Here is a 57671-nt window from a genome sequence, read left to right as displayed (position 1 = left end):
TTCTGTGGATATTTTTACAGTAAATGACGAAATGGTAAGTGAATTCAAACATAAGCAGTATCTTTATGTACAGCGGAGCCATGGACACCTTTCAAAGAGCAGGAGCATATGGAAAAGAGCAGATTCAGGTTGTACCGCTGCCTCAGTTTACAAGGCAGGCCACGAATATTGCTGCCTGGCAGTATGTTCTGAACCGTTCTTCAAAAAGACAGGACAATGCGGTAAAATTTTTGCAGTATGCAGCCAGCCGTGAAGGTAGTATTGCATACTCAGAATGTATGAGCAGACTGCCCGCCAGAATAGATATTATTTGCGAAGAAGAATTAGATGTTCCTGGATTTGAGGGGCTGAGAGACTATGTGGAAAACGTAGAATTAAAGGAAAGACCTTTGTCAGCCAATACGATGGAGGATATTACAGCTATGGGAAATCTTTTTCAAAAGTATATTACGGATGAAATATCTCAGGAAGATTTTTGCAAAAAGGCCCAGCAAATTACCGATGGCTTTTTCTAAAGCCGCCCGCCTTTTACTCGGCACGCCCGTTTTTACAAGGGCAATTCTATTAACATCTTCTTTGAGGTTCGTTACACTTGTGAGTATAATGAATAAAGGGAGGTCTTGTATGTCAAAGTACGCAGGAACAAAAACAGAAAAGAATCTTATGGAAGCTTTTGCAGGTGAGTCACAGGCACGCAATAAATATACATATTATGCCTCAGCTGCCAGAAAAGCAGGATTTGTGCAGATGGCAAATCTCTTTGAAGAGACTGCAAACCAGGAAAAAGAACATGCAAAAATGTGGTTTAAGGAATTTCACGGAATTCATAATCCGGAAGAGAATCTGAAAGATGCTGCCGAAGGTGAACATGAAGAATGGACAAGCATGTACAAACGTATGGCAGAAGAAGCCAGAGAAGAAGGCTTCGCTGAACTTGCGGAAAAATTTGAATTAGTTGCTGAAATCGAAGCTGCCCACGAGAAACGGTATCTCAAGTTGTTGGATTCTCTGAAAAAGGGAGAAACATTTAAGGGAGAAGCGCCGTTGGGATGGAAATGCAATAACTGCGGATATATTCACATGGGAGATGAAGCACCGGAAGTATGTCCTGCATGTGTACACCCGCAGGCATATTTTGAGAGAAAGACAGAAAATTATTAAAAATGAAATGAAAAAAGCGCTGCAGCATGAAACGTGTACCAGGATATTATATATACTGCCTTTATGAAAGATGCGATGCTCTCTTTTAGGTGAAAAGTACCGATAAAGGAAAACAACGATGGTTCTTGCTTTTTTTTCAAATTTGTGGTAAATTCAAACCCTGTAGCAAGAGGGCGGGGCTGGGAGAGAAACAGTCCCTTTGAGATAAAAGGAGCAAGCATGTCAATCATTATCGACGTTTGTCTGGACGCAGTTCTGGATACAGTAAAACTCATTCCCTTCCTGTTTCTTACGTATTTTATTATGGAATACATGGAACACAGGACAAAAGCAGCAACGCAGCAGATGGTGCAGAAAGCCGGCAGATTCGGACCGCTTATCGGAGGTGTGCTGGGCGCATTTCCACAGTGTGGTTTTTCGGCGGCAGCTTCCGGTTTCTACGCAGGAGGGGTCATCTCTGTAGGAACGCTTCTGGCCATTTTTCTTTCAACTTCAGATGAAATGCTGCCTATTTTCATTTCGGAATCCGTGGCAGCGGGGACAATTTTTAAGATTCTGGGGCTAAAAGTGGTTATTGGAGCCGTTTCCGGTTTTGCCATTGATTTTCTCTGGAGAGTTGGCAGCAGAAAACGGGCCGAATACAGAGAACATCACCGTAAACATCACGAACATCACGAAAAAGGCATTCATGAACTGTGTGAACATGAGCATTGCCATTGTGAAGAAGGAAGTATTTTAAAATCTGCATTGATACACACGTTGCAGATAACCGTTTTTATTTTCCTGGTGTCTGCGGCCATTGGTTTTTTGGTAGAAGCGGTAGGACAGGAGCGAATCGGCAGTTTCATTGTCAATCAGCCGGTGCTGGGTGTTTTTCTGGCTGCACTGATTGGTATGATTCCAAACTGTGCGGCGTCTGTCATTATTACGCAGATGTATCTGAGTGGTATTCTGGGAGCAGGACAGATGATGGCAGGACTTCTGGCAGGAGCGGGAGTCGGTATTCTGGTACTCTGCAGGACCAATAAAGGCGCCAAAGAGAATCTGGGTATTATAGGGATTTTATATGGTGTCAGCGTGTTGTGGGGAATCTTATTTGAATTTGCAGGTATTGTATTATAAAAGGAAACAAAAAGGTGGAAAGAGCCGTTTTGCAGAAAACTGTTGAAAGTTTTTTTGACAGGGATTTGCAAAGCGGCTTTTCCTGTTTTGGACTGAGGAGAAAAAATAAATTGCCAGGTGGTTGACAATTGTAAAAATGGATGTTATATTACAGATAGAACAAAAATCCCATAAGAATGACTTTCAAAGGACGTAAGGTCCTCAGGGCATGTCTTATGTTTCAATAGATTGTAAAGGCAACAAGCAGGGGAAAAGTTAGAAGGTGGTAAAATTGAAGACAAAGAGAGATTGTTATGAGATTCTTGGATTGAGCAAAAACGCTACGGCAAATGAAATAAAAAAAGCATACAGAAAGCTGGCAAAAAAATATCATCCCGATACCAATGCAGGAAATGCACAGGCGGAAGAGCGGTTTAAAGAAGTGACAGAAGCCTACGGAATTTTAAGTGACGAAGAGAAGAAGAGGCTGTATGACCAGTTCGGCTATGCAGCCTTTGACGGCAGCAATCCGGGAGCAGAGGGACAAAATACCCGGCAGGGCGGTTATCGGGAATACCATTTTACAGGAGAGGATATGGGGGATATTTTCCAGGATATTTTCGGAAACGAGTTCCATGGAGACGCATCTTTTGGCGGACCGTTTACGGACGGATTTGGACGAGGTGGATTTAGCCGCCGGGGCGCTGATTTGCATGCAGATGTGACGATTACTTTTGATGAGGCGGCATTTGGCTGTAAAAAGATATTCCGTCTGCAGGACGAACATTCAGGACAGCCTCAGAATCTGCAGGTGCGGATACCGGCAGGCATTGCATCAGGCAAATACGTTCGTCTGAAAGGAAAAGGCTATCCGGGTACCCGAGGCGGGCAGCCGGGAGATTTGCTTTTGAAGGTTCAGGTACAGGATAAGCCGGGGTTTGAACGGAAGGGTATGGATGTGTACACGACTGTAAAAGTGCCTTTTACCACTGCTGTTCTGGGCGGTGAAGTTCCGGTCAGTACCATTTATGGAAATGTGCTTTGCAAAATCCGGGAGGGCACACAGTCAGGAACAAAAATCCGTCTGCGGGGGAAAGGAATCGTATCTATGAAGGATTCATCCGTCCATGGTGATCAGTATACCACTGTGGAAATCCAGGTGCCCAGAAATATCAGCCGGGAAGCAAGGCAAAAACTGAAAGAATTTGAACAGGCATGTAAAGGAAAAGGAAGCGGTTCCGGCAGCGCCGCATGAGTTTCGCACTCGTTGTACCAGACACTGCAGAAGAAAGAATAGGCTGTCGCGTGCGACAGCCTATTCGTCATCTGTGATTAATTTCTGAAATCAAATAAGTCTTTTACCGGAACATCTAAGGCATCTGCAATGTCAAATAAACTTTCCAGAGAAATAGAAGTTTTCACCTGAGGCGCTTCGATGTTGCTGATATGCGTTCTGCTCAGCCCTACATTCTGGGCAAGGTCAGCCTGAGTCAGCCCTTTTAATTTTCGATAATAAGAAATAGTCAGTCCGAGTTCCCGGAACTGCCGGATTCTCTTTTCGTTCATATTTGTGTTCTCCTTGTCTTCTGTAAAGTATAGCATTGACAGGGATACACAAAAACAAACTAAAAATATGCAAATAATAATTATAATATTGCAAAAATGAAATCCAATTTGAAATATGCACTGTTAAATTGTGGAAGAGAGATACTCATCGGCCATACGGCACATTTTTTCCAGACTGAATACATGCACATGGTTTCCGGATATGGTTTCAAATCCACTGACAAAGTCGGATTTGGAGAACAGATAATACCACTGTTCTTCATCAGGGAAAAGACTGGCATGCTTCTGCAAGTCATAAAGCGCGTCAACGTCCAGCCAGTCTTCTGTCCAGAAGCAGGCGCCCAGCATAATGTTGTCTCTGGAATAGGCGGCAATGGAAATGTATTCTGTTCTCTTCTTGGTGGGATGCTGTCCCCACCAGCGGCCAATGCGCTGCATAGGAAATGGTGTGCGTCCGGCCTTTTCTTCCAGTTCCAGAAAATCACGGCAGATATCCGGAAACACCCGGATAGTGTAATCTTCCAAAAGAGGAACGATTTGCTTTTCAAATACCTGTGCGCCTTCGCCCACTTCGATTTCGGAAAGATACGGCAGTACACAGGTATACCAGAAGCGGAAAATGCCGTCGCTAATCAGATAGAGGGCCCGGCGGCTGCCTTGATTTTCTGTGACCGGAACAATGCGGCTGACCAGATTGCGGGAAGCCAGAGAGGAAAGCAGACTTCCGGCTGCACTGGGGGTCAGATTCGTATAGTCACAGATTTCCTGCAGCTTTTTGGTTTCCGTGCCTATAGCTGAAAGGATGGCGCGCATAACAGAGGAGGCGGAATAATATTCTCTGGTGCGGGCTTCCACAAGCCGGTAAAAAATCCCGTCTGCAGTGAAAAACAATTCCCGGAGTTTTTCCCGCACACAGCAGTCAGCAGGAAAATACTGCAGATAAGCCGGAACGCCGCCTGTAATGCTGTAAAGCAGAATCTGTTCTTCAAACTTCATCTGAGGATATTGTCTGCGCATTTCAAAGAATGAAAAAGGCTCAAGGAGGAAAGAGGCAGCTTCTCTGGGGCTTTCTTTTTCATATAAGGAGGCCGGCTTGCACAAAAGTACAAAAAGCCGGGATTTTGGGTCCGCCCGTTGTATCAGCGAACTCAGCATAGTGGGAAAACGCCGGTTTGCGGCAGTCCAGTTGACGAAGTCATCCAGAATCAGAACCACAGGTTCACGGACAGAGTCTTTGGAAAGCAGTTTGAAAATATCTGCAAATTTTTTTGTGTTTTCATAAGAAGTACCCAGTCTGCGGATGCAAAGCTGTTGGAAAAGAGAAAAAATCTCCTCAAAAGGAAGGGCAGGGGCTTTAAAGTACAGTACGGTTCTCTCCTGTGAAAACTCCTGCAGCAGCCGGCTTTTGCCCATTCCGGGATGGGAATAGAGGGAAACCGCCTGGGTAATCTGGGTATCATATAATTGTGTTAAACTGGAAAGCAGTTGGCCTTTATCTATAAACATGATTTCTCCTTCGTTTGTATTACCATTTTTTTATTATTTTAGAGTGAGTTTTGCAGAAAGTCAAAAGATTTTGACAGGTTTTTTATAGAAAGTTTAGATTTGATTCTATATTATTTAGAGGAAAAGAGAAAAAACTATGCTATAATATACATAAGTAAGATTTAGAATAACTTTGGCGGAGAGGCAATAGTCATGAAATTAAAAACAAGAATCATCATTTCTTTCTTTATCATTGTGCTGGAACCCCTTCTTTTTACGGGGCTGGCCTTCTGGGCATTTTCTCAGTATCAGTTTAAAGTAATTGAAAAACAGTATGGCATTGAAAATCCCACTTACCAGAGTTTATCGAATACAGCAGAGCTTGTAAATAATCTGACAAATGAACAGGCACAGGTAATTCAGAAGGTGGCGGATACAGAACCGGAAAAATTTGAAAATATTCAATATCTGACTGAACTGAACAAAGAGCTGCAGAGTATGTATTCGTATCTTCTGGTATGCGAGGATGACAGAATTATTTATTATGGGTGCGAGGATTACCCTTCAGAGCTTGTAAAGAAGCTGGCAAAGGTACAGGAATTTACCACCAGTGCCAGCGACGGTATGTATCTGGGCGGTAAGGTACAGGCCCTTGTAAAAAGAGTGGATTTTCATACAGAAGAGGTACAGGAAGGAAATGTATTTATTGTTTCCAACATTTTAGAGACGCTTCCGCAGACAGAAGAATTATTTCGCAATATGCTGGTAACGGTGATTATTATTCTGGCAGTTACAGCGCTGGGACTGACCTGGTGGATTTACCGCGGTGTGATTTCGCCTTTGGACAAACTCCGCACTGCCACCAGAAAGATTAAGGAGGGAAATCTGGATTTTTCCGTATCTACAGAAGGTGTAAGTGAAATCGCAGAATTGTGCCAGGATTTCGAAGATATGCGCCAGCGGCTCAAGGAAAATGCCGAGGAAAAAATAGAGTTTGACCGGGAGAGTAAAGAGCTTATCAGCAATATTTCCCATGATTTAAAAACGCCTATCACAGCGGTCAAGGGCTATGTAGAGGGAATTATGGACGGCGTGGCCAACACCCCGGAGAAAATGGAGCGTTATATTAAAACGGTTTACAACAAAGCCAATGAGATGGACAGGCTGATTAATGAACTGACCTTTTATTCCAAAATGGATACCAATAAAATTCCGTATACCTTTAATAAAATTTCGGTTACAGACTTTTTTGATGACTGCGCAGAAGATTTGAAAATGGAACTGAGTTCCAAGAATGTGGAATTTTCTTATTCCAACTATGTGGAGCCGGAAGTGCTGGTCATTGCAGATGCAGAGCAGATTAAACGGGTTGTCAATAACATTGTGAGCAATTCTCTGAAATATACAGATGCAGGCAGGCAGAGGCGGATTAACCTGCGGGTAAAGGACGTGGGAGATTTCATTCAGGTGGAAATCGAGGATAACGGAAAGGGCATTGCGGCCAAAGATTTGCCTAATATTTTTGACCGTTTTTACCGTACAGATTCTTCACGAAATTCTTCCAAGGGCGGAAGCGGAATCGGGCTTTCCATTGTAAAGAAGATTATGGAGGACCATGGCGGAAAGGTCTGGGCGACAAGCAAGGAAAATATCGGAACAGTGATGTATTTTGTTCTTAGAAAATATCAGGAGGTACCAGTCAATGAGTAAGATTTTGATTATTGAAGATGAAGAGGCGATTGCAGATTTAGAGAAGGATTATCTGGAACTGAGCGGATTTGAGGTGGAAATTGAAAACCGGGGAGACGTAGGACTGAAAAGAGCTCTGGAAGAGGACTATGATTTGTTTATTCTGGATTTGATGCTGCCGCAGGTAGACGGCTTTGAAATCTGCCGGGAAATCCGAAATCAGAAAAATACGCCGGTTATCATGGTGTCTGCAAAGAAGGATGACATTGATAAAATCCGGGGTCTGGGTCTTGGAGCGGACGACTACATGACAAAACCTTTCAGCCCCAGCGAACTGGTAGCAAGGGTAAAGGCTCATCTGGCCAGATACGAAAGATTGATTGGCACCGGGGTGCAGGAAAATGATATTATTGAAATCCGTGGATTGAAGATTGACAAGACTGCCAGAAGAGTGTGGATAAACGGGGAGGAAAAAAATTTTACGACCAAAGAGTTTGATTTGCTGGCGTTTTTGGCCCAGAATCCAAACAGGGTATTTACCAAAGATGAGCTGTTTAAGGAAATCTGGGATATGGAATCTATCGGAGATATCGCAACGGTGACGGTGCATATTAAGAAGATTCGCGAGAAGATTGAATTTAATACGGCGAAACCACAGTATATCGAGACCATCTGGGGGGTGGGGTATCGGTTTAAGGTGTGAGATAAGGACTGCTGCTTTGTAAGAGTGAAGGCTTATGAAGCGGCAGTTTTACATTTTTCTGTAACGAAAAACCGGTTGTTCTTTCCTGCCATAACAGATATAATGAAGAAAGAGCAATACAGATAGAAAGAAATCCGATTTCCGGCAACGAAAGGAGGCAGGTACGATGTTAAGAAGGGTATCCATAGGATATCAGGAATTTGAAGATATTATCAGTAATAATCTGTTCTTAAAAGCGTATGGACTTTCTGATAAATTCCGTGAGGTAAAACGCTGGTACGATGGTTTTACATTTGGAAATAAGACAGATATTTATAATCCGTGGTCTGTGATTCATTATCTGGACAAACAAAAGGTGGGACCCTACTGGGCGAATACAAGCAGCAATAGCCTGATAGGAAAAGTGATTCGTGAAGGTTCCTGCCAGATAAAAGAATCCTTTGAATGCCTGTTGGCCGGAGAAAGTATTACAACGCAGATGGATGAACAAATTGTGTATCATCAGCTTGATTTAGACAAAAAATGCAATCTGGAGCCTTTTTCTGGCTAGCGGTTATCTCAAAATTGCAGGCAGTAAGGAGCAGGAAATGCCATATGGGGACTGGAAAATATGGTTTTGCTTTTCACGGAAAGAAGGTTTTAATAGGAAGTTGAATAAGATGTTGCGAAGTAAGAAACACGGAGTAGGAACATGAAACGAAAATACATCTATATATTTGGAGGTATCTTCTTCACCTCTGCTCTCTTTTTGCTCCCTGCCTGCCAAAAGCAGCAGACGGAGGAGAAAAAGGAAAAAGTCCGTCTGGAATTTTACAACCGGAAGCGGGAGGTTTATGAGGTTTTAGAGGAAATTATTGAAAAATTCAATACATCTCAAGATGAGATAGAAGTCTATCAGAATATGAATACCAATGCAGACACGGCTCTGCGGATTTCTGCTGTGGAAGGAGATTTTCCGGATATTGTAGAACTGGGCGGGCTGCAGAGTGTGGAAACTTTTGAATATGTTATGGGAAATTGTCTTCGGCCTCTGGATGACATGAACTGTGCAGAGCGGATTAAGGAGGAATATCTGCCGTATCTTCGTTACGATTCCCATATTTACCAGATGCCGTTGGCTATGAGCTTTGAGGGGGTTTATGTCAATAAAGACTTGTTTCAGGCAGAAGGGCTTGCAATTCCAAAAACTTATGAAGAATTGTGTCAGGTGTCCCGGGAAATACAGAAGCGGGGCAAGGTTCCTTTTCTCTTTGCAGACAAGGAAAGCTGGACCGTGCACCAGAACTGGGAAAGTATAGAAGGCGCGTCCAGAGGGAATTTTGAAAATTTCTGGACCGAAGTGGCCACAGGTCAGACTTCCTTTACAGAGGATCCGGTCAGCCGGGGGTCCCTGGAAAAACTCATAGAACTGCATGCGTATACGACAGAGGAATGCAGCAATCTGAATTACGATGAAGCCATGACAAAGTTTGCAGCGGGAGAAGGCTTTATGTTTATGCAGGGAAGCTGGGCCTATGAGAGCATTATGGAGAGAAATCCACAAATGGACCTGGAACTTATCCCTTTTCCTGTGGATAAAGGCAGTGAGCAGCTTGTGACGATGTGGATAGACAGCAGCGTGGGAATTTCCAAAGACTGTAAGTATCCGGAGGAAGCAGAGCAGTTTGTGGAATTTTTAATGCAACCGGAGAATCTGCAGACTTATCTGGATGCAGAATGTTCTCTTGGCAGTATGGAAGGAAGCAGAGACCGGGCGGAGTATGCTCCCAGAGTACATGAGCTTTTGCGGGAGGGCAAAGCGGTTATGGACGCGTCCTGGCTGCCTTTGCAGACCAGCGTTATCCGGGATAAGGATATTCTGGAACTAATGCCGGACGCAGGTGAAGAAGAGATAGATGCATATTTGGATGAATATACGAAAAGTCTGCAAAAGTATAAGGATGTGTATCTGGAAGCAAAGGAGAGAAGAAAATGAGGGGAAGAGGGGGAAAGAAGTCTTTTCAACAGAAAATGATGTATGGATTCGGAGCGTTGTTTGCGGTTTCTCTTCTGGCTTTTCTGGTATTCTTTATCCGAAGCTACCGGAGAGAAATGCAGACGGAAATTGAGCACATGGAGGAATACAATCAGCAGCTTGCTATGAACCTGGACAGTGTTCTGGACAATACAGATTCTTTTCTGTACCTGCATTTTTCAGATGATAAAATCCGCAATCTTCTGTGCAGTGATGACAGTGATATTGACCCGGAAAGTCAGAAAGCTGCAGAAGAAAATCTGGAAGAGTATCTGAAGCTGCTGGTGGATATGGGGCATGATGTGCTGCGTGCTGTGATTGTGACAGAAGACGGCAGACTTTATAAGAGCGTAGAGGAAATAGAAGACGATTATATTGAGAGAATGGACAGGTTGACCAAAGATGTACACTGGGAAAAAGGTATGCCGGGCTATTTCAGTCCGGTGCACAAGGAAACCATTAGTCTGGTAGAGCATAAAGTAGTGTCTGTTATCCGCCCTGTGTGGAATATTGTACAGGAGGAACCCATAGCTACTATATATTTGGACTTGGATTTTGATAAGCTGTCCAATCAGTGGTATCGCTCTGCGAAAATGAATCAAAGCTTTGAATTTCTGATTCTGGGAGAGGGACAGGTTTTGTTTGACTCGCAAAAGGGAGACGCTTCTGAGACAGAGACCATAGAAGAACTGATACAAAAATGCAAAACTTTGGTGCAGACGGAGAAAAAACAGGGGCTTTTGAAGCTGCATGGGCAGGAGTCTGTGATTTCTGTGACAAAGCATGAAGATACGGGGTGGTATCTGGTACAGTATCTTCCGGTGTGGGGACTGGCGCTGCAGATTCTGGGCAATATGTCCGTACTGCTGGTAGTACTGGCTGCGGTGATACTGATTACTGCGGCAGGCAGCTATGCCCTGGCCAAATGGGTCAGCCGCCCGGTAAAGGAATTGTCTGAGTTCATGGGAAGTGTGGCGGGTGTTTCTTTAGAGGGACAGGAGATTTCCCTGTTTCCTCAGAAAAAATCAGAGGGCACTGAGGAAATTCAGCAGATGATACAGAGTTACAATGCCATGGCGAAGCGAATTAACGATAATATTATTAAAGAGTATATTTATAGACTGAATCAGAAGCAGGCAGAGTTGAAAATGCTGCAGTTTCAGATAAATCCCCATTTTCTGTACAATGCGTTAAATACCATCAGTTCCATAGCCCAACTGCAGGATGTGGACTATATACCGGAGATTGCCTCCGGATTGTCCGATATGTTCCGGTACAATATTGACGGAAGGGAAATTGTTTCTATACGGGAAGAACTCACCCAGACAGAGAATTATATGTGTATTCAGAAAATCCTTTTTCCGGAGCGGTTTTCTGTGGAAATCTCTGTGGCGGAGGAATTGCTTGACTGTAAGATATTGAAGTTCATTTTGCAGCCCATTGTGGAAAATTCTTATAAATACGGATTTACCGGGAAAAAGAAGCAGGACATTCTGCGTATCCAAGGATGCAGGGAGGCAGACAAAACCATTGTCCTTATGGTGGAGGATAACGGCGTGGGCATGGAAGAAGAGAAGGTGCAGGCCATGAATGAAGCCCTTGCAGGGGAAGTGGGATTTGAGGCGGCAGCCGGTATTGGACTTCGCAATGTAAACGCCAGAATTAAAAATTATTATGGGGATTCCTGCGGTATCTGGCTGGAAAGCTGTCCGGGGAAATATACCCGGGTATATCTGCGGGTGAAGGAAATCGAAGTTTCACAGGAAAAGAGAGGGGAAAGAGATGCGGGTAATTGTTGCAGATGATGAATTTTTTGCCAGAAAGGCATTGGTGAAAAGGATTGGGGAACTGACCCGGGAGATAGAATTCTGTAAGGAAGCGGAAAACGGCAGGGAGGTACTGGAACTTCTGGGGGAAGAGGGGGCTGACCTGGTGGTGACAGATATTCGGATGCCGGATATGGACGGACTGGAAGTGGCCAGACAGGTGCGGGAAAAATTCCCGGAAACCAGCGTGATTATCCAAAGTGGATATGCAGATTTTGATTATGCAGCTACGGCCCTCCGCTATGGAGTGAAGGATTATCTGACAAAACCGGTGAAAAAAGAAGAACTGGAAAAAGCAGTGCAGAGAGTGGAAGAAGAGCAGAAGAAGCTGCGGCAGAAAATAGAGAAACAACTGGCGGTTCGCAGGGGAGAGTTCATGGACTTTTCTCATATATTGGAAAACGAGGCAGCGGCAAAAGAGATTCTGGGGGACTTATTTCAGAAAATGGAGGAGGATGCCTGGTATCTTGCAGCGGTTCAGAGCAGAAATCAGCAGTTGTCCAAAGAGCAGATTCAAAGCATTTTGGGAATTTTCCGGCAAGAGGAAAGCAGTGCAGCCTATTTTTATCCCAAACAGGAATTTATTCTGATATTGAAAGCTGACGACAGAAAGGAATTGCCAGAGGCGCTTCTTAGAAAGAAACTGGTCTCCTGTTGGAATAAAACAGGGGCAGAATTGCAGCTGGGCGTCAGCCAGTGCCATGAAAGAACGGAAACCAGTGCAAAAGAGGGTGCAGGCGCATACCGGGAGGCAGTATATGCCATAAACCAGCGGCTTTTGCAGCCGGAGCAGCAGATATACCGCTACGAAGCGGAAGTGAACGTGGTACAGTTGTTTGCCCAGGCAGAGGAGATGGAATTGGAGAGGTGTCTGACAGAAAACCGGACAGAGGACGCAGTAAACATGGCGCGAAAGCTGTTCCGGCAGTGTGAAAACAGAGAGGAAATCAGTATTTATTCCCTTTTCACTTCGTTGATTCAGATTATGAATGTGATTAATAAGGTGTATACTACTCAAAGAGGTCAGGACAGTGGAGAGACGGATAAGAGTTCCTATCTGCTGTTTAATTTTAAGACGGATTTGTACGCCTTTCATTCTATGGAGGAACTGCAGCGCTATATTTTTGACCTGCTTTCTGATGTGTCGGAGGGGGAAGGACAGAAATCTTCCATTATAGAAGACTTGCTGAAATATCTGGAGTGGAATTATCAGCACGACATTACGGTCAACGAACTGGCGGCTCACAAGTATTTTGTCAATCCCAGTTATTTAAGCCGCCTCTTTAAGGCGGAGACGGGGAAGACCTTTTCCAAATATCTGATAGAACTGCGGATGCAGAAAGCTGCAGAACTTTTAAACGAAAGCGGACTGAAAATCAGTGACGTGGCGCTTTGCGTGGGATATAATGATGTGTCCTACTTTATACAGACCTTTAAAAAGCATTATCTTATGACACCGGAGCAATATAGAAACCAGTAAGAAATTTTTTATTCGTCATATCAGATAATTTATACCGAAAAAAAGCCATTCTCCTTATAATAAATTTCAGATAGAGGGCAAGAGACCCCAAAGGAATATTATAAGGAGGATTTTTTTATGAAAGGGAAAAAATTAACAGCACTTGGACTTGCTGCAGTGATGGGTATGAGTCTGCTGGCTGGCTGCAGCGGCGGAAGTGCAGAAACGGGAAAAGAAACAAAGAAGACTTCAGACGGAAAGACAGAACTGGAACTTTTCGGTACAAAGACAGAAAATAAAGAAACTTTACAGAAATTAGTAGATGCGTACAATGAATCTCAGGATAAAGTAACTGTAAAATTAACACAGCCGGCAGACGCAGGTACGGTTTTGAAAACCCGCATGACAAAGAACGACCTTCCCGATATGGTGGCTATGGGCGGTGACTTCAACTACGCGGAGCTGCAGTCTGCAGGAGTTCTGACAGACTTATCCGGGGAAGCATTTTTGGACAATATTAACGAATCTTACATCAATATGCTGTATGCTTTGAACAAAGACCAGGAAGAAAAATCTTACGGTGTTCCTTATGCAACAAACTCTTCCGGAATTATTTACAACAAAGATATTTTTGCAGAAAACAGTGTTGAAATTCCAACTACATTTTCTGAATTAATGGAAGCCTGTGAAAAATTAGAGGCAGCAGGAGTAACACCTTTTGAACTGACCTTTAAAGACGCATGGACCATTCTTCCGGCATGGAACTCGATGGCGCCGGTTATGCAGCCGGAAAACTTCTACAATGATAAGAGAGAAGGAAAAGCAACTTTTGAAGGTACTCATGAAGCAGTTCTGGAAAATTATCTGAAGCTGGTAGAACACGCCCAGAAAGACTATATGGGAACTTCTTATGATGACGGAAACAAGAAATTTGCAGCAGGTGAAGCTGCCATGATGATGAACGGAAGCTGGGCGATTACAGAAATCAAAAAAGCAAATCCAGATGTCAACATTGACCAGTTTAAATTTCCGGCTACAGATGATGTAGAGAAAAACAAAGTAACCTCCGGCGTGGATGTGCTTCTGGGTATTACAACAAATTGCGGTGATACAGACAGTGCAAAAGACTTCATCAGCTTTATGGTACAGGAAGAAAACGCACAGCTTTATGCAGATGAACAGTTTGCTTTCTCCGCAGTAAAAGGTGTAGAGCAGAATGATCCAAGCGTTGCAGGTGTAAAGGCAGACATTGAAGCCGGTAATGTAGTAGACTTCCCAGACCATTACTATCCAAGCGGTTTTGATTTAAGTGCAGCACTGTCCAATTTCTTCCTGGAAAAAGAAAACGGCAAAGACGATTCTGCAAATATTGCAGCTACTTTAAAGAAGCTGGATACAGATTATGACACATTGAACGTGAACTAAGAGGTAGAAGAATGAAGAAAAAACACGGAAAGAAATCCACTGTCAACAAAGCGTTTTATTTTATGGTGGTTCCGTTTATGATTCTGTTCTTTATTTTCCATACCATACCGTTTCTGCAGGGTATTTTCTACAGCTTTACCGACTGGAAAGGGTATGGTATCTGGAATACCGTAGGATTTCGGAACTACATTCAGTTTTTCAAAGACCCGGCCATGGGACAGACCTATGCCTTTACCATTAAATTTGCGCTGTGCGCCACAATTCTGGTAAACGTTCTGAGTCTTGCCCTTGCCTGTGGTCTGAATGCAAAAATCAAATTCAAAAACACGATTAAGGCAATTTATTTCCTGCCTTATATGCTGGGAACCCTCATTATCGGCTTTGTATTTAACTTTATTTTCGGCAATGTCATTCCTCTTTGGGGACAGAAACTGGGAATTGAAGCGCTGAGCACCAACATTCTGGGAACCAATCACGCATGGCTGGGAATTTTGTTCGTAACTGTATGGCAGGCTATGGCGTTTAATACGCTGATTTACCTGTCCGGCCTGCAGACTGTGGACCGTGACGTATATGAAGCAGCAGACCTGGACGGAGCAACAGGATTTAAGAGATTTACCAAGATTACCTTCCCGTTAATTGCCCCGTTCTTTACCATTAATATGGTTTTGAGCGTGAAGAACTTCCTTATGGCATTCGACCAGATTATGGCAATGACAGGCGGCGGTCCCGGTACATCCACAACCAGTATCTCTGTGTTGATTTACAAACGAGGCTTTGACGGCGGACAGTTCGCATACCAGTCAGCCAATGCGGTGATTCTGTTTCTGATTATTGCGGGAATTTCTATATTCCAGCTGAAAGTACTTGAGAAGAGGGAGGCGAAGATGAACTGATGGGAAAAAGTAAATGTCATGTAAAAGAAAAATACAACTGGCCCATGACCATACTGCTGATTTTGCTGGCAGTGGTGTTTATCCTCGGACCTTTATACATAGCAGTGCTGATTGCGGTGAAAGACCCGTCAGAAATGGCGAATGTGCTGTCTTTCCCGAAAAAACTCCGCCTGCAGAACTTCGCAGACGCCTGGGTGATGACGGATTATCCGAGAAAGTTTATGAACACTCTGTTTATCACGGTTATCAATCTGGTATTTACCATTCTCACAAACTCTATGGTAGCTTATGCTATTACAAGGAATAAAGATAAGAGTAAACTTTTCAACCTGGCTTATTATTACTTTGTCAGCGCCATGTTTATTCCTTTCAATGTTATTATGCTGCCATTGGTAAAACAGGCTTCTGCTTTCCACATGGACAATATTTTCGGAATTACTTTCCTGTATATTATTTTTGGCCTTCCGATGAATATTTTCCTGTATACGGGATTTGTAAAGTCCATACCTCCGGCGTTGGACGAAGCAGCGTACATTGACGGTGCAACTCCGTTTCAGACCTTTTATAAAATTATTTTTCCTCTGATGAAACCTATGAGCGCTACCGTGGCTATTCTGTCCTTTATGTGGACCTGGAATGACTTTTCCATGCCTTTGGTGCTTCTAAGCGAAGAGAAATATCAGACCTTACAGCTTGCACAGTATGTGTTCAAGGGACAATTTAATACAGAGTACAATCTGGCCTTTGCGTCTTATCTGCTGGTATTGATTCCGATTCTTCTGGTGTATATTTTCTGCCAGAAATGGATTATCGCGGGCGTGACTAACGGGGCAGTAAAAGCGTAAAGAAGAAAGAATGATGAACTGAGGATTCATCATAAGGCGCCGGTTGGGACACCCTTCGTAAGGAAGGTGCCCCAACCGGCTTTTTAGACAATTATCTATTAATTGCATATCTCAATTTCACTTTCATAATATTGTTCCTGAAAATGAACTGCTTCTGAAATTTTATTTTGATTGAAATTTAATCCTTCAGGTTCGGCAACCAGCTTATCTTCCACATCGTTATGGCGATGAACGATTCCGATAATACGGGCCGTGTATTCTTCGACAGGAACATCTATACCAAGCAAATATACATCGAGTTCTTCACCATCACCACCGAATACATTTGGTATATATCCGTAATTAATGGGATAGGCAAGGCCTGGGTGTTTAGGGTGTATGCTTCCAATAGGTCGGTCTATTTTTATATTTACTGTCTTTCCGAGATAGGATTTTACAAGTGCTTTTCTCAGAGTATAGACGATAAAATCGTGTTTTCCTTTGAGATACTTTTCTCTGCCGTTATCAATGGGAGCTTGCAGGGCAAGCGATATCTTTAGGGCTTCATACGCTTTTGCAACCGAAGGTGTGTTGTTAAGATAATCTCTAAAATTTATGTAATTTATCCAATCCATACTATTTGTACGGACGACATGGATGAAATGAGTTTGCACATCTCCCGTACCTTCATAAAAATTACCACAAGCAAACAACAACTGACCTCTGACAGATGCTTGGGCATTGGGGCGATAGTAAAAGCCATTGTCTTTTAATTCTTTTTCAAAACGGAGCATATTATCAAAATCATCAACTGCGACTGCAATATCAATTATGGGTTTTGCCTTTATGGAACGTATAGAGGTGCTCCCCACATGCTGAATATCTTTTATGACATTACCCAGGATTTGCTTCAAACGAGAAATTGTATTCTGAGCTTCAGTTTCCCATTCTTTTTCGTGTTCACACAGTTTTATCGTTCCTCGTTTTAATCCAATCATTATTTAACCTCCAAACGGTAACTTCTAAGGGTGTTCCATCATCTTCGACACCTCTGGCCAATGAATGAACTATTATAGTAATTTTATCACATGAAAAAATTTTATTCTACTATTTCGAATCCATGGTAATCCCCCCATATGCTTAATTTTACTTACAATTCCAGGCATTCTGCCTGATTTTGTCAGGGTTTTTCTGTTACTCTTGCCATGTGCGAAAAAATTTACTACACTGGAGGTAAGACTTATTTGGATAATAATAAAGGGGTGTACCAAACAGTAAAATTTTAAAAGGAGAAAAAATGATGTTAAAAACATTTCAGTATGATGAAGTTCCGGTATTGGAAACAACCTCTGGAAAATTAAAAGGATATTTTTATGATGGCAGTTATGTATTTAAAGGGATTCCCTATGCCTATGCAGAGCGGTTTCAGATGCCGGTTCCTTCCCATTGGGACGGAGTCCGGGACGCCTGCTCTTATGGATTTGTGTGTCCGCTGATGACACAGGAAACGCCGACAGCAGAGCTTATGGTTCCACACCGTTACTGGCCGATGGACGAGCACTGCCAGAACCTGAATATCTGGACTAAAGTGCTGGATAAAAATGCGAAAAAACCGGTTCTTGTATGGCTTCACGGAGGTGGATATTTTGCCGGTTCTTCCATTGAGCAGGTGGCTTATGACGGACATAATATGTGTATGGAAGGGGATGTGGTAGTCGTTTCTATTAACCACAGACTGAATATTCTGGGTTATCTGGACTTATCTCCTTTTGGTGAGAAGTATTATAATTCCGGAAATGCCGGACATGCAGACATGGTGGCTGCCCTGCAGTGGGTGCATGACAACATTGCTGTTTTCGGCGGAGACCCGGACAACGTCGCCATCTTCGGACAGTCCGGCGGCGGTATGAAGGTAGCGGATTTGATGCAGATTCCGGCAGCAGACGGATTATTCCACAAGAGCCTAATTATGAGTGGTGTTGCAGATGAAAACTTACTTCCGTCCAGCAGAGGCAACGGGGAAGCCATCGTTACCGCCATGCTGAACGAACTTGGCTGGACAAAAGAGGAGGTAGAGAAACTGGAGACCATTCCTTATGCACAGCTTGTTCAGGTATATACCAAGGTGATGCCACAGGTGGCTGCTACAGGCGCTTATGTGGGAAACGGACCGCAGGCCAATGACTGGTTTCAGGGGAATCCGCTGCAGTTTGGCATGAGAGAGCATGCTTATGAAATTCCTGTGATGATAGGTTCTGTTTATGGAGAATTTGCTTTTGCGCCGCAGATGTTTGATAAGAAAGCGCTCACAGATGAGGAACGCCGCGCGATGGTAAGCAAGGTATACGGAGAACACACCGGGGAAATGGAAACACTTTTCAAAGCAACTTATCCGGGTAAAGACTTTACCGACCTTTTGAATATTGACCGTGTTATGCGCCGGCCTTCTAAAAAACTGGCGGCCATGCATGCCAAAGGAGAAAAGGCAGGCACCTATCTGTACCAGTTTAACGTGGAATTTCCTATGATGGGAAAAATTGCATGGCACTGTTCGGATATTCCATTTTTCTTCCATAACACCGAACTGGTGGAAGTGTGTTCTATTCCGGGCGTTACTGAGAAACTGGAAGAGCAGATGTTTGGGGCCTTTATGAATTTTGCTAAGAACGGGGTGCCGACACAGGAAAACCTGCCTGCATGGCCGTCTGTGGAAAAAGAGCAGGAGCCAACTATGATTTTTGATGAAACATGCGAAGTGCGGAATCATTTTGACGATGCTCTGCTGGAAAAAATTGACAGCATTCTGCCGCCATTTAACCTTATGGCGATGATGGCAGATACCGATGTGCAGCATTAGTGGATAAGGTTTAGAAAGTCAGATGATGTTCATAGTAGGTGTAAAAGCTGAAGGATTGAAACGATTTATAGTACAAATCGTTATATTTATAATAATACATGAGCCAAAAATCGGATGGACAGGAAAAGCAGGAACGCAACCAAGGAATACGAATAGCCCTTGACAGAATGATTCGACAGGCAATTGCACGGACAATATCTGACATTTACAAAGAAGTTTTTGGTGACAACAGCTATGGATTCAGACCCGGCAGAAGCTGCCATAATGCAATCAGACAGGCACTTGTAACTAATAGAATACCTGAAAAGAAGGCTATCGCAAGAACATTAACAGTTACAAGCAAGCGGGTTAATGAGAGAGTGAGAGGATGGATTAATTGTTTCAGAATCGGGATGATGAAACAGTATATGCAGGAAATGGATGAGACATAAAAATCAGAGTTATAGTCCTGGAACAATGGGAAAGACGGAAAACAATCTGTTGAAACCTAAGCTGTCTGTACTGGAAACATAGGAAGGAATTCACAGACTGATATCCGTAGAGAGAAATATCTGTAATCCTAATAGCCTTTTAAATGTGATTGATGAAAATACGCTGCTTCGATTGGATACAGAGCCGATAACGAAGACTGGGTATGTGAAGTAGTGACATCATCCCCAATACAATAAACAGGCTGTTTGCAACGGACACCCCTTGTTTGCGAGAGTATGTTGTTTGCTGGTACTTCGATTATACATCATTCATTAGAGGGTATCTTTATTTTGTGCAATATTTTGGATTTGCTCATTCATAGTTGAAGAAATACTACTGAAATGCTATAATTTTTCTGAATCAATATTACTTTTGGGGGAAAAACAGTGAAAAGAAAGACACAATACTTAAAATTTGTTATGACATACAACATAATCTTATTGATACCTTTTCTTATTATTAGCGTTTGTGTGTTAGATTTATTTAAAAAACATCAATATGAAAAAGTAGAGAATGAAGTAAAAATGACTTTTGAACGTCAGGATGATTTCCTAAAACAACAGACAACCGTTATTAGGGACTTTGGGGATAAATGCAGATTTAACAAAATTTATAATGAATTATATTGGGATACACCAAATGTTTATTTGGACATAGAAGATGATTTAAAAGAACAAGAAGATAAAATTCCCTTTGTGGATGGGATTTATTTATATGATGAGAAAAAGGAAATTGTTTTATCTTCTGTAGGTTTATTTTCGGAAGAATTATTTTTTGATAAAATTTGTCAGATAGAGACAGAAATTTTTGAAAATGCTGAAAATTTAGAGGGAGGGGTGGTAGCCTGCAGGGCTCTTTTACAGGGAGAGAAAAAGGAGGGGATTCTGTTTGTTACTGCAATCAGAACATGGACCTCTAAAGGGGAAGAGACAAAATATTTACTATTTCCTGTGAGAAATCGGAAAATCAATTCTCAGTTTGAACAGTCAGAAGAAGATAAAATTTTTCTTACTTATCAGGATAAAGTTCTCTATACTACAGAAAATTGGAAAATAGAGGACAATTGGGAGAAAAGTTTTGAAAAAGCACTTTCAGATAAGGACGCTTATGTATGGCAAAGTGATATGGAGTGCGGATTTAAATATACCCGAATGATTTCTAAAAAAAGTATTACGGATAGTTTGAATATTTATTTAAGAGGCTATGCAATATGGGTGCTGTGCAGCCTTGGAATTGGTGTTGTGCTGGCATGTTTCTTTTCAAAGATACGATATGAGAACTATAGAAAATTAATTTTGCATAACGAGGAACTGGAGGAAGAAAGAAATGGGCTCAGAATAGAGAGCTGTTTATATGAGCTTTTGCAAAAAGAGGTACGCCCACAGGAAGAATTATGGAATAGATGTCTGGAAAGTAAGATTTATATTAATCGAAAATATAAATTTTTTGTGGTTCTGCCAGATAATATTCCTGAAAATAAGGGATATTATGAATGGTTTGGACAGCAGATGAATAAATATAGTGTTTCTACTGCATATCGAATTGAAATTGTAGAAGGGATGCTGATTTATCTTGTATGTACAGATGAATCTGCCAGAGAATTGGAAAAGAAGATTACCACACTGGCTACAGGAAATGTGCAGATTGGAATTGGAGATTTAACTACAGATATTAGTAAATTGCGGCAATCGTACCAGCAGGCAAAGGAGAGAATGAATAAACTGCCCGGAAGCAAAGAAAAAAATCTATATCCGGAAAGAGAAGTTATGTCTTTAAAAGAAGCAGTAAAAAACAGTGATGGCACAAGGGCAGCTTTATTGATTGATGAAATTTCAGATTATATGAAGCAAATAGATACCACAATGATAACAGGTATTTTGTGGGATGTATCCAGAATTTTCGGCATTAGTATGAACAAAGTTTTAGAAGAAAAAGAGAATGCAAATGAGTCTATAGATGATTTTGCTAAACGATTTTTAGAGGATATGAAGAAAAAAGCAGAGATGCTTCCAAAGCCTGTTCAGGAAAAAACATCAGGATATAAAAAACGTGATATTGTAGATGTGCTAAGTTATGTGCATGAGCATTATTTGGACGATAATTTCAGTGTGAAGTATATAGCCGCTTATTTTGAAACCTCGGTATCTAATCTCAGCCATTTCTTTAAAAAGAATATGGAAATCACAATTTCACAGTATGTAGAGCAGATTAAACTGGAGAGAGCAAAAGAAATGTTGCAAAGCAGCGATAAGAAAATTTCTGAAATTGCAGAAACTTTGCGTTATGCCAACAGTACAGCATTTATTGAAATGTTTAAAAAGTACGAAGGCGTAACACCGGGAGCGTACAGGGAAGACGGCAATAATAAAGATTAGTAAAGAGTTAAGAAAATTATGGAAAAGAAAAGGTATAATGTTTTATTTATTCAAGTTGATCAATGGGGTGAAAAATTTTTGAATTTTACAGGAAATGATAAGATTATGACACCTACCATTAATCAACTGGCACGAGATGGGGTGACTTACTCCAATTGTTATAGTACTTGCCCGGTATGCATACCGGCACGTAGAAGCCTTATGACAGGTTTATTTCCCAAAGCACATGGGGATCGGGTTTATAGCGATAGAATGAAAATGCCATCGGTTACAACTTTGGCTGAAGCATTTCATCAGGCAGGATATCATACTATGGCAGTGGGGAAATTACATGTATATCCTCAAAGAAATCGTATAGGGTTTCAAGATGTTATTCTTCAGGAAGAGGGAAGGTACGAATTTGGCGGGCCGGATGATTATCAAATATGGTTGGGGGAAAACGGCTATATCGGTCAGGAATTTCTTCACGGAATGGGAAACAATACCTACTATACAAGAACTTGGCCTTTAGGAGAAAATGCCCATCCAACCACATGGGCTACAGGTCAAATGGTAAAACAAATCAAGAGAAGAGATCCGGAAAAACCTGCATTTTTTTATCTTTCATATACGTTTCCCCATCCACCACTGGTTCCGCTGTCAGAATATTGGAATATGTATTCTGATCAGGATATACAAGAACCGGAATACGGAGATTGGGAAGACGAAAGTTTTATTTTTAAAGAATTAATGGAAGCGGCAAGATATTATTCTCATAAAGAAATGATAAGAGCGAAAAAAGCGTATTATGCACAATGCACACATATTGATCATCAAATTCGGCTGGTGATTGGAGCGTTAAAGGAAGAAGGTATTTTGGATGATACGATTCTTGTATTTACCAGTGATCACGGTGAAATGCTGTTTGACCATGGTATGGTAGGAAAACGTACTTTTTATGAGAATTCTGCACATATACCTTTAATTTTTTCAGGAAAGCCGATTGTTGACATAAGAGGAAGGATAGATGATAGAATTGCCTGTTTGGAAGATATTATGCCAACATTGTTGGATTTATGTAATATCCAAGTGCCGGATACTGTAGAAGGTCGATCGTTATTTGAAAAAGAAAGACGAGATTTCTTATATGGAGAAATCAGTGAGGGATATAGAGCTACACGAATGATTCGTATGGAAAATTACAAATTGATTTATTATCCGTATGGAAATAAAATACAGATTTTTGATATTCTTCAAGATAAGAATGAGTTGCATGATTTATCAGACAAAGATGAATTTAAAAATGTAAAGGAAGAGATGCTGATTAGATTATGTTCTTCTTTGTATGGAAAGGACAGAGAAGAGTGGATAAAGAATGGAAAGCTTGTAGGACTTGAAACACCGGATTATAAGGAACGGGGGGATTATACATTGTCTAATCAGCGAGGCTTGCATTGGCCTATATAAAGAAAAAAGGACTGGATTTATTTAAAATTCAGCCTTTTTTCTTTATTATTTATGAAATCATATTGTTATTTATATTAGAAAGAGGAGAAAAGCATGAAAAGTATAAGACTTATTAAAGGACAAACTATGAGATTAAAAAAACCAGAAGATTTTTCAAATAAGGTGTTTTGGAGTACGGGATTTTTAAGATATGATGGCAATTTTCTTAAAAATGCAGGTTATTATAAAATTAAGAGAGAGCTAAGGGTCGGAGAGGCGGAAGGAGAACGAAGAGCAGAAGCAGCCAAAGCAGATCATCTCTTAAAAATAGATGAAATTTCTAATCAGGATGTATGTATAACAGCAGAAAATAAAGGGAATGTTGTGGTAAGCGTTAAAGATGATACTGGAAAAGAGAGGAAGTGGAGACTGGAAATATTGCATGAAAATCCGAACCATTTACCAGATGTATCAAAAGATGATTTTAGAAAAATTCGTTTGAAATGGAAACAATTATTGACAGGGCAAGGATTAAATGCCACAGAGGAAGGGCGAGAACTGCTGAATGAGATTCATAGAGATGCAGAGAACGTATGGAATAAGTATTTTTATAAGGGGCAGAAAATATGTGAAGACATTCCGTGGAAAGAAAATCAGAAAGAACAAGAAAACAAAGACATTCCTTATATAGACGATGCAATAAAATTTACATCAGCTTTTCAAAATGTTCTGGTTTTATGTAAAGCTTATGGGGCAGAAGGGGGACTGTTTTATAAAAATCAAGAATTATTGCAAGATATTATCAATATTTTAGATTTTTTATGTAACAAGTGTTATGTGCCGAAAACCCAAACAGATAATTGGTGGACATGGGAAATAGGTATTCCTAAGGAATTAATTCCTTCTTTAATGATTATTTTTGACAGTCTTACAAAAGAACAGATATGGAAATATACAGAGGGAATTGCCTTTTTTCAACTGGATCCTTTCCATGAAGGGGGAATTGGAACTGCCAGCACCCATGGACAGGGATATCGCAAGGGGCAAGGGGCAAATATTATTGACTGTTCTACAATAGCAGTGGGATTAGGTGCTTTAAGAGAGGATAATGAGCTGGTATATCTAGGGATGCTTGCATCTGCAGAGACTTTTGTTATTAAAAATGTGGAGGAAAGCAGCAAAATTTCCAATAAGGGATATGAAAGCGGGTTTTATTCGGATGGTTCTTATTTAGATCATGTAAAGGTGCCTTACTTGGGGGCTTATGGGATTGAGTTTATGAAGGGAGCTGCTAAAATTCCGTATTTACTTTACGAAACACCATGGAAATATCCGACTAGTGTATGGAAAAATTTAGAATCATATATTATGGATGGATTTGGAAATGCCATATATAAAGGTTGTATGTTGGATTGTTTGAAAGGGCGTTCTGTATCCAGACCAACATGGAGCAACCGGGATATAGGACGTGAAGCCATGAAAATTATTATTAGATTGCTGGATTTTTTAGGGGAGAATTCAAAAGAAACAGTATTTGCCATGTTAAAAGAGTGGGTAGAGGCAGATAAAGGTTTTTTAGACAGTTTAAAAAATGTAGAAGATATAAACATAAAACACAAAGCACAGAAACTTTTAAGAAATACATCTATTGTAAGTTATACTGCACCTGTACATAAATCATATCCTCTTATGGACAGAGTAATTCATAGAAGAAAAAAATATCTTTTTGCAGTATCCATGTATTCAGAACGTATCCAAAACACAGAGATTATGAATCATGAAAATCGCTTTGGATGGCATCAGAATAATGGAATGACTTATATTTATGATGATGATAATCAGTATACAGAAAATTATTGGAATACAGTAAATCCTTTAAGACTTTGTGGAACTACGATAGTACCGGTTGATATAGGAAATGGTAAACCGGATAGTTCGGGTTATGCACAGGGAGGAGACTTTTGCTCTAAAGAAAGTTGGGTAGGAGGAACAACCATTGAGAACTATGGCATTAGCGGAATGTCTTTTTCAGGGGAGATCCAAAAAATTCCGGGCGATCCTGTTGTTTCTTATGCGCCGGACTTGAAGGGGAAAAAGTCTTGGTTTATGTTTGAGAATGAAATTGTTTGTTTGGGTGCAGGCATTACCAATAAAAATATGGAGCTTCCGGTGGAAACCATTGTTGAGAATAAGAAACTGAGAAAAGATGGAAGCAATCAGTTTCTGGTAAATGGAGAGAAAACAGATATTCCGGTAAAAGAAGCTAACGTAAAAGAGTTAGTCAAACGTAGTGTGGATGTGTCTGGGAGATGTTTTGAACGGGTGAGCTGGGCACATTTAGAGGGGAATCAGGCAAAAGGAACAGGATATTATTTCCCAGAAAAAAATACAGAAATTCAGGTTCGCCGAGGACAAACAGATGGAAGCTGGAAAGACGTAGGAACTTTTGAGGGAGGAAGTACAGAAAACTATTTGGAAATGTGGATGGATCATGGACAGAATCCGGAAAACGCATCTTATAGTTATGTGCTGCTGCCGGAAACAAGCGCGGAAGAAACAGAAAATTACGTAAGGGCACCGAAGGTAAGCATATTGGAAAATAGCAGTGAGGTGCAGGCTGTATATCATGAAGAACTGGGAATTACAGGAATAAATTTCTGGCGGGAGCAGGGAGGAAATGTAAATGGAATAACAAGTGATAGAGCTGCTTCTGTTATGCTCCAGGAAACTGCCAAGGGAACGTTAAAAGTTTCTGTTTCTGATCCAACTATGAAAAATCAAGGACAGATTCAAATTACTATTAAAAAAAAGGTCGGAGACAGCATCCTTCTGGATGAAAGTGTTACTTGTGAAAAGACTGAAAATAGTGTAGTTCTGGTTTTTAATATGGCGAGAAGAAATGGCAGATCATGTATGGCAGAGTTCAAAATAACTTCAGATTAAAGAGTGAGGAGTGAAAATTCAAGGGAAAAGATATTTTTTTGTTGAATAGATGATTGAAAAATGCAAAAAAACGATATAGAAAGAGGGAAAAGGTGAAAATATACAAGAAAATAATATAGTATTCAAGAATACGAGATATACATATAAGAATCTTTTGCTTAGAATATAAAGCATCAAGAAAATGCCGGCCAGCATAGATGATAAAAAAAGAAGAAGCAATATGTTAAAGTTAAGGAGGATTAACATGAGAAGCAAGTGGGTTCGTATTATTAGTATGGCTTTAGTTGGTACTATGTTATTAACTGGTTGTGGGGCAGCTGGTGGAGATAAGAAAGAAGACTCAAAGGATGAAAAGAGAGAGGTATCTGATAACTTAAATAAAGAAGGTCTGCCGATTTTAAAAGAGAAAGAAACTTTTACTATTGCAGTACCACAAAAGAGTACATTAAAATCAGCGGCAGAAAAGGAATGTGTGAAGGCTGCTGAAGAAGCTACAAATGTTCATATTGAGTGGGTAGAAATTCCTGCTTCAGGCTGGAAAGAAAAAATTAATATCATGTTCAGCACAGATAGCTTACCAGATGCAATTATTGGTGCTGTAGATATGGCTAAGAATTATGAACAGTTAGCAGAGTTAGATGAAATGTTAAAAGAGTATGCACCTAATACAACAGCATTCTTTGAATCAAGAGACGATTATCCAACAGCTTTATACTCACCAGATGGAAAAATCCATACACTGCCAACAGGAGATGAAGCAATTCAAAATATTATTGACTCACAATTGTGGATTAATCAGAAGTGGTTAGACAATTTGGGATTACAGATGCCTACTACTATTGATGAATTTAAAGAAGTATTGATTGCGTTCCGTGATAAAGATCCTAATGGAAATGGAAAAGCAGATGAAATTCCATTTACATTCCGCGATGCCTGGGGATGGGGCGGAACCATTGAAAATCTCTTTGGACCTTTCGGCGTGTTAGAAACAGCCAGCCATGTATTCACAAAGGACGGAAAAGTTACTTTCAGTGCAGCAGAGCAGGGGTATTATGATGCATTGGAATGGATGAACGGCTTGTATAAAGAAGGATTGTTTGATAAAGAAGCGTTTACACTTAGTGGAGATCAGTATGCATCAAGAGGTGCAGCCGGAGATAACTTAGGTGTTGTTGCAGGTTATCGTGCAAATGAAGCAGGTGTTGTAAACGAAACAGACTATCGTGCAGTTCCTGTATTAAAAGGAAAAGACGGTACACAGATGATTGGAACCAACAACGTAACAAGAACAGGTGGTTTTGTAATCAGCAAAACTTGTAAAAACCCAGAAGCCTTAGTTCGCTGGTATGATTATATCAATTCAAGTCTGGAATTAGCTCTTGACTGGGGACGTGGTGCAGAGGATGTAACTTGGAGAATTCTGGAACAGGATGGAGAACAGATTCCTCAGTTTATTACAATGGACGAAACAACTTTAAAAGAAAATGGTGGATATCAGTCTAAGGCAGAATATAGAAATGCAGAAAGTTTTTCAGGTGATACACCTTCTCTCTGGAAATATGAATATGCTCAGAAAGTAATAACGGATGAGAATTGTCCACCGGATTATAAATTAGAGGCTGTAAATGATCAGATGCAGTATGGAGTTATGGAACTTCCTTCCGGGACAGCTACTCTGGAAAATTCAGAAAGAAGAACAATTTTATTAGCTGACATTGATAACTACTTGAAAAAATTTATTGCAGATTCTGTAATCAATGGTATTGATGAAGGAAAATGGGAAGAACATCAGAAAACACTAAAATCCCTTAAAGTAGAGGAATATACAAAACTTTGTCAGGAATTTGTTGACTCTTTAGAAACAGATAAATAGCAAAGAAGTATAATCTGGTACAGTGCTTGTGTGAGTGCAGTGCTGTACCAGATTGTGTTTATGGAGGGAAATATGTCAAATACAAAAAAAGGAAAAAAAAGTGGGAAGTTTCTTCGACACTTAAAGAGAACATGGGTGTGCTATTTGTTTATTCTTCCCATGGTTATTTATGTAGTATTATTTAGTTATGTTCCAATGTATGGAATACAGCTGGCTTTTAAAGATTACCGTCCTAATGATGGGATTTGGGGTAGTGCATGGGTTGGATTGGAACATTTTAAAACTTTTTTTGAATCTTTTCAGTTTAAAGACTTGCTGTGGAATACCTTGTCATTAAGTTTTTATTCTTTAATTGCAGGCTTTCCAATGCCGATTATTTTTGCTTTATTCTTAAATTATATTACTAAGAAACGTTTGAAAAAGGCAGCGCAGATGATTACTTATGCACCACACTTTATTTCAATGGTAGTATATTGTGGTATGATTTTAATTTTCTTATCCAGTGATGGTGTTGTAAACCAGCTTTTAATGATTTTTGGAGTTGATCCGGTAGGATTTTTATCAAATCCAGAGAATTTTAGACACATTTATGTATGGTCCGGAGTACTACAGGGTATTGGATGGGGCTCTATTATGTATATCTCCGTATTGACATCTGTTGGACCGGAGCTTCATGAAGCCGCTACGGTAGATGGAGCAAGTCGTTTTCAAAGGTTGCTTTATATCGATCTACCTTCCATTATGCCGACTATGGTAATTATGTTAATTATGAGAGCCGGAGAAATCATGGACTTAGGATTTGAAAAAGCGTTCTTATTACAGAATAGTATTAACCTTGAATATTCAGAAATTATTTCAACTTATGTATATAAAATTGGTATTCAAAATGGACAGTTTAGCTATTCAGCAGCAATTGGCTTGTTTAACAATGTTATTAACCTGCTGCTGTTAGTTGTAGTAAATAAGATTGCAAAACGTGTTTCAGATGTAAGTCTTTGGTAGGAAGGAGTAGGCAATGAATAAGTTGAAAAAAATGAGTAAATCAGATATCGTATTTCTTTTTATTGTTTATGCTACGGTTATTCTGATTTCGGTTGTTATTTTATATCCATTGTGGTTTGTTATAATTGCATCAATTAGTGATCCTAATTTGGTTGCCACAGGAGAAGTTCTTCTTTTGCCCAAAGGAGTAACCTTTGAAGGATTCAAGTATATTTTTAGAGATCCTAGAATTTGGTCAGGGTACTACAATACCATTCGTTATACGGTTGTAGGAACTATTCTGGCGTTATTTATTACGATTCCGGCAGGATATGCATTGTCCAGAACGGATATGATGGGACGCGGAATTATCATGAAACTGTTAATTGTGACAAAATACTTTTCCGGTGGTTTGATTCCTACTTATTTAGTAGTAAAAGGTCTCGGGCTCGTAAATACTCCTTATGTGTTAATGATTTTAGGCTCATTTTCCGTATTTAACTTAATTTTGTGCAGAACATATTTCCTGAATACAATGCCTATCGAATTGCAGGAGGCTGCAGAAATCGATGGATGTGGTATTTTCCAGTATTTCCTGAAAGTAGTAATTCCTTTGTCAAAATCCATTATTGCAATTATGGTACTTTATTATGCGGTAGGTCATTGGAACTCCTTCTTTAATGGATTGATTTATGTAACGGATAGTGATTTATATCCATTGCAGCTGATTTTAAGAGATATTTTGATTACAGGGCAGTCTGTAGATCCATCAACTGTAGATCCGGATTCTCTGGAATTGATGAAACAGATTGCAAGAACAATTCAGTATGGTGTAATTATTGTATCTTCTTTACCGGTACTGGTGTTGTATCCTTTTGTTCAGAAACATTTTGTAAAAGGTGTTATGATTGGTTCAGTGAAAGGTTGATGATATTTCATGGAAAATGTATTGATTATACATGTGGACCAGCTTAGACGAGATGTATTAAGCTGTTATGGAGGAAAGGAAGTGCAGACGCCGAATATTGATTTTCTTGCGGAAAATGGAGTTCTGTTAGAGAATTTTTATACACCAAGTGCTGTCTGCACCCCCTCAAGGGGGTGCTTTTTTACGGGCAATTATCCCCACGAAAACGGAGCATATAGAAATGGAATTCCTGTAAAAAAGGATGCACATGGATTTGCAGAAGCGTTTGCAAAAGCAGGATATCATACAGGATATCTGGGAAAATGGCATTTAGCAGACCATAAGGAAAGAGGAGATGACTTAGGAGAATATAATCCTCTGGGATTTGAGGATTGGGATTATAAAGTAGAATTTGGACATTGTAAATCTGTTGCTTATGAAAATGGAAAAGTAAGACCGAAAAGAGAAGTAGGAAATAAAAGAAGTTATACAACGGATTGGCTTACAGATGAGACAATTAAATTTTTAAATAATCAGCTAAAAAATACAAGCCCTTTTTTATTTACGGTAAGTATACCGGATCCTCATCAACCATTTGAAGTCAGACCGCCTTATGATACAATGTTTGACCCATTAAAAGTAGAAATACCGGAAAGCTTCTGGGAAAGAGAAATACCGGATTGGGCAGAAAGAGATACATGGGGAAGATTGCACTATTATCCGTATGGACTTTTCGAAAGAGAAGGACATTTGCGTAGATTGAAAGCTCAATATCTTGGAGCTGTAAAATGTATTGATGATAACATTGGAAGAATTATTCAATGTTTAAAAGATACAGGATTATGGGAAAACACTATGGTTGTTTTTACCACAGATCATGGCGAATATATGGGGGAACATGGACTTATGGAGAAAAATAATCTCTATGAAAGTGTATATCATATTCCTTGTGTGATTTCTATGCCATGGAAGAACATTCAGGAAAGACGCTGCAATACATGGATAAATGTGGTGGATTTTGCTCCTACATTAGCCGGAATGCTGGGAATTCCTTATCCATTTAAGGTACAGGGGAAAGACTTGTCAACACATCTTTTAGAAAATAGAGAAACAGAGCAGGTTCTTTATATTCATCCTAGTGATGTACCGAGAGCAGGAATTCTTACACCGGAATTTGAACTTGCTTATGTGGGAAAGGGATGGTGTGAGGAAGAATTCCATGACCATATTTTGTTTGATATGAGAAAAGATCCTCTCCAGATGACAAATGTATTTGGAAAGCCGGAGTATGCCAAAGTACAGAAAATGTTGACAGAAAAATTGAAGCGGCATTTTGAAGAAATCGGTACACCAAAGAAATTTTTGCCAAAGGAAGTATGGACAGTTGAAGAAAAGGACGGGAATTAAAATGAAAAGTGTGTTTCTTCCAAAAGATAATCATGGAGAAATCTTACATGCTCATGGAGGGCAGATTTTAGTAGAAAACGGTATTTATTACTGGATTGGAGAAAACAGAACACAGAGGAATAAAGTTTCCTGCTATAAATCCAAGGACTTTTTAAATTGGGAATTTTGTAATCATATTTTAACTTTGGACTCACAGGTGGAGGACAGATTTTTAGGCAGAGATTTGCGATTGGATATACCGGAGCAAAAGGCTTCTATCGGAATAGGATGTAATATAGAGCGTCCTAAGGTGATTTACAATGAAAAAACGCAACAATATGTGATGTGGGCACATTGGGAGATGCCGGCAGACTATAAACTTGCCAGATGTGCAGTGGCTGTGTGTGATACCATTGATGGGGATTATACATATCTTGGAAGCTTTAATCCAATGGGATATATGTCACGAGATTGTACCCTTTTTGTAGATGATGATAAGTGTGCATATTTTATATCTGCTGCAAGAGATAATCAGGATTTGCATATTTATCGTTTGACAGAGGATTATTTATCAATCGAGAGTAAGGTGTGTACTTTATGGCCGGGAGAATTAAGAGAAGCGCCGGTAATGTTTAAGAGAAATGGATATTATTACCTTTTGACCAGTGGGTGTACAGGCTGGCAGCCAAATCAGTCGTCTTACGCATATTCCCGTTGTATTGACCATGGATGGTCTAATCGTTTTGAGCTGGGAGATGAAACTACTTATCAATCTCAGCTTACAGGTGTTATTAAAACTTATAATCCGGCGTTGAATACAACACAATACTGGTATCTGGGAGACCGTTGGGGTGGCTGTGGGGAAGCATATTTCCAGTCAGAATATGTACTCTTGCCCCTGACATTTTCATCAGATACCGACTTGCATTTAGAGTGGAGGGAGGAGATAGCGCATGAATATTTTATTCATCATGGCAGATGATCAAGGCTCATGGGCAATGAACTGTGGGGGAACAAAAGAATTGTATACACCTAACTTAAATCGAATAGCAGAAAGCGGAATGCAGTTTCAAAATTTTTACTGTGTATCGCCGGTCTGCTCTCCGGCAAGAGCCTCTGTACTTACCGGTAATATTCCTTCTTCTCATGGTGTGCATGACTGGATACGAAGCGGAAATATTGATAAAGATAAGTTTGAAGAGGCAGGCAGAGAAAATCCGTACTGGAATGGGTATTCCTGTGAAAACAAGCCGATTTCTTATTTAGAAGGAAAAACTACATACACAGATGTGCTAAATGAAAATGGATATAGGTGTGCTCTGGCAGGTAAATGGCATTTAGGTGACAGTGTTTGCCCTCAACATGGTTTTTCTAAGTGGTATACCATTGGATTAGGGGGATGTGATTATTTTCATCCGGATATTGTGGAAAATGGAAATATAAAAGTTTTGCACAATCAGTATGTTACAGAAGTAATTGCAAATAAAGCAATAGAATACTTAAACGAGTTTCAGCATCAAGAAGAACCCTTTTATCTTTCTGTGCATTTTACAGCACCTCATTCTCCATGGGGAGAAGGACAACATCCTAAAAAATGGATGGATTACTATGAAAATTGTGATTTCCCAAGTATTCCTGATGAGGCAGATCACCCGGATTTAACTACGGGACCGGTATTTGGAACTGAAAAGAGAAAAGAAAATCTCAGAGGTTACTTTGCGGCAATCAGCGCAATGGATGAGCAAATCGGAAGGATTTTAGATACTCTTGAGGCAAATGGGTTAAGAGAAAATACTCTTGTTGTGTATACAGCAGATAATGGTATGAGTATGGGGCATCATGGTGTATGGGGGAAAGGAAATGGAACGTTTCCTTTTAATATGTACGAAACATCTGTAAAAGTACCATTTCTTATGTCTTTACCGGGGGTAATTCCGCAAGGAAAAAGAGAAGAAACTATTCTTAGTGCATATGATATTTTTCCCACACTTTTAGAGCTTTGTCACATAGATGGAGAGAATTATAAAAAATTGCCGGGCAGAAGCTTTGCATATCTTCTTCGAGGGGAAAAGGAACAGAGGAAGAGGGATGAAGAAATCGTGGTGTTTGATGAATATGGTCCGGTGCGTATGATTCGCAATCAAGATTGGAAATATATTCATCGATATCCGTATGGATCTCATGAGCTATATTATTTAACGGAGGATCCGGAGGAAAAAGAAAATTTATGCGGACAACCGAAATATGAAAAAACGGTAGTCGAAATGAGAGCAAGGTTAAATGAATGGTTTAATAAGTATGCAGATGAAAAGGTAGATGGAGTAAAAGAGAGTGTCACCGGATTGGGACAAATGTGTCGAGCCGGCATTTATTCAGAAAAAACAGATACGTATTATTGTGAAAAATAGTATGATCATAGCGGAAGAGGAGAAAATTATGGCACAGACATTTGAAAACCTTGAAAAATATCAAGGGTGTAGTCAGGAGTTGATTGAACAGGCAGTTCGTCAGGCAACAGATATTGTAAAAGGAAATTTAAAAGATTTTACAGATTTTTTTCAGTCACCAAATACGAAGCAGGGATTTTATTGGCAGACAGAAAATGCAGAATGGACCACAGGATTTTGGACCGGTGTTGTATGGCTGGCTTATGAGCTTACAAACGATGAGGAATTTAAGAAAACAGGGGAAATTCATGTAAACAGCTTTTTAAATCGTATTCAGAAAAAAATTGATGTGAATAATCACGATATGGGATTTCTGTATAGTCTTTCCTGTGTTGCGGCATATAAACTTTGCGGAAACGAAAAGGGAAAAGAGGCTGCAATATTGGCAGCCGATCACTTGCTTACCAGATACAGAGAAAACGGAGAGTTTATTCAGGCATGGGGAAATGTAGGAGATCCAAAGGATTATCGTCTTATCATTGACTGTCTGTTAAATCTTCCCTTATTATACTGGGCAACAGAAGTTACAGGAAATCCGGAATATGCTGAAAAAGCCTGCAAGCATATTCATACGGCAATGCAGTGTGTGTTAAGGGAAGACCATTCCACTTATCATACCTATTATATTAATCCGGAAACAGGAAAACCTTCCTATGGCGTAACCCATCAGGGAAATCGAAACGGTTCTGCATGGGCAAGAGGACAGGCATGGGGCGTATACGGTGTTGCGTTAAGCTATCGCTATCAGCAAAATCCGGAGTACATTCAGATGTTCCGTGATGTAACCGATTACTTTATCGAACACTTACCGGAAGACTTAATTCCATATTGGGATTTTGACTTTGACACAGGAAGCACAGAGCCAAGAGACTCCTCTTCCTCCGCCATTGTTATCTGCGGTATTTACGAAATGCTTCCGTATCTGGAAAAAGAGGAAGCAGAGAAATATGGCATGGCAGCAGATAAAATGCTGTGTGCTTTAATTGAAAAATGTGCGGTAAAATCTAAGGAACAGTCTAACGGTCTTCTGCTGCACGGCACTTATGCCAGAAGCTCCGAAGAAAACACCTGCAAGGACAGAGGTGTGGACGAGTGTAACACATGGGGTGATTACTTCTATTTAGAAGCCCTCCGAAGAAGATGTGGAGCATGGAACCCTTACTGGTAAGGAGGAAAATCATGAAGAAAAGACCAAATTTATTATATGTTTTTCTGGATCAGTGGAGATATCAGGCAATGGGGTATGCAAAATCAGATGAAGTGTGTACGCCACACATGGACAGCTTTGCAAGGGAAAGCTTAGATTGCACCGAAGCGGTCAGTACCTTTCCACTTTGTTCTCCCCATCGTGCGTCTTTGCTTACGGGAAAATATCCTTTTAGTGTAGGAATGTGGACCAACTGTAAAATAGGATTGAGTGAAGTCTTAATGTTAAAACCGCAGGAAACCTGTATTGGAAATGTATTAAAGGATACAGGCTACCATACAGGTTACATTGGAAAATGGCATTTAGATGCTTCCGAACAGAACTTTGAGAAAAATCCGGTTTCCGGAGCAAGTCATTGGGATGCTTATACACCGCCGGGAGAAAGAAGACAAGGCTTTGATTATTGGCTGTCTTATGGTGCTTGTGATGAACATTTGAACCCTCATTACTGGGCAGATACACCGGAACAGATTAAACCGGGCTGCTGGTCGCCGGAATTTGAGACAGATAAGGCATTGGAATATATGGAAGAAAAGAAAAATCAGGCAGAGCCCTTTGCATTGTTTGTATCTTACAATCCACCTCATCTTCCGCATGAATTGGTGCCGGATAAATATTATGAACAGTACAAAGATATTCCGGTGCATTTCAGAGAAAACGTGCCCGAGGAAAAACGGACACCAGAGCTGGAAACCATTACCAGACAGTATTTTGCAGCAGTTACCGGTGTAGATGAACAGTTTGGAAGGCTTTTAGAGTTTTTGAAAGAAAATGGAATGGAAGAAGATACGATAGTGGTACTTTCTGCAGATCATGGAGAAATGTTAGGTTCACATGGACACATGGGTAAAAATGTGTGGTATGAGGAGTCCATACATATTCCGTTGTATATTCGTCAGAAAGGGCGCCTGACTCCTGCAAAATACAAGGAACTGGTAGCAAGTCCCGACCACATGCCTACACTTTTAGGACTTCTGGATATTCCTGTGCCGGATACCTGTCAAGGATTTAATCATGCACCGGGAATACTGGGACAGGAAAGTGATGCGCCGCAAGATGCGTTTTTATGTTCTTATCCGGGAATGCCGGAAATGGTAGCAGCCTTTGAAAAACAAGGGCTGAACAGTAAGTGTTATGGGTGGAGAGGTATTCGGACACATATACATACTTTTGTAATAAATAATGGATATAAACCGGGAGAAAAACAGGTGAAAATGTTGTATAACAATGAAGAAGATCCTTATCAGCAAAATCCCATTATGATTACGGAGCTGAACGAGGAGCTTGCAGCAGATTATGAAAAAGATCTGCGAGAATATTTGGATATGCAGCAAGATCCATTTCTTATGTAAAAGCGAGAGGCTGTTGCTTAGGCAATAGTCTCTGCTTGTATCAACGTATTTGACGATCAGGAGGAAGATTATGAAAAGACGACAGGTTATTTTTATTATGACAGATACCCAGCGTACGGATATGTTGGGGTGTTACGGAAATTCTGCAATGCTTACACCAAATCTGGACAGACTTGCGGCAGAGGGGATACGATAAAGCCTATACCACACAGCCTGTATGCCAGCCCGCAAGGTCTGCAATCTTTACAAGAAGTTATCCTCATTCCTGTGCAAGCTGGTCAAATTGTATGGGACTTTCCGATAATGTACAGAGCATTGGACAGCGACTAAGTGATGCAGGTGTTCATACCGCTTATGTAGGAAAGTGGCATCTTGATGGTGGAGATTACTTTGGACTTGGAAGATGTCCAAAGGGGTGGGATGAGGATTACTGGTATGATATGAAGTGCTTTTTAGATGAGCTTACGCCGGAGGAAAGATACCGTATTCGTCAGATAGAAAGTATTGAAAAATATAATATCACAGAAGATATGACCTACGGACATCGCTGTGCAGATAGAGCAGTGGATTTTATTGAAAAACACAAAGACGAAGATTATTTTCTGGTTATGTCTTTAGATGAGCCTCACGGTCCTCATATCTGTCCGAAAAAATATGTGGATTTGTATAAAGACTACGAGATTCCTGTGAAAGAAAATATGAAGGATATATTGGAAGATAAGCCGGACACCATAGAATATGGGCAGGAAGTGAATATTTAAAGGCGTGTAGAGAGGATTTTAAACTTAGCCCAAAAGAATTTTTAGGTTGTAATACTTTTGCAGATTATGAAATTGGAAGGGTTCTTGATGCGGCAGCGCAGTATGAGGAAGAACCGATTATTATTTATACCTCTGATCATGGGGATATGATGTACGGACATTCTCTTACAGGCAAAGGACCTGCTTTATTATGAAGAAATTACACATATTCCACTGATGATTAAAGGATTTGGAAAAGGCGTGGATAAAAATCCGGTTTCTCATATCCATTTAGTGCCTACGATTTTTGATATGTTTGGCGTGCCAATTCCTAAGATGTTTGAAGGAAGAAGTATCTTCGAGGAAGTAAAAAATCCGGAAGTAAGATGCAATGACTATGTATTTATGGAATTCGGACGTTATGAAGTAGATCATGACGGATTTGGAGGTTACCAGCCCCTTAGAGGCGCTTTTGACGGAAGATATAAGATGGTAATCAACCTTATGACCAGCGATGAGCTGTATGCTAAAGTTTGAAATTCAGATAGTTGCCGATTGCAAAGAAACAGGGCTAGTCGGAAAAAATGTCGGAAAAAATGGAATTGATTTTTGGGTTCAAAATATTGATAAAGTTGACTGGACATTGTCTTTTGATACAGTAATATTGGGTCATACGAAAATATTAAGCCAATTAGTTGGAAGAGATTGGATTAGAGAAATATTTTTTAAATGTCTCAAATGGAAGAAAAACTTATTTTCATATGATGATTTATCGGATTATAGAGAAGAAATTCAAGAAATGAAAAAAAATGGGCTGAAAGTATACTGGAGTTCTTTGGTATCAGAAGTAGATAAAGAGCATTATATGAATAAGTTATTTCAGTTGAGTGTTCCCACTGTTGCTGTAGTGGGAACAGGTTCTAAACAAGGAAAATTTACTTTACAATTACAATTTAAAAATTTCATGGAGAAATTAGGATATAAAGTGGGATTTTTATCTAGTGAACCAAATGGGGAATTGTTTGGAGCGCATAAGGTTATTCCATTTGGCTATGGTTCTGCAGAAAATATACATGAAAAAGAATTTATTATGGCAGTAAATTATGCTTTGCATGAAATAGAATTGAAAAATCGACCAGATTTATTACTTATGGGTTCACAGTCACATACAGTTCCTTTAAGTATGGGAAATTTGGGATTTTATCCGGTGTATCAACATGGATTTATTTTAGCGGGTGATCCTGATGCATTTATTTTATGCGTTGGACCAGATGATGATATAACTTATATTCAAAGAACGATTAGATATCTTGATTCAGTAGTGTATGGTAAAACATTAGCACTGGTATTATTTCCATTTCGTAATGAAGCACCATCTTCCACGTTAGTAACACATTTGACTCGGATTACAGAAGATGAGGCAATTAAAAAAATAGAAAATATTAGAAAAGAGAGTTTATTGCCGGTATATTGTCCTAACATTTTCGATAAAGATATTGAAAAATTGTGTGAAGAAATTATTGTTTTTTTAAATGTTATGTTTGGTAGGAACTTTAGCGGAGGCTAAATGAAAAAAATTAAAGTTATATTTAAAAGAAGGAAAAGGATAAGATGATGAAACAAGTTATTAAAGATTGGAAGCCAATTTATAAAATAGCAGAAGTATCAGGAGTTTTTCTTGGTGGAATTATGCTGGTACTTATATTTAGAGGTGGGTTTGATGTAATGGAATCGTGGCTGCTGCGTATGCTTATAGATGCTGCAAAAGAAAATCAAGCCATCATAGGCATGTGTATATTTTTGGTTTGTTTGATTTTAGCAGAAGGCATCATGGGAATTATATCCGGAATGTGGATTGGAAGGACTGTAATAAAAGGAAGAAAAAATATTCAGGTGCATTTAATGAATAAATTACTGGATTGTCCTCATAGTACTCTTTCAGATATGGGAACAGGAGAAATTTTGACACGTTTGCAAACAGATAGCCGCCAATGTGTGGAAAGTATTCGATACTTTTTACAGACGGTGGTGTATGGGGGAATTCTTTTCATTTGGCCAATTATTATCTGCTTTTTTATAAGCTGGCAATTAACTCTTTTAAGCCTCCTTATGGTTCCGCTTATTTTTGTTTGTGCAAAAAAATTCAGTGTCAAGATTGGTGCTGCGTCGGAAGAATTACAAAATAAAGAGGGAAAAGCAAATAAAATATTTCAGGAATGTGTTTGGCAGATACCGACAACAAAAGCATATTCTGCCCAACAAGAATGGAATGGTTATTTAAATCAAACATTTTGTGAATTATATCGGGCAAAAAATAAAAAAGTGTTTTCTCAGTTAGTTTATGAGCCGTTTTTAAATATTATTCAGATACTTCCTCAAATTTTAATTATAGCAGTGGGCGGTTGTTTGCTTATACAGCATAAAGTTACAGTAGGAGATTTGTTGCTGTTTACTATTTTTTTAGGCTATATTACAAATGGAATGATGGGAATTCCACAATGGTTGGCACAGTATCGACAATTTTCAGGACACAGAAAAAGAATTTTTGAAATTCTGCAAACTCCATTTTTTCCGGGGAAAGAAGTGGAAAAGGAAGAAAAGCCGGATATTATTTTAAACAGTATGGAGTTTATGTATGCTAATAGAAAATTCGGGATAAGTGATATTTCAGTAGAAATCGAAAAAGGAATGCATGTTGCCATTGTAGGAGAAAGTGGATGCGGTAAAACAACACTGTTGAAAATCATTGCCGGTTTAAATAGACCGCAAAAAGGAGAAGCATTTGTATTGGGCTATGATTTATTTCAATGCCGGCCGGAACAACTGTATTGTCATTTAGCATTAGTGTTGCAGGACACGTATTTGTTTCCGGGAACAATCAGAGAAAATCTGATTGCCGGAAACAGGAATATTTCTTTGGAGCAATTAGAAAATGCATGTAAAAAAGCTAAGATATGGGAATGGATTTGCAAGCTTCCGAAAGGACTTGATACAACTCTTTCGGAGTTCTCCAGTAATATTTCAGGAGGACAAAAGCAGCGAATTGGTATTGCAAGGGCAATTTTGCGTAAAGCAGATGTATGGCTTATAGATGAACCTACCAGCTCTTTAGATTATCAGACTGCTCAGGATATTTTAAATAATCTTAGGGATATTACCCGTACATATACGACGGTTACAGTTACTCATGATATGAGCAATATGTCAGAGTATGATTTTATTTTAGTTATGGAAGATGGAAAATTGGTGCAAACAGGAACCCACTTTGAATTGTTGAAAAAAGAAGGTGTTTATGCAAAACTCTATGAAAAGGAGAGAAATGAATAGAAATGGGGAAAATACAGTTATTTGAAAAAAAACACAAGCTGGCGTTGGGGTGTGGATATGTTCTCTATCCATTAGCAAAATGTGGCTCTACCTTACTTTTGGCATCTTTATTTAGCCAAGTGTTTGCCCTTATTACAAATTCCAAAAACCAAAGACAGTTTCTTAGTTTAGTAGCGATAAATCTTCTTTTGGTGGCAGGCTGCATTTTTTTGATGGTTATTTCCAAGTGTATTATTCAAATTTTTTTGAATAAAGCAACTATAGGATTGAAAAAAAATTATGTGACTCATTTGCAAAATATGTCATTAAAAGAATTGCAGGGACAGCATAGTGGACATTGGCTGTCAATTTTAGAAAAAGATATTCAAAAAGTAGAAACATTTTTGGGAACGACAATGATACAGTCTGTTTTGCCCATTGTCATAGGTGGAGTTTGTATTATTTCTATTTTTTTGAAAACATGGCAAATTGGTATGGTAGTTTTAATATTGTCGGTGTCTTCTCAGATAGTAAATAAGTATTATGGAAAAAAACATCGGTATTATCAACAGACAATTGCAGAAGAGGAAGAAAAAATACAGGAATGCGAAACGGATTGTATTGCAGGAGAGGAAACAATTCGTGTATATCAATTAAAAAGCTTTGTATTAGACAAGGTAGAAAAATTATTTTGTAAAGTAAATGAAAAAGAAGATAAATATCTAGAACAAAGAACGCTACATTATTTTATTAGCGGAATTTTAGGAAGCTTAACAATGCTGACACCGATTGCTTATGGCATGTTGCTTGTTTCCAAAGGGGAGTATGAGATTTCAGAAATTATGTATAGTGTTCAGCTTTGTGGAAATGTGGGTTGGTTTTTGGGAAGTATTGCTTCTTCTATAGAAGAAATCAGTAAATACAAGGTTTCTTATAATCGCATCAAACACGTAATAGAAACAGAAGAAGATCAAGTCTGCTTTGTAGAGGAAAAAGAGAAAGGCTACGTGCTAAAAGCAGAAAAGTGGTCAGTGGGATATGGTGATGTAAAAGTTATAAATGAGATTAATTTTCAGGCAGAGAAAGGAAAATACATTGTTATAGCAGGGGAATCAGGAAAAGGCAAGAGTACTTTGCTAAAAGGGATTAAAGGGCTTTTGAAGTCAACAGGAAAGTTGTCATGTAATTTTGAAAATGGAAAATCCGAAGGAGTATTTAACAGTGAAATGATTTATGTCCCTCAAAACGTTGAGCTGTTTGAGGAGTCCTTTTTAAATGTTCTTACATATTGGAAAGAAATACCAATGGAAGAAGTAGAGTTATGTTGTAAAAGATGCTGTATTCACGATTTTATTCAAAAGCAACCGAAGGGGTATGAAACAATGATAAGAGAACGAGGAAGTAACCTTTCAGGCGGACAAAGGCAGAGGCTTGCTATTGCAAGAGCATTGCTTAAAAAGCCTCAAGTATTGTTGTTAGACGAGGCAACTTCTGCTTTAGATGAGAAAACGGAAAGACAGCTTTTTAAGAATATAAGGGAAGCTTATCCACAGATGACAATATTATCTGTTACTCATAGGCTGGGAGAAATGGAAAATGCAGATGAAGTTTGGAAGATGGGAGATAATGTAAAACGTATATAATAGAAATCAATATGTAATGTATGTATATAGGGAGATACTGGCAGAATATAAACTTGCCAGATGTATAGATGCCGTGTGCTTTTCAAAATGGCATATCATAGGGGTGAGTGGCCGTGATTATTTCCATCCAGATATTGTGGAGAATGGTAATATAATAATACACATAAAATTCCCGAAAACTTTATGAAAAATGTAAAAAAGTAATAAAATATGAAAAAAGTACAAGAAAAAATACGCTCATATATAGATAGTAATAGAAATAGATAAATAATCCCGAATTATTCATGAGCATATAAAAATGCTTGATACTACAAAACCTTGAACCAGTTCCCCTGAAATCAATCGAATTATCCACAAAAATGGGCAGACTTTCCCCTTGACATCCGATTGAATTGGGTTATTTTGAACTGTCAAGGTACGTTAATAGCTGCTATTCCAACTGTACCGTCAGCTGCCGGATATTCTCCAGTGTTCTGTAGAATTCCTTTTTATAAGGACAACTGCTGCATAGTTTGAATGTGATATATCTTGCTGAACAGACTGCTCTTGCAGCAATCTTTATCAGCTTTAAACGAATGGTATCCACCTGTTGCTTTCGCATATTTGCAGGAAGTACCAGTCGTCTGAACCAATTGAATACGTTGTACGCAAGCATGTGGATTCGCATTCGGTTGGCGTTTACTGTTTTGGAATGACTACTGACGGCAGCAAAATCAAATCCACTTTTGCCTTCCTTGATAAAGTTTTCCATCTTGCCACGGCCACAGTAAAACTGGATGATCTGATAGGGTTCCATATCCATGCTTGTAACAATAAAGGTGTACATATGTGTCAACTGACCGTATGGTTTTTCGATTTTAAAAACCACACGTCTGGGATATTCCCATGTACCAGCCTGATACATGAACTCACCATAAGTTACCGCATAACGGATCTGATCCTCTTTGGTTGTGAAAGTGAAAAGGGAAAGGAGGCTGCTATATTGGCAGCTGACCATCTGCTCACCAGATACAGAGAAAACGGAGAGTTTATTCAGGCATGGGGAAATGTAGGAGATTCAAAGGATTACCGTCTTATTATTGACTGTCTGTTAAATCTTCCTTTCTTATACTGGGCAACAGAGGTTACAGGAAATCCGGAATATGCAGAAAAAGCATGCAAGCATATTCATACAGCAATGCAGTGTGTGTTAAGAGAAGATCATTCTACTTATCATACATACTATATTGACCCGGAAACAGGAAAACCTTCCTATGGCGTAACCCATCAGGGAAATCGAAACGGTTCTGCATGGGCAAGAGGACAGGCATGGGGCGTTTATGGCATTGCTTTGAGCTATCGCTATCAGCAGAATCAGGAATATATTCAGATGTTCCGTGATGTAACAGAGTATTTTATTGAACATCTACCACAAGATTTGATTCCCTATTGGGACTTTGACTTTGATACAGGAAGTACAGAGCCCAGAGATTCTTCCTCATCAGCTATTGTAATTTGTGGCATTTATGAGATGATTCCGTATCTGGAAAAAGAAGAAGCAGAGAAATATGGTATGGCAGCAGATAAGATGTTGTGTGCTTTAATCGAAAAATGTGCAGTAAAATCAATAGAAGAATCCAATGGACTTCTCTTACACGGCACTTATGCAAGAAACTCTGAGAAAAATGGACATAAATATTGGACATAGTGGGAACTATGCCTTGAAAAATCTTATGGTGTCGTTTAAGATATCATTATTAGGCGGCGAATCCTAATAATGATTTTTGAAATGCCTCGACTGATGGCATTTCCCAGGCATCAAGATGTTGGAGCATCATGATGCCGTAGAGGCGGCAGTACCACATCTTCGTAGAGCGGTGCCTGCCGTCTTCTAATTTATAGTCCTCTTTCTCACGCTTGTTGGAGCGTTCCACGGAAGTCCTTCCGTCATATTCCCTTTTCCATGCTGTACTGTCTCTTGGCGGTATGTTAAATAATCTTGGATTATCTGCGGTAAAAATGTGTACGGCTCGACCGTATTTTGCCGGAGAACAAGGATGTTCACAGAAACACCCCTGTTTTCGGTTCGCTTTTGGATACCGGTATTTTGCACGGTGTTTTGCAGCTTCATATCCATCTTTATGCATACGTAAGCCCATCTTACAGATTGGAACACCGTCCTCATCAATAGTGAAATCGTCCTTATAAGTGAAATGTCCGGTATGTCCGGGATTGAGGTCGATAAAGGGAGTGGTATTTTCCTGTCTGCAGTATTCATAGACAGCGTAAGCATCATGGGCGGAATCCAAAAGGAGCTTCTCAATACGGAATTCCGGGAGATATGCTTTCATAGTGAAGAATGAGTGCAGAAAAGAAAGCATGTCATGCCGGGAAGCACGCTCTAAAAGAGGGAATACAGGAAGGTCACTATGGGAATCGGAGGCCACATACATGTAGAGGTGGTAACCGAAGAAATAACATTCCCGATGGGAGTCCCATCCCCAGCTACAATCCGGCTGGGAATAATGACGTTTGCAATTACAGGAAGAGCAGCCATTTTCCTTGCAATCGCAGATCCGTTTTTTCCGCTGCTGGGCGGCGGTGCGGACAGGAGTCCCGTCACCGGCAAGAGCCAGATGTTTCGTGTCAATAAGTCCCTTCGAGCAGGAAACGGACAGGAACTGCTGGTGATAAAGCCGGAAGATGAGAAAGAATGGATTTTCTGGTTTGAGCTGCCAGCGTTCCAGTAAAGGAAGAAGTCTGGATGCAGTACTGGAAGAATCACAGGGAGTCTTATCCCCTTTCTTTTTCCCCTTTGGCGGCTTCACTTTAGGGAAACGGTCTTTTGGTGAAAGGTTGTCTTCGTCATCCTGCCAGATGCGGGAAAAGAAATCATAAAAGGTCCCGACACCGGGAGTATCCCCGAAAGAAAATCCGCTGAGGATTGCATAAAGAGGAGTTTCCCTGAGCATGCGGCACCAGACCGTGATGGAAGTCACTTTCAATTTTAAAGCAAGCAGATAAGAACGCAGCATACAGGAAGGGAGTCTTGGTTCCGGTTCAAAGATGGAGTAACATTCCTGCATGATGGAATCCGTCATAGAAAGATCCAGATACCAAAACGGTACGATATAATCCCAGGTACTCTTAGGAAGGGAAAAAGGGTCGGGATAAAATTTAAGAAGCTCGGATACAAAAGTATCCTGATAGGCGGAGTGTCCGCCGATATTAACAGGTAACATAAAAATCGCCTCCAGTCGATTGAAATAAACTATAATCAATCGGCTTCGCCGCAAATTTTTGATGATTTGTCAAGCGTTTTTGTAAAAAAAGTGGGTGATTTTTTGAAACAGGGGTCTGGAAGCCTTGTAAAATCAGGGCTGAAGATTCCGAGAAGTTATTATAAAAATCAGGAGGTTGTTGCTTAAGCAATGACCTCCGTTTTTAGTATCATGACGAAGATTAAGAAAAAGAAGAAAAAAGGTACAAGAATAAAGAAGATTCTTATCAGCAAAATCCGGTGATGATTACAGAGTTGGACGAGGAGCTTGCAGCAGGCTGTGAAAGGAGTCTGAGGGAATATTTAGATATGCTGCAGGAGCAACTTTTATATGGTGTACAGATTTTACATATATCTGGCTGGCAAACGGGAAAATGCGCTATAACTGCTCTATTATTGACCTGTATGACCGAAGTGTAGTTGCGACTGCTAACTTAGATTACATAAATGCTGAACTTGCAAAAACAATATTGGAAAAAGCATTAAGCGTGGAAAACGCTGCCCTATTTATAGAAAAGAATATGGAATTTGTGCGTCCTCTCATGTTATGATAGAAAAAAATACATTTACGAAAAACGGAGTCACGCACATGAACTATCTTGATAAATCCCTGTACGAATACAGCCGTACAGACTTCTACCCTTTCCACATGCCGGGGCACAAGCGCCAGGTACAAAATGAATCCCTGCGCAATCCCTACGCTGTGGACATCACGGAAATTACAGACTTTGACAATCTGCACCATGCCGAGGGCATTATAAAAGAAAATCAGGATTTGGCGGCAGAGTTATATCACGCAGAGAAATCCTGGTTTTTAATCAATGGCAGTACGGCTGGGATTCTGGCGGCTGTTTCGGCCTGTACTTCCCGGAACGGGAAGCTTCTGATGGCGCGCAACTGTCACAAAGCTGTGTACCATGCCGCCTATCTGCGGGGACTGGAAACCGTGTATTTATACCCATCTTATGAACCATTTTGTGGATTAAACGGCGGAATCAGCCCTGCAGATGTGGAAAAAGCATTGGAAGAAAATCCAGACACAGAAGCGGTTATGATTACTTCACCTACTTACGACGGTGTGGTATCTGATATTGAAAAAATTGCAGAAATTGTCCACAGACATGGAATCCCGCTGCTTGTAGATGAAGCTCATGGCGCGCACTTTGCCTTTCACCCTGCATTTCCTGTATCTGCGCTGGAACTGGGGGCCGATGTGGTGATTCATAGTTTACATAAAACATTGCCCGCCATGACGCAGACTGCACTTCTTCACAAAAAGGGAGGACGGGTGTCAGAGGAAAAACTGGAAGAATTTTTGGACATCTACGAAACCAGCAGTCCATCTTATATACTTATGGGAGGAATTTCCTACTGTCTGCGCTATGTGAAAGAACAGGGGCAGGAACAGTTTGGACAATTTTGGGAGTATCTGCAGGAATGCCGCAAAGCACTGGGCAAATTACGGGTACTGCGATTGATAGGAAAAGAATTGACAGAACAGAAAGATATTTTTGATTTTGATTGTTCTAAAATTGTCATTTCTACAGCAGGGGCAGACATAGACGGTCCGGGACTCCATGAACTTCTGCGTAAGCGGTATCACCTGGAAATGGAAATGGAGGCAGAACAGTATATCCTGGCGCTCACCAGCGTGGCAGACAGCCGGGAAGGCTTTCAAAGACTCACAAAGGCTCTTCTGGAAATTGACAGGGGGCTGGCAGAGAAACATGCACCGGAGGGCTTTTGCTTTATAGAGAGCTGTCAGCAGGTGCACAACGAGCGGGTGTATCCTGTCTGGAAAGCCATGGAAAGCCCTTGCCGAAAAGTTCCTTTAGAGGAAAGCATAGGGAAAATTTCTGCGGAATATGTCTATCTCTATCCGCCGGGAATCCCGCTTTTGGTGCCGGGAGAGCGAATCAGTCCGGAATTTTTCAGACATATGGAAGAATTAAAGCTACAGGGATTGACTTTGCAGGGAATGAAAGATTACAGCCAGAATTCGATTTACATTGTGGAAGAAAGGAAAAATAATGGGTAAAATTTTTTATATTATGGGAAAAAGTTCCTCTGGAAAAGATACGATTTACAGCCGGCTTTTGGAGGATAGTCAGCTGGGGCTTTCCAGAATTGTTTTATATACCACCAGACCCATGCGGGAGGGGGAACAGGAAGGCCGGGAGTACCATTTTACGGATGAGGCCTGTTTTGAGAAATTGCAGGAACAGGAAAAAGTCATTGAATCCCGCACCTATCAGACCGTATATGGACCCTGGACGTACTTTACAGCAGATGACGGAACGCTGGAACTTGCAGAAAACAGTTATCTGGGCATCGGCACGCTGGAATCCTATGAGGGGATGAAGAAATATTACGGAGAAGAAAGCGTAGTGCCTGTGTATGTGGAGGTGGAGGACGGAGAACGCCTGCGCCGGGCCATTCGCAGGGAAGAATTGCAGAAAATACCTAAATATGAAGAGATGTGCCGGCGTTTTCTGGCTGATGCGGATGATTTCAGCGAGGAAAAACTGCAGCAGGCGGGAATCTCAAAAAGATTCCTGAATATAGAATTGGAGAATTGTATAAAAGAAATTAAAAACAGTATACAAAAGTTGCAGTAGACGGAAAATATATGCTATAATGTGCTATAAACAAAGATAAGAAATCCTTCGGGATTACGGGAATTGAGGTGAATTGCAATGCAGGAAATAGAAAAAGTATTGGGACACGAAGAAGTAATTAAACATTTGCAGAATGCAGCGGCTATGGATAAAGTTTCCCATTCCTATATTTTTGCAGGAGAGAAGGGAAGCGGCAAAAAGCTGCTGGCAAAATTATTTGCTATGACATTGCAGTGTGAAAAACATGGGAAGGAACCATGTCTGCAGTGCAGTTCCTGTAAGAAAGCGATGAACCGGAACCACCCGGATATTATTTATGTAAGCCATGAAAAACCCAACTCCATTGGAATTGAGGATATCCGGGAACAGCTCATTGCAGATGTGGACATTAAGCCTTATACAGGGCCTTATAAGGTTTACATCGTAGATGAGGCGGAAAAATTGACGGTACAGGCGCAGAATGCCCTTTTGAAAACCATTGAAGAGCCGCCGGTATATGCAGTCATTATGCTTCTGGTCAATAATGGCGCAACGTTGCTTCCGACCATTGCCTCCAGATGTGTAACATTGAATTTTAAGCCCGTCCGGGATGAGGTGATTAAGAAATACCTTATGGAAGAGCTTCATGTGCCGGATTATCAGGCAGAAGTCAGTGTGGCTTTCGCCCAGGGAAATGTGGGAAGAGCAAAGCAGATTGCAACGGCAGAGGACTTTGCGGAAATGATGGAAGCAGCTTTTCGAATCCTGAAAAAAGGAAAAGATATGGAAGTCTATGAAATGGTAGACGCCATAAAGCTGCTGTCGGAACAGAAGCACACAGTTTATGAATACCTGGATTTGTTCCTGGTGTGGTTCCGGGATGTGCTGATGTTTAAAGCAACCAATCAGATAGACGGACTGGTTTTCAGGCAGGAATACAATGATATTAAAAGCCGCGCAGACGTCAGCTCCTATGAAGGGCTGGAAACCATTATCAAGGCCATTGAGACTGCCAAACAGCGTCTGCAGGCCAACGTGAATTTTGACTTAACCATGGAACTTCTGTTCCTTACAATCAGGGAGAACTAATCATGACAAGAGTAATTGGAGTAAGATTCCGCAATGTGGGTAAAATCTATTATTTTTCCCCTAAAAATCTGGAAATCAAATCCGGAGACCATGTAATTGTGGAAACGGCAAGAGGTGTGGAATACGGCAGTGTGGTGCTGGCACCTCGGGATGTAGAAGATGAAAAGGTGGTGCAGCCTTTAAAAGAGGTTATCCGCATTGCCAATACCCAGGATGACAAAAAGGAAGAAACCAATCGGAAAAAGGAAAAGGAAGCTTTTCGTATCTGTCTGAAAAAAATCAGAGAACACAGCCTGAATATGAAACTGATAGATGTGGAATACACCTTTGATAACAACAAAATTCTGTTTTATTTCACGGCAGACGGAAGAATTGACTTCCGTGAGCTGGTAAAGGATTTGGCGTCTATTTTTAAGACCCGAATCGAACTTCGTCAGATTGGTGTTCGGGATGAGACGAAAATTCTGGGAGGAATCGGAATTTGCGGACGTCCTCTTTGCTGCCATACTTACCTGTCAGAATTTGTCCCCGTGTCCATTAAAATGGCAAAGGAGCAGAATCTTTCCTTAAATCCGACGAAAATTTCCGGTGTCTGCGGACGTCTGATGTGCTGTCTGAAAAATGAGGAAGAAACTTACGAGGAACTGAACAAAAAGCTGCCGAATACAGGCGACCGGGTAACCACCTCTGACGGATTAAAAGGTGAGGTACAGAGCGTCAATGTGTTAAGACAGCTGGTAAAAGTTATTGTAGACGTGGAAGATGAGAAAGAAATCCGGGAATATCCGGCTTCTGAACTGAAATTCAAAGCCAGACAGAAACGGGAAAAAATCCGCCTGTCAGACGAAGAGATGAAGGCGCTCAAAGAGCTGGAAAGAGATAAATAAGAGAAAGAAAAGAGACAGAGAGGAAATTTCATGGAAGAGAAGAGTTTGCTTCTGGAACATGAAAGACTGGACGACCTGCAAAACGGATACATGCTGATACAAAATCCGAAGCAGTTCTGCTTTGGGATAGATGCCGTGCTGCTCTCCTGGTTTGCCTGCGTGAAACCGGGAGAGGAAGTGCTGGATATGGGGACGGGCACTGGAATCGTCCCCGTTTTATTAAAGGCAAGGTATCCCCAGGGGCATTTTACCGGTCTGGAAATACAGGAAGAAAGCGCAGACGTAGCCAGAAGAAGTGTACAGTACAATCACCTGGAAAAAGACATTACGATTACAACAGGAGACATTAAAGAGGCCGCGTCGATTTACGGAGGGGCTTTTTTTGATGTGGTAACAACCAATCCGCCTTATATGGTGGGCAGTCATGGGCTGACTGGAGAAAATCAGGCCAAAGTCATTGCCCGGCATGAAACTTTGTGTAACCTGGAAGACATTGTCAGCCAGGCGGCAAAAGTATTAAAACCAAGGGGCAGATTTTATATGGTGCATCGTCCCTTCCGGCTGGCGGAAATATTTTCCGTAATGGTGCAGTATGGCATTGAGCCTAAGCGCATGCGGCTGGTACACCCCTATGTGGACAAAGAGCCCAACCTGGTGCTGGTGGAAGGTATGCGGGGCGGCAAGTCCAGAATTACAGTGGAAAAGCCCTTGATTGTATATGAGAAACCAGGCGTTTATACCCGTGAGGTATTGGATATTTACGGACAGGAGACGAAAAAATGAGCGGAAAATTATACCTGTGTGCAACCCCCATCGGCAACCTGGAGGACATTACTTACCGGGTGCTGCGGACGCTGAAAGAGGTGGATTTGATTGCCGCAGAAGACACCAGAAACAGCATTAAGCTTCTGAATCATTTTGAGATTAAAACCCCTATGACCAGCTATCATGAGTACAATAAGTTTGACAAGGGGCGGTATTTGATTCAGCTGATGGAGGAAGGCAAAAACATTGCCCTGATTACAGATGCCGGAACACCGGGAATTTCAGACCCGGGAGAAGAGCTGGTGGCCATGTGCTATGAAGCAGGTCTTGAGGTGACTTCTCTTCCCGGCGCGGCGGCCTGCATTACGGCGCTGACCCTTTCCGGGCTGCCTACCAGAAGGTTTTCCTTTGAAGCTTTTCTGCCTTCTGATAAGAAGGAGAGAAGTTTTATTTTGGAATCCCTGAAAGCGGAAACCAGAACCCTGATTCTTTATGAGGCACCTCACAGATTAATAAAGACCCTGGAGGAACTTTACGAAGCACTGGGAGAGCGGAGAATTTCCGTATGCAGGGAGTTGACGAAGAAGCACGAAAGTGTCTTTCGGGGAACTCTTTCAGAGGCCGTCAGCTGGTATGGTGAGCATGCTCCAAAAGGAGAATGTGTGCTGGTGCTGGAGGGACGCAAAAAAGAAGAACTGGAAGAAGAAGAACGGCGCAGATGGGAGGACATGACACTGGAAGAGCATATGGATCTCTATCTGAACCAGGGAACTGAGAAAAAAGAAGCGATGAAAAAGGTTGCAAAAGACAGGGGAATCCGTAAGCGAGACGTTTATCAGGCGCTTTTAAAAGACTGAAATCTGTATTTTGAAGTGGGAAAAGCATATGAATGAAAGAGATAAAGAATACGAAAAACGATTAAGAGAAAGAGAGCGAAGACGCCAGCAGCGGCGCAAAGAAGTTTTAAAACAGAGAATTCTTCTGGGAACCGTGGGAGGGCTTCTGGCGGTGATTCTGGTCACAGCGGCGGTGTCAGGAGCAAAGAAAGCTTCTAAGGCTGCAAAGGAACAGCAGAAGAAAGCAGAAGCTGTTCAAAAGGCAGAAGAAAAGGCGAAAAAAGCGGAAGAGGCCAAGAAAGACCAGGATGCGGTGTTTACAATCAGTGCAGCAGGGGACTGTACTCTTGGTACGGACGAAAATTTCGACTATGAAACAGGCTTTACGGGAAAATATGATGCGGTACAGGACCCGTCCTATTTCTTCAAAGAGGTAAAATCTATTTTTGAAGCGGATGATTTAACTATTGTAAACATGGAGGGAACGCTGACAGAGGAGGAAACCCGTGCAGATAAGCTGTATGCTTTTAAAGCCTCTCCGGAATATGCAAAAATTCTTACAGAGGGTGATGTGGAAACCGTAAATCTTGCAAACAATCACACCTACGATTACGGGGAAAAAAGTTATACGGATACCATAGCAGCTCTGGACGCAGAGGGAATTATTTCCTTTGGAAATGACAGGACTGCTATCATAGAAATTCAGGGGATTAAGGTAGGACTTCTGGGAACTTACGAACTGCGGGACCACATGGGCTGTGAGCAGGAGATGAAAGACAATATTGCCAATCTGAAGGAACAGGGGGCGCAGTTGATTATTGCAACGTTCCACTGGGGGGAAGAGCGGGAGAATATTCCCAACGAAACCCAGGTAGCCCTGGCTCATTCTGCCATTGACAATGGAGCGGATTTAGTGCTGGGACATCACCCCCATGTACTGCAGGGAATTGAAGAATACAAAGGGAAAAATATAGTGTACAGCCTAGGAAACTTCTGCTTTGGCGGAAATTCAGGACCCGCGGATATGGATACCATGATTTTCCAGCAGACTTTTACCTTTGTAGACGGAGAACTGCAGGAAGACAATGTGAAGAATATTATTCCGTGTAAGATTTCATCTGCTTACACAGAAGGATATAACAACTATCAGCCGCTGCCTGTAGAGGGCGAAGTGAAGGAAGCAATTTTCACAAGGATACAGGAGTACAGCCAGGCTGTGGGAACAGAACTTGATGTGACCGGAATGGGAATGAAAGAAGATACTTCTTCAAAAGACGAATAGAATACAGAATATTTTCATAAGCTGATACAAAAGAATTTCCTGGAGGTTTTATGCTGGATATACTCTGGGCTGTAATGCTTCTTACAGGAATTTTGTACGGTGCGCTTACCGGAAATATGAACCAAGTGACGGACGCTGCTCTTTCCTCTGCGAAAGAGGCAGTGTCCCTTTGTATTACTATGGCAGGAATTGTGGCTATGTGGGTAGGTGTTATGCAGATTGCCAGAACTTCGGGACTGGTGGATAAAATGACAAAAGGCATGCAGCCGCTTCTGGCTTTTTTGTTTCCGCGGATACCCGGGGAACACAGAGCCATGGAATTTATTTCTGCCAATATGATAGCCAATTTTCTGGGACTTGGGTGGGCGGCAACACCTTTTGGGCTGAAAGCCATGGAAGAACTGGGGAAACTGGAGGAAGAAAGAAGACAGGGAAAGGCCTTGGGAACGGTCAGAGAAAGCGGTATGGCCAGCAATGAGATGTGTACGTTTTTGATATTGAACATATCATCTTTGCAGCTGATTCCTGTGAATATTATTGCCTACAGAAGTCAGTATGGGAGTGTGAATCCTACAGCCATCGTGGGGCCGGCCATTGTAGCGACCTTGGTGAGTACGGCGGTGGCAGTGGTGTTTTGTAAGGGAATGGAAAGAAGAAAGCATTGACGTATGGCAAGACAGGGTGTATAATGACTCCATTACAGCTTTGCTACGTTGAAGTGTAACGGTTTTATTTGATAAAGTATCGAGGCGACAAGGAGGAAAAAAAAATGAAACGAAAGAAGTTATTAGCCCTTACAATGACAGCAGCAATGGGAATGTCCATGGCAGCCTGCGGAGGAGAATCAGATTCCGCAGAAAGCAGCGGAGACGTCTATAAAATCGGAATCTGCCAACAGCTTGAGCATGATGCTTTAGACCAGGCAACCCAGGGGTTTGAGGATGCCTGCAAAGAAAAATTTGGTGAGGACAAGGTAGAATTTGACAAGCAGAATGCCCAGGGCGAGCAGGCTATGTGCAGCACCATTATCAATAATTTTGTCTCTTCGGATGTGGATTTGATTCTTGCCAATGCGACTCTGCCTTTGCAGACTGCAGCACAGGCTACCGCAGATATCCCGATTCTGGGAACTTCCATTACCGATTATGCGTCTGCTCTGGGCGTCGACCCGGAGGACTGGACAGGTGCTACCGGCGTAAATATTTCAGGAACCAGTGATTTAGCACCTATTGACAAGCAGGAAGATATGCTTCTGGAACTGGTACCGGATGTGAAACAAGTGGGTATTTTGTACTGTTCAGCAGAAGTAAATTCTGAATATCAGGCGAAGATGTTTGCAGAAGAACTGAAAAAAGACGGCATTTCCTATAAAGAATATACGGCGGCCGATTCTAATGAAATCCAGTCCGTTGTCACCAATGCGGTGAGCGAGTGCGATGTGCTTTACGTTCCGACAGACAACACCATGGCGAATAACACAGAAATTATCAATAATGTCTGCCTTCCGGCAAAAGTTCCGGTCATTGCAGGCGAACAGGGAATCTGTGCAGGATGCGGCATAGCTACCTTATCCATCAGCTATTATGATATCGGCTACAAGGCAGGGGAAATGGCATATGAGATTCTGGCTGAAGGAGCGGATATTACCACAATGGAAATTGAAACCGCACCGGAAGTAACGAAAATGTATAATCCGGCTATTTGTGAGGCATTAGGAATCAAAGTGCCGGAAGGATACGAAGCAATCGCGGAATAAGAGAAGAAAGGATACAGGAGATATGATAACAGGTTATTTGGCATTAGATCCGATGGCTTTGCTGCGGGCGCTTCCGGGAAACGTGGCGCAGGGGCTGATATGGGGAATTATGGCATTGGGAGTATATATCACTTTCCGAATTTTGGACTTTGCGGATTTAACTGTAGATGGTTCGCTGGCAACGGGAGGTGCGGTGGCGGTTATGTTGATTCAGAGCGGCATGCACCCGGCTGTTTCTCTGGTGTTTGCATTCCTGGCAGGCATGGCGGCGGGATTTGTCACAGGGTTTCTGCATACGGCGCTGGGAATCCCCGGAATTCTGGCAAGTATTCTCACACAAATTTCCCTGTATTCTGTGAATTTGGGGATTATGGGAAAGGCAAACCAGAGTATTGGACTGACCCAGAGAAATCTGGTGGCTTCTTCCAGATATGTGACAGCAGATGACAGTGTTTTCTTTTTTGTGAAACTGGTGGCAGGATGTCTGATTCTGGTAGCAGTTGTGTACTGGCTTTTCGGTACGGAACTGGGCTCTTCTATCAGAGCTACGGGCTGTAATCCGCAGATGGCAAGGGCACAGGGCATTAATACAAACTTCACAAAGGTGATTGCACTGATGATTTCCAATGGACTGGTGGGTCTGTGCGGCGGTATCTATGCGCAGTATCAGGGTTCTGCAGACGTCAATGCAGGCCGTGGCGCTATCGTTATCGGTCTTGCAGCCGTGATTATCAGTGAAGTTATTTTTGCAAAACTGTGTGCCGGTAAGAAAATTGCATTTGCCTATACGCTGGCGGCTGTGTTTGTAGGCGCGATACTCTATTTTGTCGCTTATACACTGGTATTATGGCTGGGTGTAAAATCGGATTATATGAAGCTGTTTTCCGCTTTTGTAGTGGCTGTTTTCCTGGCGATTCCTTATCTGAAAGGGAAATATGCAGGGAAGAAGAGGAGGACAAAATAATGGGATACATGCTGGAAATTCAAAATGTACATAAAACTTTTAATCTGGGAACCATTAACGAGAAAATCGCTTTAAACGGTGTAAATTTAAATCTGAATCCAGGCGATTTTGTAACCATTATCGGCGGAAACGGAGCCGGAAAATCCACGACACTGAATGCCATTGCAGGTGTCTGGCCTATTGATGAGGGAAATATCATTGTAGACGGGGTGGATTTGACAAGACTTTCCGAACACAAGAGAGCCGTACATCTGGGAAGAGTCTTTCAGGACCCTATGATTGGCACAGCGGCTACCATGTCTATTGAAGAAAACATGGCCATTGCAGCCAGAAGGGGGGAACACCGGGGATTTCGGTGGGGAATTTCAAAAAAAGAGCGTGAGCAGTATAAAGAGCAGTTAAAAGAGCTGAATCTGGGACTGGAAGAGAGACTGAGCAGCAAAGTGGGACTGCTTTCCGGCGGTCAGAGACAGGCCATTACACTTCTGATGGCGGCTATGAAAAAGCCGAAACTACTGCTTTTAGATGAACATACAGCTGCCCTTGATCCCAAAACCGCGGCAAAGGTACTGGAGATTTCCGATAAAATTATCGAGGAAAATCAACTGACGGCTATGATGGTTACACATAATATGAAAGACGCCATTGCGCACGGAAACCGTCTGATTATGATGCACGAAGGACGGGTCATTTATGATGTGTCAGGAGAAGAAAAGAAAAAACTTCATGTTTCCGACCTTCTGGCAAAATTTGAGGAAGCCAGCGGAGGAGAATTTGCCAATGACAGAATGATGTTGGCATAAGACTTGAAAAACTCCCTTTCTTTGGGTATACTGTTGTATCAGAATGAACCAAAGGAAGGGAGTTTTTATGGAAACAAATGAATTTCTGGAGAAGCCCGTGAAGGGCTTATTTTATCGTTATCTGGTTCCTTCTATTATTGGAACTATGGTAACGTCTATTTATGTTCTGGCGGACACTATTATCATAGGAAAAGGGCTGGGAAGTGTGGCTATGGCTGCGCTGAATATCGCTTTGCCTATTTACAATATTTTCTTTGGCATTGGTCTGCTCTTTGGCGTGGGTGGTTCTGTGCTGATGTCAGTGTACCGGGGAAGGAACCTGAAGAAAGAGGCAGATGCCTACTATACAGCCGCCTTTTTTATGAATATTCTGGTGTGGCTGGTCTGTCTTGTGCTGTGCACGGTTTTTATGGAGGATTTGGCCTGGATGCTGGGCGGAACAGAGGAAACCATGCCTTACATTATGGATTACATTCCGTACATTATCTGGGGTATGGGCGGATACTTTCTTTCTGCCTTTTTGCAGACGGTTATCCGAAATGACGGTGCGCCGAAGCTGGCCATGAATGCAGTAATCGCAGGTGGTGTGACGAATATTATTTTAGATTATGTTTTTGTATTCCCTATGCAGATGGGAATGGCAGGAGCAGCCATAGCGACCGTCATTGGCTCCTGGCTTACCGTGGCGATTTTGTTTGTGCACTTCTTTACGAAGAAGAATCAGCTGAAGTTTAATTTCAAAGGAATCCGTCCCGCATTTATAAAAGAAATTGTGGTGAATGGATTTGCCAGCTTTTTGATTGAAGTTTCTGCGGGAATTACGATTTTCATTTTCAATCTGCAGCTTTTGAACTATGTGGGAAATATAGGAGTCACCGTGTTCGGCATTATCTGTAATGTTTCTATTGTGATTATGGGTCTGTGCAAAGGTGTGAACCAGGCGGCCCAGCCGATTATTTCCATGAATCATGGGGCCGGTAAGAGAGAAAGGACACAGGAGGTCCGGGGACTGGCTATGAGGAATTCTCTGCTTATCTGTGCTGTGCCGGTGCTTGTGGGATTGATTGTACCTAATTTTTATACATACATTTTCCTCAACCCGGATAAAGACATTCTGTCACTTTCCGCAGAGGCGGTAAGAATATACTTTGTAGGATTTATTTTCCTGGCTGTGAATATGGTGTATATTTCCTATTTCCAGTCCGTGGTGAAAAATATGTATTCCCTGATTATCTGTTTGCTGAGAGGATGTATTTTCGTCATTCTCTTCGTGTATTTGCTGCCGGTGTTTCTGGATGTGTCTGGTATATGGCTGGCTTTCCCGGCGGCGGAACTGCTTACCATGTTTGTGGGAAGCAGAATGATGAAAAA

Annotated in this window: 48 protein-coding genes and 4 pseudogenes (1 of these 52 running past the window's edge); 47 read left to right on the top strand and 5 right to left on the bottom strand. The window is 41.0% G+C overall.

The features are described from left to right. The 5 genes from WKT17_RS09010 to WKT17_RS08990 form a co-directional block, all read left to right on the top strand. Positions 1 to 253, top strand: partial view of a hypothetical protein gene (locus WKT17_RS09010; protein ID WP_291682256.1) — the 3' end only. It extends 272 nt beyond the left edge of the window; 253 of the gene's 525 nt are visible here — the last part of the coding sequence; the start codon falls outside the window, past its left edge; it ends in the stop codon at positions 251 to 253. Between the two features lie 25 nt (positions 254 to 278). Next, entirely contained in the window at positions 279 to 515 is a 237-nt protein-coding gene (locus tag WKT17_RS09005; RefSeq protein ID WP_291682254.1) for a hypothetical protein, read from the top strand. A gap of 109 nt (positions 516 to 624) precedes the next feature. Further along, positions 625 to 1161, top strand: coding sequence for a rubrerythrin (gene rbr / locus WKT17_RS09000; RefSeq protein ID WP_291682253.1), 537 nt, complete (start codon positions 625 to 627; stop codon positions 1159 to 1161). Between the two features lie 225 nt (positions 1162 to 1386). Continuing rightward, positions 1387 to 2283 (top strand): putative manganese transporter, encoded by an 897-nt coding sequence (locus WKT17_RS08995; protein WP_226853596.1) that lies wholly within the window; start codon positions 1387 to 1389, stop codon positions 2281 to 2283. A 271-nt stretch (positions 2284 to 2554) separates the two neighbouring features. Next, positions 2555 to 3517, top strand: a complete 963-nt coding sequence (locus WKT17_RS08990; RefSeq protein ID WP_173749316.1) for a DnaJ C-terminal domain-containing protein — start codon at positions 2555 to 2557, stop codon at positions 3515 to 3517. A gap of 77 nt (positions 3518 to 3594) precedes the next feature. On the opposite strand, the gene WKT17_RS08985 is transcribed toward WKT17_RS08990, so the two are convergent. Together WKT17_RS08985 and WKT17_RS08980 are read right to left on the bottom strand one after the other, a co-directional pair. Further along, positions 3595 to 3828 carry a helix-turn-helix transcriptional regulator gene (locus WKT17_RS08985; protein WP_173749315.1) on the bottom strand — a complete coding sequence of 78 codons (234 nt, stop codon included), beginning with the start codon at positions 3826 to 3828 and terminating at the stop codon, positions 3595 to 3597. A 123-nt stretch (positions 3829 to 3951) separates the two neighbouring features. After that, positions 3952 to 5334, bottom strand: a complete 1383-nt coding sequence (locus tag WKT17_RS08980; RefSeq protein WP_173749314.1) for an ATP-binding protein — start codon at positions 5332 to 5334, stop codon at positions 3952 to 3954. A 192-nt stretch (positions 5335 to 5526) separates the two neighbouring features. Between WKT17_RS08980 and WKT17_RS08975 the strand changes: the two genes are divergently transcribed. From WKT17_RS08975 to WKT17_RS08935, 9 genes and pseudogenes are all read left to right on the top strand, one after another. Beyond that, complete coding sequence (locus WKT17_RS08975; protein ID WP_173749313.1) at positions 5527 to 7023, top strand: sensor histidine kinase; 1497 nt, start codon at positions 5527 to 5529, stop codon at positions 7021 to 7023. Next, positions 7016 to 7705 (top strand): response regulator transcription factor, encoded by a 690-nt coding sequence (locus WKT17_RS08970; RefSeq protein WP_173749312.1) that lies wholly within the window; start codon positions 7016 to 7018, stop codon positions 7703 to 7705. Before WKT17_RS08975 ends, WKT17_RS08970 begins: the two co-directional genes overlap by 8 nt. A 229-nt stretch (positions 7706 to 7934) precedes the next feature. Next, positions 7935 to 8313 (top strand): annotated as a pseudogene (locus WKT17_RS08965) (AAA family ATPase); the annotation flags it as partial. A gap of 83 nt (positions 8314 to 8396) precedes the next feature. Further along, positions 8397 to 9680 carry an ABC transporter substrate-binding protein gene (locus WKT17_RS08960; RefSeq protein ID WP_291682246.1) on the top strand — a complete coding sequence of 428 codons (1284 nt, stop codon included), beginning with the start codon at positions 8397 to 8399 and terminating at the stop codon, positions 9678 to 9680. Further along, positions 9677 to 11524, top strand: a complete 1848-nt coding sequence (locus tag WKT17_RS08955; RefSeq protein ID WP_340272470.1) for a cache domain-containing sensor histidine kinase — start codon at positions 9677 to 9679, stop codon at positions 11522 to 11524. The genes WKT17_RS08960 and WKT17_RS08955 overlap by 4 nt, the downstream gene beginning before the upstream one ends. Next, positions 11502 to 13025 (top strand): response regulator transcription factor, encoded by a 1524-nt coding sequence (locus tag WKT17_RS08950; RefSeq protein ID WP_291682242.1) that lies wholly within the window; start codon positions 11502 to 11504, stop codon positions 13023 to 13025. Before WKT17_RS08955 ends, WKT17_RS08950 begins: the two co-directional genes overlap by 23 nt. Positions 13026 to 13142: 117 nt before the next feature. After that, positions 13143 to 14429, top strand: coding sequence for an ABC transporter substrate-binding protein (locus WKT17_RS08945; RefSeq protein WP_291682240.1), 1287 nt, complete (start codon positions 13143 to 13145; stop codon positions 14427 to 14429). 11 nt (positions 14430 to 14440) lie between these two features. Further along, entirely contained in the window at positions 14441 to 15325 is an 885-nt protein-coding gene (locus tag WKT17_RS08940; RefSeq protein WP_173749306.1) for a carbohydrate ABC transporter permease, read from the top strand. Then, the gene (locus WKT17_RS08935; RefSeq protein ID WP_173749305.1) at positions 15325 to 16170 is read left to right on the top strand and encodes a carbohydrate ABC transporter permease; all 846 of its coding nucleotides are present in this window, start codon (positions 15325 to 15327) and stop codon (positions 16168 to 16170) included. The genes WKT17_RS08940 and WKT17_RS08935 overlap by 1 nt, the downstream gene beginning before the upstream one ends. Positions 16171 to 16268: 98 nt before the next feature. Here WKT17_RS08935 and WKT17_RS08930 read toward each other — a convergent pair whose 3' ends face one another. Further along, positions 16269 to 17147 (bottom strand): GrpB family protein, encoded by an 879-nt coding sequence (locus WKT17_RS08930; RefSeq protein ID WP_330027243.1) that lies wholly within the window; start codon positions 17145 to 17147, stop codon positions 16269 to 16271. A 299-nt stretch (positions 17148 to 17446) separates the two neighbouring features. On the opposite strand from WKT17_RS08930, the gene WKT17_RS08925 reads away from it, so the two are divergent. The 19 genes from WKT17_RS08925 to WKT17_RS08835 all read left to right on the top strand — a co-directional run bounded on the left by WKT17_RS08925 (position 17447) and on the right by WKT17_RS08835 (position 42062). After that, a complete protein-coding gene (locus tag WKT17_RS08925; RefSeq protein ID WP_294580867.1) occupies positions 17447 to 19006 on the top strand; it encodes a carboxylesterase/lipase family protein in 1560 nt (519 codons plus the stop codon). Between the two features lie 995 nt (positions 19007 to 20001). Further along, the gene (locus tag WKT17_RS08920; RefSeq protein WP_294580870.1) at positions 20002 to 21852 is read left to right on the top strand and encodes a helix-turn-helix domain-containing protein; all 1851 of its coding nucleotides are present in this window, start codon (positions 20002 to 20004) and stop codon (positions 21850 to 21852) included. 18 nt (positions 21853 to 21870) lie between these two features. After that, complete coding sequence (locus WKT17_RS08915) at positions 21871 to 23298, top strand: sulfatase-like hydrolase/transferase (protein WP_294580872.1); 1428 nt, start codon at positions 21871 to 21873, stop codon at positions 23296 to 23298. Between the two features lie 93 nt (positions 23299 to 23391). After that, positions 23392 to 26220 (top strand): polysaccharide lyase 8 family protein, encoded by a 2829-nt coding sequence (locus tag WKT17_RS08910; protein WP_330027251.1) that lies wholly within the window; start codon positions 23392 to 23394, stop codon positions 26218 to 26220. Positions 26221 to 26464: 244 nt separating this feature from the next. After that, a complete protein-coding gene (locus WKT17_RS08905) occupies positions 26465 to 28093 on the top strand; it encodes an extracellular solute-binding protein (RefSeq protein ID WP_330027253.1) in 1629 nt (542 codons plus the stop codon). Between the two features lie 72 nt (positions 28094 to 28165). Further along, positions 28166 to 29095: an ABC transporter permease gene (locus WKT17_RS08900; RefSeq protein WP_226853588.1), complete on the top strand. Its 930-nt coding sequence runs from the start codon at positions 28166 to 28168 to the stop codon at positions 29093 to 29095. 13 nt (positions 29096 to 29108) lie between these two features. Further along, the gene (locus WKT17_RS08895; protein WP_330027255.1) at positions 29109 to 30002 is read left to right on the top strand and encodes a carbohydrate ABC transporter permease; all 894 of its coding nucleotides are present in this window, start codon (positions 29109 to 29111) and stop codon (positions 30000 to 30002) included. 9 nt (positions 30003 to 30011) lie between these two features. Beyond that, positions 30012 to 31388, top strand: coding sequence for a sulfatase-like hydrolase/transferase (locus WKT17_RS08890; protein WP_330027257.1), 1377 nt, complete (start codon positions 30012 to 30014; stop codon positions 31386 to 31388). Then, positions 31366 to 32349, top strand: a complete 984-nt coding sequence (locus tag WKT17_RS08885) for a family 43 glycosylhydrolase (RefSeq protein ID WP_291682229.1) — start codon at positions 31366 to 31368, stop codon at positions 32347 to 32349. The genes WKT17_RS08890 and WKT17_RS08885 overlap by 23 nt, the downstream gene beginning before the upstream one ends. Further along, a complete protein-coding gene (locus WKT17_RS08880; RefSeq protein WP_291682228.1) occupies positions 32321 to 33775 on the top strand; it encodes a sulfatase-like hydrolase/transferase in 1455 nt (484 codons plus the stop codon). Before WKT17_RS08885 ends, WKT17_RS08880 begins: the two co-directional genes overlap by 29 nt. 28 nt (positions 33776 to 33803) lie before the next feature. Continuing rightward, positions 33804 to 34982 carry a glycoside hydrolase family 88 protein gene (locus tag WKT17_RS08875; RefSeq protein ID WP_330027260.1) on the top strand — a complete coding sequence of 393 codons (1179 nt, stop codon included), beginning with the start codon at positions 33804 to 33806 and terminating at the stop codon, positions 34980 to 34982. 11 nt (positions 34983 to 34993) lie between these two features. Further along, on the top strand, positions 34994 to 36373 hold the full coding sequence (locus WKT17_RS08870; protein WP_291683736.1) for a sulfatase family protein: 1380 nt from the start codon (positions 34994 to 34996) through the stop codon (positions 36371 to 36373). Positions 36374 to 36443: 70 nt separating this feature from the next. Then, complete coding sequence (locus WKT17_RS08865) at positions 36444 to 36569, top strand: sulfatase-like hydrolase/transferase (protein WP_330027262.1); 126 nt, start codon at positions 36444 to 36446, stop codon at positions 36567 to 36569. Then, positions 36547 to 37134, top strand: a complete 588-nt coding sequence (locus WKT17_RS08860; RefSeq protein ID WP_330027264.1) for a sulfatase-like hydrolase/transferase — start codon at positions 36547 to 36549, stop codon at positions 37132 to 37134. The genes WKT17_RS08865 and WKT17_RS08860 overlap by 23 nt, the downstream gene beginning before the upstream one ends. Then, positions 37110 to 37328 (top strand): sulfatase-like hydrolase/transferase, encoded by a 219-nt coding sequence (locus WKT17_RS08855; RefSeq protein WP_226853760.1) that lies wholly within the window; start codon positions 37110 to 37112, stop codon positions 37326 to 37328. Before WKT17_RS08860 ends, WKT17_RS08855 begins: the two co-directional genes overlap by 25 nt. A gap of 22 nt (positions 37329 to 37350) precedes the next feature. After that, positions 37351 to 37650 carry a hypothetical protein gene (locus tag WKT17_RS08850; RefSeq protein ID WP_226853758.1) on the top strand — a complete coding sequence of 100 codons (300 nt, stop codon included), beginning with the start codon at positions 37351 to 37353 and terminating at the stop codon, positions 37648 to 37650. Continuing rightward, complete coding sequence (locus WKT17_RS08845; RefSeq protein ID WP_173750313.1) at positions 37637 to 38680, top strand: DUF1611 domain-containing protein; 1044 nt, start codon at positions 37637 to 37639, stop codon at positions 38678 to 38680. The genes WKT17_RS08850 and WKT17_RS08845 overlap by 14 nt, the downstream gene beginning before the upstream one ends. A 44-nt stretch (positions 38681 to 38724) precedes the next feature. Beyond that, positions 38725 to 40440 (top strand): ABC transporter ATP-binding protein, encoded by a 1716-nt coding sequence (locus WKT17_RS08840; protein ID WP_291683737.1) that lies wholly within the window; start codon positions 38725 to 38727, stop codon positions 40438 to 40440. Between the two features lie 2 nt (positions 40441 to 40442). Then, positions 40443 to 42062: an ABC transporter transmembrane domain-containing protein gene (locus WKT17_RS08835; protein WP_291683738.1), complete on the top strand. Its 1620-nt coding sequence runs from the start codon at positions 40443 to 40445 to the stop codon at positions 42060 to 42062. A gap of 430 nt (positions 42063 to 42492) precedes the next feature. Here the strand turns inward: WKT17_RS08835 and WKT17_RS08830 are convergent. After that, positions 42493 to 42993, bottom strand: a pseudogene (locus WKT17_RS08830) (transposase); the annotation flags it as partial. A gap of 24 nt (positions 42994 to 43017) precedes the next feature. On the opposite strand from WKT17_RS08830, the pseudogene WKT17_RS08825 reads away from it, so the two are divergent. Further along, positions 43018 to 43728 (top strand): annotated as a pseudogene (locus tag WKT17_RS08825) (glycoside hydrolase family 88 protein); the annotation flags it as partial. Positions 43729 to 43798: 70 nt separating this feature from the next. On the opposite strand, the gene WKT17_RS08820 reads toward WKT17_RS08825, so the two are convergent. Further along, complete coding sequence (locus WKT17_RS08820; RefSeq protein WP_340272448.1) at positions 43799 to 45283, bottom strand: hypothetical protein; 1485 nt, start codon at positions 45281 to 45283, stop codon at positions 43799 to 43801. Between the two features lie 370 nt (positions 45284 to 45653). Here WKT17_RS08820 and WKT17_RS08815 point away from each other — a divergent pair. The 13 genes and pseudogenes from WKT17_RS08815 to WKT17_RS08755 form a co-directional block, all read left to right on the top strand. Next, positions 45654 to 45806: pseudogene (locus tag WKT17_RS08815) on the top strand (IS3-like element ISRgn1 family transposase); the annotation flags it as partial. Positions 45807 to 45910: 104 nt separating this feature from the next. After that, on the top strand, positions 45911 to 47359 hold the full coding sequence (locus WKT17_RS08810; protein WP_291683657.1) for an aminotransferase class I/II-fold pyridoxal phosphate-dependent enzyme: 1449 nt from the start codon (positions 45911 to 45913) through the stop codon (positions 47357 to 47359). After that, positions 47352 to 47939, top strand: a complete 588-nt coding sequence (locus WKT17_RS08805; RefSeq protein WP_340272445.1) for a guanylate kinase — start codon at positions 47352 to 47354, stop codon at positions 47937 to 47939. The genes WKT17_RS08810 and WKT17_RS08805 overlap by 8 nt, the downstream gene beginning before the upstream one ends. 78 nt (positions 47940 to 48017) lie before the next feature. Next, positions 48018 to 49007: a DNA polymerase III subunit delta' gene (gene holB / locus WKT17_RS08800; protein ID WP_291683656.1), complete on the top strand. Its 990-nt coding sequence runs from the start codon at positions 48018 to 48020 to the stop codon at positions 49005 to 49007. 2 nt (positions 49008 to 49009) lie between these two features. Next, complete coding sequence (locus WKT17_RS08795; protein WP_173749374.1) at positions 49010 to 49894, top strand: PSP1 domain-containing protein; 885 nt, start codon at positions 49010 to 49012, stop codon at positions 49892 to 49894. Positions 49895 to 49924: 30 nt separating this feature from the next. Next, on the top strand, positions 49925 to 50677 hold the full coding sequence (locus tag WKT17_RS08790) for a tRNA1(Val) (adenine(37)-N6)-methyltransferase (protein WP_173749375.1): 753 nt from the start codon (positions 49925 to 49927) through the stop codon (positions 50675 to 50677). Beyond that, a complete protein-coding gene (gene rsmI / locus WKT17_RS08785) occupies positions 50674 to 51516 on the top strand; it encodes a 16S rRNA (cytidine(1402)-2'-O)-methyltransferase (protein ID WP_173749376.1) in 843 nt (280 codons plus the stop codon). Before WKT17_RS08790 ends, rsmI begins: the two co-directional genes overlap by 4 nt. 28 nt (positions 51517 to 51544) lie before the next feature. After that, positions 51545 to 52777 carry a CapA family protein gene (locus WKT17_RS08780; RefSeq protein WP_291683655.1) on the top strand — a complete coding sequence of 411 codons (1233 nt, stop codon included), beginning with the start codon at positions 51545 to 51547 and terminating at the stop codon, positions 52775 to 52777. A 50-nt stretch (positions 52778 to 52827) separates the two neighbouring features. Beyond that, positions 52828 to 53442, top strand: coding sequence for a nucleoside recognition domain-containing protein (locus tag WKT17_RS08775; protein WP_173749378.1), 615 nt, complete (start codon positions 52828 to 52830; stop codon positions 53440 to 53442). 104 nt (positions 53443 to 53546) lie between these two features. After that, positions 53547 to 54533 carry an ABC transporter substrate-binding protein gene (locus WKT17_RS08770; RefSeq protein WP_173749379.1) on the top strand — a complete coding sequence of 329 codons (987 nt, stop codon included), beginning with the start codon at positions 53547 to 53549 and terminating at the stop codon, positions 54531 to 54533. A gap of 22 nt (positions 54534 to 54555) precedes the next feature. Next, the gene (locus tag WKT17_RS08765) at positions 54556 to 55497 is read left to right on the top strand and encodes an ABC transporter permease (protein ID WP_173749380.1); all 942 of its coding nucleotides are present in this window, start codon (positions 54556 to 54558) and stop codon (positions 55495 to 55497) included. An 8-nt stretch (positions 55498 to 55505) separates the two neighbouring features. Then, positions 55506 to 56300 (top strand): ABC transporter ATP-binding protein, encoded by a 795-nt coding sequence (locus WKT17_RS08760; RefSeq protein ID WP_173749453.1) that lies wholly within the window; start codon positions 55506 to 55508, stop codon positions 56298 to 56300. 67 nt (positions 56301 to 56367) lie between these two features. After that, the coding region (locus tag WKT17_RS08755) for an MATE family efflux transporter (RefSeq protein WP_340272439.1) at positions 56368 to 57671 on the top strand (1304 nt) is incomplete at its 3' end.

Source organism: Blautia sp. HCN-20427 (genome assembly GCF_037890365.1).
Lineage (GTDB): Bacteria > Bacillota > Clostridia > Lachnospirales > Lachnospiraceae > Blautia.
The sequence above is the reverse complement of the archived record's forward strand: the minus strand, read 5'-3'. Positions and strand labels throughout refer to the sequence as shown.

Coding starts and splice junctions, on each gene's coding strand:
- WKT17_RS09005 (WP_291682254.1), top strand. CDS start 279: ATGAGCAGACTGCCCGCCAGAATAGATATTATTTGCGAAGAAGAATTA.
- rbr (WP_291682253.1), top strand. CDS start 625: ATGTCAAAGTACGCAGGAACAAAAACAGAAAAGAATCTTATGGAAGCT.
- WKT17_RS08985 (WP_173749315.1), bottom strand. CDS start 3,828: ATGAACGAAAAGAGAATCCGGCAGTTCCGGGAACTCGGACTGACTATT.
- WKT17_RS08980 (WP_173749314.1), bottom strand. CDS start 5,334: ATGTTTATAGATAAAGGCCAACTGCTTTCCAGTTTAACACAATTATAT.
- WKT17_RS08975 (WP_173749313.1), top strand. CDS start 5,527: ATGAAATTAAAAACAAGAATCATCATTTCTTTCTTTATCATTGTGCTG.
- WKT17_RS08970 (WP_173749312.1), top strand. CDS start 7,016: ATGAGTAAGATTTTGATTATTGAAGATGAAGAGGCGATTGCAGATTTA.
- WKT17_RS08960 (WP_291682246.1), top strand. CDS start 8,397: ATGAAACGAAAATACATCTATATATTTGGAGGTATCTTCTTCACCTCT.
- WKT17_RS08955 (WP_340272470.1), top strand. CDS start 9,677: ATGAGGGGAAGAGGGGGAAAGAAGTCTTTTCAACAGAAAATGATGTAT.
- WKT17_RS08950 (WP_291682242.1), top strand. CDS start 11,502: ATGCGGGTAATTGTTGCAGATGATGAATTTTTTGCCAGAAAGGCATTG.
- WKT17_RS08945 (WP_291682240.1), top strand. CDS start 13,143: ATGAAAGGGAAAAAATTAACAGCACTTGGACTTGCTGCAGTGATGGGT.
- WKT17_RS08940 (WP_173749306.1), top strand. CDS start 14,441: ATGAAGAAAAAACACGGAAAGAAATCCACTGTCAACAAAGCGTTTTAT.
- WKT17_RS08935 (WP_173749305.1), top strand. CDS start 15,325: ATGGGAAAAAGTAAATGTCATGTAAAAGAAAAATACAACTGGCCCATG.
- WKT17_RS08930 (WP_330027243.1), bottom strand. CDS start 17,147: ATGATTGGATTAAAACGAGGAACGATAAAACTGTGTGAACACGAAAAA.
- WKT17_RS08925 (WP_294580867.1), top strand. CDS start 17,447: ATGATGTTAAAAACATTTCAGTATGATGAAGTTCCGGTATTGGAAACA.
- WKT17_RS08920 (WP_294580870.1), top strand. CDS start 20,002: ATGACTTTTGAACGTCAGGATGATTTCCTAAAACAACAGACAACCGTT.
- WKT17_RS08915 (WP_294580872.1), top strand. CDS start 21,871: ATGGAAAAGAAAAGGTATAATGTTTTATTTATTCAAGTTGATCAATGG.
- WKT17_RS08910 (WP_330027251.1), top strand. CDS start 23,392: ATGAAAAGTATAAGACTTATTAAAGGACAAACTATGAGATTAAAAAAA.
- WKT17_RS08905 (WP_330027253.1), top strand. CDS start 26,465: ATGAGAAGCAAGTGGGTTCGTATTATTAGTATGGCTTTAGTTGGTACT.
- WKT17_RS08900 (WP_226853588.1), top strand. CDS start 28,166: ATGTCAAATACAAAAAAAGGAAAAAAAAGTGGGAAGTTTCTTCGACAC.
- WKT17_RS08895 (WP_330027255.1), top strand. CDS start 29,109: ATGAATAAGTTGAAAAAAATGAGTAAATCAGATATCGTATTTCTTTTT.
- WKT17_RS08890 (WP_330027257.1), top strand. CDS start 30,012: ATGGAAAATGTATTGATTATACATGTGGACCAGCTTAGACGAGATGTA.
- WKT17_RS08880 (WP_291682228.1), top strand. CDS start 32,321: ATGAATATTTTATTCATCATGGCAGATGATCAAGGCTCATGGGCAATG.
- WKT17_RS08875 (WP_330027260.1), top strand. CDS start 33,804: ATGGCACAGACATTTGAAAACCTTGAAAAATATCAAGGGTGTAGTCAG.
- WKT17_RS08870 (WP_291683736.1), top strand. CDS start 34,994: ATGAAGAAAAGACCAAATTTATTATATGTTTTTCTGGATCAGTGGAGA.
- WKT17_RS08865 (WP_330027262.1), top strand. CDS start 36,444: ATGAAAAGACGACAGGTTATTTTTATTATGACAGATACCCAGCGTACG.
- WKT17_RS08850 (WP_226853758.1), top strand. CDS start 37,351: ATGATTAAAGGATTTGGAAAAGGCGTGGATAAAAATCCGGTTTCTCAT.
- WKT17_RS08845 (WP_173750313.1), top strand. CDS start 37,637: ATGCTAAAGTTTGAAATTCAGATAGTTGCCGATTGCAAAGAAACAGGG.
- WKT17_RS08840 (WP_291683737.1), top strand. CDS start 38,725: ATGATGAAACAAGTTATTAAAGATTGGAAGCCAATTTATAAAATAGCA.
- WKT17_RS08835 (WP_291683738.1), top strand. CDS start 40,443: ATGGGGAAAATACAGTTATTTGAAAAAAAACACAAGCTGGCGTTGGGG.
- WKT17_RS08820 (WP_340272448.1), bottom strand. CDS start 45,283: ATGTTACCTGTTAATATCGGCGGACACTCCGCCTATCAGGATACTTTT.
- WKT17_RS08810 (WP_291683657.1), top strand. CDS start 45,911: ATGAACTATCTTGATAAATCCCTGTACGAATACAGCCGTACAGACTTC.
- WKT17_RS08805 (WP_340272445.1), top strand. CDS start 47,352: ATGGGTAAAATTTTTTATATTATGGGAAAAAGTTCCTCTGGAAAAGAT.
- holB (WP_291683656.1), top strand. CDS start 48,018: ATGCAGGAAATAGAAAAAGTATTGGGACACGAAGAAGTAATTAAACAT.
- WKT17_RS08795 (WP_173749374.1), top strand. CDS start 49,010: ATGACAAGAGTAATTGGAGTAAGATTCCGCAATGTGGGTAAAATCTAT.
- WKT17_RS08790 (WP_173749375.1), top strand. CDS start 49,925: ATGGAAGAGAAGAGTTTGCTTCTGGAACATGAAAGACTGGACGACCTG.
- rsmI (WP_173749376.1), top strand. CDS start 50,674: ATGAGCGGAAAATTATACCTGTGTGCAACCCCCATCGGCAACCTGGAG.
- WKT17_RS08780 (WP_291683655.1), top strand. CDS start 51,545: ATGAATGAAAGAGATAAAGAATACGAAAAACGATTAAGAGAAAGAGAG.
- WKT17_RS08775 (WP_173749378.1), top strand. CDS start 52,828: ATGCTGGATATACTCTGGGCTGTAATGCTTCTTACAGGAATTTTGTAC.
- WKT17_RS08770 (WP_173749379.1), top strand. CDS start 53,547: ATGAAACGAAAGAAGTTATTAGCCCTTACAATGACAGCAGCAATGGGA.
- WKT17_RS08765 (WP_173749380.1), top strand. CDS start 54,556: ATGATAACAGGTTATTTGGCATTAGATCCGATGGCTTTGCTGCGGGCG.
- WKT17_RS08760 (WP_173749453.1), top strand. CDS start 55,506: ATGCTGGAAATTCAAAATGTACATAAAACTTTTAATCTGGGAACCATT.